General features: G+C 49.7%; 54 protein-coding genes and 1 tRNA gene (1 of these 55 running past the window's edge). 36 read left to right on the top strand and 19 right to left on the bottom strand.

Annotation, left to right across the window (positions count from 1 at the left end; translation table 11 throughout):
* Together GBAG_RS14570 and GBAG_RS14565 are read left to right on the top strand one after the other, a co-directional pair.
* Positions 1-371: the end of an EAL domain-containing protein gene (locus GBAG_RS14570; RefSeq protein ID WP_034497444.1), read on the top strand. It extends 1,822 nt beyond the left edge of the window; the window shows 371 of its 2,193 coding nt (coding positions 1,823-2,193); the start codon falls outside the window, past its left edge; the stop codon is at positions 369-371.
* 41 nt (positions 372-412) lie between these two features.
* Positions 413-2,050, top strand: a complete 1,638-nt coding sequence (locus GBAG_RS14565; RefSeq protein ID WP_034497442.1) for a diguanylate cyclase — start codon at positions 413-415, stop codon at positions 2,048-2,050.
* Positions 2,051-2,090: 40 nt separating this feature from the next.
* Here the strand turns inward: GBAG_RS14565 and GBAG_RS14560 are convergent, their stop codons facing one another.
* Entirely contained in the window at positions 2,091-3,278 is a 1,188-nt protein-coding gene (locus GBAG_RS14560; protein WP_034497440.1) for a NupC/NupG family nucleoside CNT transporter, read from the bottom strand.
* Positions 3,279-3,559: 281 nt separating this feature from the next.
* Here GBAG_RS14560 and GBAG_RS23280 point away from each other — a divergent pair, with 281 nt between their 5' ends.
* Both GBAG_RS23280 and GBAG_RS14555 read left to right on the top strand, forming a co-directional pair.
* Positions 3,560-3,643, top strand: a complete 84-nt coding sequence (locus GBAG_RS23280; RefSeq protein WP_425591309.1) for a hypothetical protein — start codon at positions 3,560-3,562, stop codon at positions 3,641-3,643.
* On the top strand, positions 3,643-4,881 hold the full coding sequence (locus GBAG_RS14555; RefSeq protein ID WP_034497437.1) for an Nramp family divalent metal transporter: 1,239 nt from the start codon (positions 3,643-3,645) through the stop codon (positions 4,879-4,881). Before GBAG_RS23280 ends, GBAG_RS14555 begins: the two co-directional genes overlap by 1 nt.
* Before the next feature lie 52 nt (positions 4,882-4,933).
* Here the strand turns inward: GBAG_RS14555 and GBAG_RS14550 are convergent, their stop codons facing one another.
* Positions 4,934-5,284 (bottom strand): DUF2502 domain-containing protein, encoded by a 351-nt coding sequence (locus tag GBAG_RS14550; protein ID WP_034497435.1) that lies wholly within the window; start codon positions 5,282-5,284, stop codon positions 4,934-4,936.
* A gap of 151 nt (positions 5,285-5,435) precedes the next feature.
* Complete coding sequence (mgrA, locus tag GBAG_RS14545) at positions 5,436-6,425, bottom strand: L-glyceraldehyde 3-phosphate reductase (RefSeq protein ID WP_034497431.1); 990 nt, start codon at positions 6,423-6,425, stop codon at positions 5,436-5,438.
* 182 nt (positions 6,426-6,607) lie between these two features.
* Between mgrA and GBAG_RS14540 the strand changes: the two genes are divergently transcribed.
* On the top strand, positions 6,608-8,260 hold the full coding sequence (locus GBAG_RS14540; protein WP_034497429.1) for an alpha-keto acid decarboxylase family protein: 1,653 nt from the start codon (positions 6,608-6,610) through the stop codon (positions 8,258-8,260).
* A gap of 104 nt (positions 8,261-8,364) precedes the next feature.
* On the opposite strand, the gene GBAG_RS14535 is transcribed toward GBAG_RS14540, so the two are convergent.
* On the bottom strand, positions 8,365-9,600 hold the full coding sequence (locus tag GBAG_RS14535) for an ion channel protein (protein WP_034497426.1): 1,236 nt from the start codon (positions 9,598-9,600) through the stop codon (positions 8,365-8,367).
* A gap of 224 nt (positions 9,601-9,824) precedes the next feature.
* Here GBAG_RS14535 and glk point away from each other — a divergent pair, with 224 nt between their 5' ends.
* Positions 9,825-10,790 carry a glucokinase gene (gene glk, locus GBAG_RS14530; RefSeq protein ID WP_034497424.1) on the top strand — a complete coding sequence of 322 codons (966 nt, stop codon included), beginning with the start codon at positions 9,825-9,827 and terminating at the stop codon, positions 10,788-10,790.
* Positions 10,791-10,820: 30 nt separating this feature from the next.
* Here glk and GBAG_RS14525 read toward each other — a convergent pair whose 3' ends face one another.
* The 3 genes from GBAG_RS14525 to GBAG_RS14515 all read right to left on the bottom strand — a co-directional run bounded on the left by GBAG_RS14525 (position 10,821) and on the right by GBAG_RS14515 (position 14,667).
* Positions 10,821-11,552: a LytR/AlgR family response regulator transcription factor gene (locus tag GBAG_RS14525; RefSeq protein WP_034497421.1), complete on the bottom strand. Its 732-nt coding sequence runs from the start codon at positions 11,550-11,552 to the stop codon at positions 10,821-10,823.
* The gene (locus GBAG_RS14520; protein WP_156104895.1) at positions 11,549-13,258 is read right to left on the bottom strand and encodes a sensor histidine kinase; all 1,710 of its coding nucleotides are present in this window, start codon (positions 13,256-13,258) and stop codon (positions 11,549-11,551) included. Before GBAG_RS14520 ends, GBAG_RS14525 begins: the two co-directional genes overlap by 4 nt.
* Positions 13,259-13,425: 167 nt before the next feature.
* The gene (locus GBAG_RS14515; protein WP_034497417.1) at positions 13,426-14,667 is read right to left on the bottom strand and encodes a DUF1479 domain-containing protein; all 1,242 of its coding nucleotides are present in this window, start codon (positions 14,665-14,667) and stop codon (positions 13,426-13,428) included.
* Between the two features lie 242 nt (positions 14,668-14,909).
* On the opposite strand from GBAG_RS14515, the gene alaC reads away from it, so the two are divergent.
* Positions 14,910-16,148: an alanine transaminase gene (gene alaC / locus GBAG_RS14510; RefSeq protein WP_034497414.1), complete on the top strand. Its 1,239-nt coding sequence runs from the start codon at positions 14,910-14,912 to the stop codon at positions 16,146-16,148.
* A gap of 37 nt (positions 16,149-16,185) precedes the next feature.
* Here the strand turns inward: alaC and ypdK are convergent, their stop codons facing one another.
* From ypdK to GBAG_RS14500, 3 genes are all read right to left on the bottom strand, one after another.
* Complete coding sequence (ypdK, locus tag GBAG_RS23275; RefSeq protein WP_115631778.1) at positions 16,186-16,260, bottom strand: membrane protein YpdK; 75 nt, start codon at positions 16,258-16,260, stop codon at positions 16,186-16,188.
* Positions 16,261-16,607: 347 nt separating this feature from the next.
* Positions 16,608-16,814, bottom strand: a complete 207-nt coding sequence (locus GBAG_RS14505; protein ID WP_034497411.1) for a hypothetical protein — start codon at positions 16,812-16,814, stop codon at positions 16,608-16,610.
* Positions 16,815-17,058: 244 nt separating this feature from the next.
* The gene (locus tag GBAG_RS14500; protein ID WP_051873730.1) at positions 17,059-17,751 is read right to left on the bottom strand and encodes a TetR/AcrR family transcriptional regulator; all 693 of its coding nucleotides are present in this window, start codon (positions 17,749-17,751) and stop codon (positions 17,059-17,061) included.
* Positions 17,752-17,833: 82 nt separating this feature from the next.
* On the opposite strand from GBAG_RS14500, the gene GBAG_RS14495 reads away from it, so the two are divergent.
* Genes GBAG_RS14495 through GBAG_RS14480 form a run of 4 tightly spaced genes read left to right on the top strand, consistent with a single transcriptional unit; the run spans position 17,834 to position 21,171 of the window.
* Entirely contained in the window at positions 17,834-19,333 is a 1,500-nt protein-coding gene (locus tag GBAG_RS14495; protein WP_034497409.1) for an MDR family MFS transporter, read from the top strand.
* Positions 19,334-19,384: 51 nt separating this feature from the next.
* Positions 19,385-20,149 carry a LamB/YcsF family protein gene (locus GBAG_RS14490; protein ID WP_034497407.1) on the top strand — a complete coding sequence of 255 codons (765 nt, stop codon included), beginning with the start codon at positions 19,385-19,387 and terminating at the stop codon, positions 20,147-20,149.
* Positions 20,150-20,202: 53 nt separating this feature from the next.
* Positions 20,203-20,712 (top strand): hypothetical protein, encoded by a 510-nt coding sequence (locus GBAG_RS14485; protein ID WP_034497405.1) that lies wholly within the window; start codon positions 20,203-20,205, stop codon positions 20,710-20,712.
* A gap of 12 nt (positions 20,713-20,724) precedes the next feature.
* Complete coding sequence (locus GBAG_RS14480; RefSeq protein ID WP_034497402.1) at positions 20,725-21,171, top strand: DUF421 domain-containing protein; 447 nt, start codon at positions 20,725-20,727, stop codon at positions 21,169-21,171.
* Positions 21,172-21,202: 31 nt separating this feature from the next.
* On the opposite strand, the gene GBAG_RS14475 is transcribed toward GBAG_RS14480, so the two are convergent.
* From GBAG_RS14475 to GBAG_RS14460, 4 genes are all read right to left on the bottom strand, one after another.
* Positions 21,203-22,018, bottom strand: coding sequence for a MipA/OmpV family protein (locus GBAG_RS14475; protein ID WP_051873729.1), 816 nt, complete (start codon positions 22,016-22,018; stop codon positions 21,203-21,205).
* A 62-nt stretch (positions 22,019-22,080) separates the two neighbouring features.
* Entirely contained in the window at positions 22,081-23,031 is a 951-nt protein-coding gene (locus tag GBAG_RS14470) for a hypothetical protein (protein WP_034497399.1), read from the bottom strand.
* 137 nt (positions 23,032-23,168) lie between these two features.
* The gene (locus GBAG_RS14465) at positions 23,169-24,353 is read right to left on the bottom strand and encodes an OmpP1/FadL family transporter (RefSeq protein ID WP_034497395.1); all 1,185 of its coding nucleotides are present in this window, start codon (positions 24,351-24,353) and stop codon (positions 23,169-23,171) included.
* A 283-nt stretch (positions 24,354-24,636) separates the two neighbouring features.
* Positions 24,637-24,990 (bottom strand): DUF1294 domain-containing protein, encoded by a 354-nt coding sequence (locus GBAG_RS14460; protein WP_034497392.1) that lies wholly within the window; start codon positions 24,988-24,990, stop codon positions 24,637-24,639.
* A 134-nt stretch (positions 24,991-25,124) separates the two neighbouring features.
* Here GBAG_RS14460 and GBAG_RS14455 point away from each other — a divergent pair, with 134 nt between their 5' ends.
* A complete protein-coding gene (locus tag GBAG_RS14455) occupies positions 25,125-25,916 on the top strand; it encodes an MBL fold metallo-hydrolase (RefSeq protein WP_034497390.1) in 792 nt (263 codons plus the stop codon).
* A gap of 93 nt (positions 25,917-26,009) precedes the next feature.
* Here GBAG_RS14455 and GBAG_RS14450 read toward each other — a convergent pair whose 3' ends face one another.
* Both GBAG_RS14450 and GBAG_RS14445 read right to left on the bottom strand, forming a co-directional pair.
* Positions 26,010-26,549: a DUF2058 domain-containing protein gene (locus GBAG_RS14450; RefSeq protein WP_034497387.1), complete on the bottom strand. Its 540-nt coding sequence runs from the start codon at positions 26,547-26,549 to the stop codon at positions 26,010-26,012.
* 75 nt (positions 26,550-26,624) lie between these two features.
* A complete protein-coding gene (locus tag GBAG_RS14445; protein WP_051873728.1) occupies positions 26,625-27,056 on the bottom strand; it encodes a hypothetical protein in 432 nt (143 codons plus the stop codon).
* An 809-nt stretch (positions 27,057-27,865) separates the two neighbouring features.
* Between GBAG_RS14445 and GBAG_RS14440 the strand changes: the two genes are divergently transcribed.
* The 11 genes from GBAG_RS14440 (at position 27,866) to GBAG_RS14390 (ending at position 42,444) form a co-directional block, all read left to right on the top strand.
* Positions 27,866-28,429, top strand: coding sequence for a fimbrial protein (locus GBAG_RS14440; protein WP_034497383.1), 564 nt, complete (start codon positions 27,866-27,868; stop codon positions 28,427-28,429).
* Between the two features lie 22 nt (positions 28,430-28,451).
* A complete protein-coding gene (locus tag GBAG_RS14435) occupies positions 28,452-28,982 on the top strand; it encodes a fimbrial protein (RefSeq protein ID WP_034497380.1) in 531 nt (176 codons plus the stop codon).
* A gap of 54 nt (positions 28,983-29,036) precedes the next feature.
* On the top strand, positions 29,037-29,753 hold the full coding sequence (locus tag GBAG_RS14430) for a fimbrial biogenesis chaperone (RefSeq protein WP_051873727.1): 717 nt from the start codon (positions 29,037-29,039) through the stop codon (positions 29,751-29,753).
* A 14-nt stretch (positions 29,754-29,767) separates the two neighbouring features.
* Positions 29,768-32,326, top strand: coding sequence for a fimbria/pilus outer membrane usher protein (locus GBAG_RS14425; RefSeq protein ID WP_072011188.1), 2,559 nt, complete (start codon positions 29,768-29,770; stop codon positions 32,324-32,326).
* 3 nt (positions 32,327-32,329) lie between these two features.
* Complete coding sequence (locus GBAG_RS14420; RefSeq protein ID WP_156104894.1) at positions 32,330-33,304, top strand: fimbrial protein; 975 nt, start codon at positions 32,330-32,332, stop codon at positions 33,302-33,304.
* 762 nt (positions 33,305-34,066) lie between these two features.
* Positions 34,067-36,502 (top strand): EcoAI/FtnUII family type I restriction enzme subunit R, encoded by a 2,436-nt coding sequence (hsdR, locus tag GBAG_RS14415; protein ID WP_034497373.1) that lies wholly within the window; start codon positions 34,067-34,069, stop codon positions 36,500-36,502.
* Positions 36,503-36,574: 72 nt separating this feature from the next.
* Positions 36,575-38,047 (top strand): N-6 DNA methylase, encoded by a 1,473-nt coding sequence (locus GBAG_RS14410; RefSeq protein WP_034497370.1) that lies wholly within the window; start codon positions 36,575-36,577, stop codon positions 38,045-38,047.
* Positions 38,047-39,783, top strand: coding sequence for a restriction endonuclease subunit S (locus GBAG_RS14405; RefSeq protein WP_034497368.1), 1,737 nt, complete (start codon positions 38,047-38,049; stop codon positions 39,781-39,783). Before GBAG_RS14410 ends, GBAG_RS14405 begins: the two co-directional genes overlap by 1 nt.
* 10 nt (positions 39,784-39,793) lie before the next feature.
* Positions 39,794-40,900 (top strand): PDDEXK family nuclease, encoded by a 1,107-nt coding sequence (locus GBAG_RS14400; RefSeq protein WP_034497366.1) that lies wholly within the window; start codon positions 39,794-39,796, stop codon positions 40,898-40,900.
* Positions 40,901-40,911: 11 nt separating this feature from the next.
* Positions 40,912-41,874 (top strand): ankyrin repeat domain-containing protein, encoded by a 963-nt coding sequence (locus GBAG_RS21850; protein ID WP_081908414.1) that lies wholly within the window; start codon positions 40,912-40,914, stop codon positions 41,872-41,874.
* A 111-nt stretch (positions 41,875-41,985) separates the two neighbouring features.
* Entirely contained in the window at positions 41,986-42,444 is a 459-nt protein-coding gene (locus GBAG_RS14390; RefSeq protein WP_034497363.1) for a hypothetical protein, read from the top strand.
* Between the two features lie 71 nt (positions 42,445-42,515).
* On the opposite strand, the gene GBAG_RS14385 is transcribed toward GBAG_RS14390, so the two are convergent.
* Positions 42,516-42,590 (bottom strand) — tRNA-Arg (locus tag GBAG_RS14385).
* Between the two features lie 222 nt (positions 42,591-42,812).
* On the bottom strand, positions 42,813-43,778 hold the full coding sequence (locus GBAG_RS14380) for a formate/nitrite transporter family protein (RefSeq protein WP_034497361.1): 966 nt from the start codon (positions 43,776-43,778) through the stop codon (positions 42,813-42,815).
* A 206-nt stretch (positions 43,779-43,984) separates the two neighbouring features.
* Here GBAG_RS14380 and ccmA point away from each other — a divergent pair, with 206 nt between their 5' ends.
* From ccmA to mlaA, 9 genes are all read left to right on the top strand, one after another.
* Positions 43,985-44,593: a cytochrome c biogenesis heme-transporting ATPase CcmA gene (ccmA, locus tag GBAG_RS14375; RefSeq protein ID WP_034497359.1), complete on the top strand. Its 609-nt coding sequence runs from the start codon at positions 43,985-43,987 to the stop codon at positions 44,591-44,593.
* Positions 44,590-45,249: a heme exporter protein CcmB gene (ccmB, locus tag GBAG_RS14370; protein WP_034497357.1), complete on the top strand. Its 660-nt coding sequence runs from the start codon at positions 44,590-44,592 to the stop codon at positions 45,247-45,249. The genes ccmA and ccmB overlap by 4 nt, the downstream gene beginning before the upstream one ends.
* An 81-nt stretch (positions 45,250-45,330) precedes the next feature.
* A complete protein-coding gene (locus GBAG_RS14365; RefSeq protein ID WP_034497355.1) occupies positions 45,331-46,068 on the top strand; it encodes a heme ABC transporter permease in 738 nt (245 codons plus the stop codon).
* A complete protein-coding gene (gene ccmD, locus GBAG_RS14360) occupies positions 46,065-46,277 on the top strand; it encodes a heme exporter protein CcmD (RefSeq protein ID WP_034497353.1) in 213 nt (70 codons plus the stop codon). The genes GBAG_RS14365 and ccmD overlap by 4 nt, the downstream gene beginning before the upstream one ends.
* Complete coding sequence (gene ccmE / locus GBAG_RS14355; protein WP_034497350.1) at positions 46,274-46,753, top strand: cytochrome c maturation protein CcmE; 480 nt, start codon at positions 46,274-46,276, stop codon at positions 46,751-46,753. The genes ccmD and ccmE overlap by 4 nt, the downstream gene beginning before the upstream one ends.
* Entirely contained in the window at positions 46,750-48,702 is a 1,953-nt protein-coding gene (locus GBAG_RS14350; RefSeq protein WP_034497349.1) for a heme lyase CcmF/NrfE family subunit, read from the top strand. Before ccmE ends, GBAG_RS14350 begins: the two co-directional genes overlap by 4 nt.
* A complete protein-coding gene (gene dsbE, locus GBAG_RS14345; RefSeq protein WP_034497347.1) occupies positions 48,699-49,256 on the top strand; it encodes a thiol:disulfide interchange protein DsbE in 558 nt (185 codons plus the stop codon). The genes GBAG_RS14350 and dsbE overlap by 4 nt, the downstream gene beginning before the upstream one ends.
* Positions 49,253-50,332, top strand: coding sequence for a cytochrome c-type biogenesis protein CcmH (locus GBAG_RS14340; protein WP_051873725.1), 1,080 nt, complete (start codon positions 49,253-49,255; stop codon positions 50,330-50,332). The genes dsbE and GBAG_RS14340 overlap by 4 nt, the downstream gene beginning before the upstream one ends.
* 16 nt (positions 50,333-50,348) lie before the next feature.
* Complete coding sequence (gene mlaA / locus GBAG_RS14335) at positions 50,349-51,107, top strand: phospholipid-binding lipoprotein MlaA (RefSeq protein ID WP_034497344.1); 759 nt, start codon at positions 50,349-50,351, stop codon at positions 51,105-51,107.
* A 67-nt stretch (positions 51,108-51,174) separates the two neighbouring features.
* Here the strand turns inward: mlaA and fadL are convergent, their stop codons facing one another.
* A complete protein-coding gene (gene fadL / locus GBAG_RS14330; RefSeq protein WP_034497342.1) occupies positions 51,175-52,497 on the bottom strand; it encodes a long-chain fatty acid transporter FadL in 1,323 nt (440 codons plus the stop codon).
* Positions 52,498-52,873: 376 nt separating this feature from the next.
* Here fadL and GBAG_RS14325 point away from each other — a divergent pair, with 376 nt between their 5' ends.
* From GBAG_RS14325 to sixA, 4 genes are all read left to right on the top strand, one after another.
* A complete protein-coding gene (locus GBAG_RS14325; protein ID WP_034497340.1) occupies positions 52,874-53,158 on the top strand; it encodes a YfcZ/YiiS family protein in 285 nt (94 codons plus the stop codon).
* 282 nt (positions 53,159-53,440) lie between these two features.
* Positions 53,441-54,751 carry an acetyl-CoA C-acyltransferase FadI gene (fadI, locus tag GBAG_RS14320; protein WP_034497337.1) on the top strand — a complete coding sequence of 437 codons (1,311 nt, stop codon included), beginning with the start codon at positions 53,441-53,443 and terminating at the stop codon, positions 54,749-54,751.
* On the top strand, positions 54,751-56,874 hold the full coding sequence (gene fadJ, locus GBAG_RS14315; protein ID WP_034497335.1) for a fatty acid oxidation complex subunit alpha FadJ: 2,124 nt from the start codon (positions 54,751-54,753) through the stop codon (positions 56,872-56,874). Before fadI ends, fadJ begins: the two co-directional genes overlap by 1 nt.
* A 222-nt stretch (positions 56,875-57,096) precedes the next feature.
* Positions 57,097-57,585, top strand: a complete 489-nt coding sequence (sixA, locus tag GBAG_RS14310; protein ID WP_034497333.1) for a phosphohistidine phosphatase SixA — start codon at positions 57,097-57,099, stop codon at positions 57,583-57,585.
* Positions 57,586-57,671 lie beyond the last annotated feature (86 nt).

The following is a 57,671-nucleotide window of genomic DNA, read 5'->3' as shown; positions in this document are numbered from 1 at the left end:
TTACTGAAGAGCAGGCGTTTTCAGAATCAGAAATCTCAATGCAGAACATCACGTTACTGCGTGAAAATGGCTTTAAAATTGCGATTGATGATTTTGGCACCGGCTATGCGAATTACGAAAGGCTCAAACGGCTGCAGGCGGACATTATTAAGATTGATGGCTGTTTCATCAAAGATATCACCACGGACTCGCTTGACCCTCTGATTGTAAAATCTATTTGTGATATGGCCCATACGAAGCAATTGAGCGTTGTTGCTGAGTTTGTCGAAACGGAAGAGCAGCGGAGACTTCTTCATGAACTGGGCGTTCAGTTCCTGCAAGGTTATCTGATTGGCAAACCCGAGCCTCTAAATACAGTCCATACTTTTTAAGGTAGCAGTATGTTGCGAGCATATGATCACAGGACTGTATTGTGAGTACTTCAAGAGCGAGTCGATTTCGTTTGCCGTTGAGCAACACGCTACGTGTTATTCACCTGTGCTTCATTTTTGTTTTTGCCCTGACCGCAATCCTGTTCTGGCAGCAAGGGCAGCTGTTTAGTCAGGGTTATCGCTCCAGCCAGCTAAGTCATCTGGAAAGTGTGATTGCGCGCATAGAAAGCCGGGCGCAGTACAAGATTGATAACCTTCGCTATTTAAAAAGAATATTTATTGAAGCCATGGATGATCCGATCTTCCCCGGCAGCCCAGTGACGCCATGGGAAGTGAATGAAAATTCGATTCAAAGGCCGCTGTGGATAGGCGAGTTGCCCTTGCCTGATAGTGTCACTGAGGATGATGAATTACCGGATCAGGAGTCACTGGAGGTGCGCCAACAACTCAACGGGTTGCGTAAAATCCAGGGGCTTTTCCCCCTGGCAACCGGATCCCATGAACTGTTTGCCGATTTGTATTACATCTCGCGCGAAGGCGAATTTATCGCCTCTTTGTCGAAAGAGGTGAACTCGCTGCTGATCAATAGCTATAACCCACACGAAAAGCTGGGCAGTTTTGTGCTGGCATCCCCGCTATTAAATCCCAAACGAACGGCTTTCTGGACGCGACAAAATATTGCTAACAGCGATGAGACGCTGATCAACGCCTCTATCCCTGTCGATTTTGGGGGGGAATGGATTGGCTTGCTGGGCATTGCATTTGATAGCCAGTCAGTTCAGAAATTCCTCTTATCTTCGTTACCGGAAGACACCCAAAGTGCCTACCGACTGTATGATGCACAGTTAAAACCTCTGACGAAATCTGTGGGCGCGGAAAATAACGTTCAGTTAAGCGTGAAGCAGAAAGAAACCATTCTCCGAATGTTGGCGGATAATCCCCGTGGTAGCTTCCGTTCCGGATTGGTCTATATCACGTTTGGCCAGCTGAGAGGGACTCACTCGGTGCTGGTGAGCACCCAGACCGTGAGTCAGGGGCTGCATGAGGATTTTGGGCGATTCAGTTTACTTCTCGTCACGATGTTTTTGATTTTCTCGCTTTCCCTGTTGGGTGCCTACCGCATTATTTGCCGTCTGGTGCGGAATATGGGCAATTTGCAACGTGAAATGCAGCATCATGCCCTACACGATGATTTAACCGGGGCGCTTAACCGGCGTGGATTCTTCGATAAAACCTCGCAAATCATGTCGGACAATGTGGATTACACGCTAGTACAACTGGACCTCGACCACTTCAAGAATGTGAATGATGTCTACGGGCATTTGGTCGGTGACAATGTACTGGTGCATGCCACTCAACGTATTCAGCGTGCTATCCGTAACCAGGACATTTTGGGGCGTATAGGCGGGGAAGAGTTCTGTATTTACTTACCGAATTCCGATCTCAAGGCCGGGATTATGGTCGCAACACGAATTAAGTGGGAGCTTGAGTCTTCTGAAATGATTCTTGAGGACGGTTCATCCTTGCCTGTTACGGCATCGCTGGGCGTGGCGTCACATAGTGAGTTTCCAGAATACACGTTAGACCAAATACAGGCGCGGGCTGATATGCGAATGTACCGGGCGAAAGAGCGTGGGAGAAATCAGGTATGCTGGCAGGATGAAGACATTCAGGCATAAAAAAGCCGGGGCAAATTGCCCCGGCTTTTTATTGTGAGAATTACAAGAACAGACCAGCGATAGACGCTGACAGAATACTCACCAGAGTTGCGCCGTAAACCAGCTTCAGGCCAAAGCGAGAAACCACGTTACCTTGCTCTTCGTTCAGGCCTTTAATCGCACCCGCGATGATCCCGATAGAAGAGAAGTTGGCAAACGAAACCAGGAACACAGACAGGATACCTTCCGCACGTGGGGAAAGCGTCCCGGCCAGTTTTTGCAGATCCAGCATCGCAACGAATTCGTTGGAAACCAGTTTGGTGGCCATGATGCTACCCACCTGCAACGCTTCGTGGGAAGGAACACCCATAACCCAGGCGACCGGGTAGAAGATGTAACCCAGAATGCCCTGGAAGGAGATGCCGAAGACGGCAGCAAACAGGGCGTTCAGCGCAGCAATCAAAGCAATGAAGCCAATCAGCATCGCTGCAACGATAATCGCAACTTTAAAACCTGCCAGAATGTATTCACCGAGCATTTCGAAGAAGCTTTGGCCTTCGTGCAGGTTAGACATCTGGATATTTTCTTCGCTCTCATCAACGCGGTAGGGGTTGATCAGCGACAGTACGATAAAGGTACTGAACATGTTCAACACCAGCGCTGCGACCACATATTTTGGCTCGAGCATCGTCATGTAAGCACCGACAATCGACATGGACACGGTAGACATGGCCGTAGCGGACATGGTGTACATGCGGTTGCGAGACATCTTGCCGAGAATATCCTTATAAGCGATAAAGTTTTCTGATTGTCCCAGAATCAGCGAGCTTACGGCGTTAAAGGATTCCAGTTTACCCATACCATTCACTTTAGACAGAACGGTACCGATAAAGCGGATAACAATCGGCAGAACACGGATGTGCTGCAATATCCCGATCAGTGCGGAGATAAAGACGATTGGGCAAAGCACTTTCAGGAAGAAGAAGGCGAGTCCTTCGTCATTCATCTTACCGAATACAAAGTTTGTCCCTTCGTTGGCAAATGACAGCAGTTTCTCAAACATCTCTGAGAAACCTCTCACAAAGCCCAGGCCAATTTCTGAGTTCAGGAAGAACCAGGCCAGGATAAGTTCAATCACCAACAGTTGAACGATAAAGCGAATGCGGATCTGCTTACGGTTGCTACTCAGCAATAAAGCAAGTAGCGCAACCACGGCAAGCGCTAAGACAAAATGAAGAACGCGGGACATATTTGCTCCAAATATGAGGCAGGTTTAATTTCGTTGCACATTCTATGAAACAAGCAATAAGAAAACGAGACTAATCGCACACTATAATGATGTCGTGTGACCAAACTCAAAATTAGTGATCAACCATACATTTCTGCTATGTTAAGTAAAGAACATAAAAGTTGCGTCAACGCACATATCTTTAACATAGTGCTTGCTGCAATCAGGCTTCTTTAACAGGCGATCGAAATTCGCCACTGCTAATCCCTCACTATTGTTTCTGTCTATCAAAGTAATCGACTATGGCTTCTCAAATGAATTTGATAATCATTCTCACTTTTGATAGCTTGAAACATAGCAAAGGCTATATCTCCAGAGGCAGATGATGACAAACAGTCGCGTTGAAAATAGTGGTACTCGCACAGCGCGCAGATTACGCCTGGCGTTGATGGGGCCGGCTTTTATTGCTGCCATCGGTTATATCGATCCCGGTAACTTTGCGACCAACATCCAGGCCGGTGCCAGCTTTGGTTATAAATTGCTGTGGGTGGTGGTGTGGGCCAACTTCATGGCGATGCTTATCCAAATCCTCTCGGCAAAACTGGGGATTGCGACTGGTAAAAATCTCGCTGAGCAGATTCGCGACCATTATCCGCGTCCGGTGGTGTGGCTTTACTGGATACAGGCTGAAATTATCGCCATGGCGACTGATCTTGCTGAATTCATCGGTGCCGCGATAGGTTTCAAACTGATTCTCGGCGTCTCTTTACTACAAGGTGCGGTGCTAACGGGAATCGCGACTTTCCTGATACTGATGCTGCAACGGCGCGGCCAGAAACCGCTGGAAAAAGTGATTGGCGGATTACTGCTGTTCGTGGCGGCGGCTTACATTGTGGAGCTGATTTTCTCCCAGCCGAAACTGGTAGAACTCGGGAAAGGAATGTTGATTCCAAGTTTGCCGACCAGTGAAGCGGTATTTCTTGCCGCAGGCGTGCTCGGCGCAACCATTATGCCGCACGTCATTTATTTACATTCTTCGCTAACCCAACACCTGCACGGTGGTAATCGAGCCGAAAGGTATTCAGCAACTAAATGGGATGTCGCCATCGCGATGACCATTGCCGGGTTCGTCAACCTGGCTATGATGGCTACTGCGGCAGCCGCATTTCACTTCTCGGGCCACACCGGGGTTGCTGACCTGGACGAAGCGTACCTCACGCTTGAACCTTTACTTAGCCACTCTGCCGCCACGATTTTTGGTTTAAGTCTGGTTGCCGCGGGATTGTCATCAACCGTGGTGGGAACACTGGCGGGGCAGGTGGTGATGCAAGGCTTTGTGCGCTTCTATATTCCGCTGTGGGTGCGTCGCGCCGTCACCATGGCACCTTCGTTCATTGTTATTTTGATGGGGCTGGATCCGACCAGAATTCTGGTCATGAGCCAGGTATTACTCAGCTTCGGTATTGCCCTGGCACTGGTTCCGCTGCTTATCTTCACCAGCAATGAAAAATTGATGGGCGATTTGGTTAATACACGGATCGTGAGAATCACCGGATGGGTGATTGTCGCCATCGTCGTCGCGTTGAATTTGTGGCTGCTGATTGGCACGGTGTTAGGCCTGTAGCCCTTAAAAAGATGCAATAAAAAACGGGAGCCGAAGCTCCCGTTGTAAAATCTTAATGGCGATGACCACCGCCGTGACCATGTCCACGCCCGCCTCGTCCGCGATGATCGTCACGATCGTTCCAGCCTGCGCGGTAACCTTTCTCAAAGCTGCTACGACCACGGTCTTTGTACCAGCCACGGTGATAGCCATTGTCATGGCGGTGCCAGCGATTATCGCGCCACTCGTAATTTCGACGCCAGTAATCGCGGTCGCGCCAACCACCGCCATCCCAGTAATTACCGCGATAATCCTGATCGCCTATTTGCAGCTTAATTGACGGCAGCAGGGTGATTTCGCCCGCATTGGCCATCATTGGTGCTGATGCCAGTAATGCAATCGCAAGAATTAGTGACCTGAACATACTCTCTCCCTACATACGATAACCGCCAAGCGGCTTGTTAACGGTATAGTAAGTTGTGGTAACTAAGTGTTTCATCGCCACAACTCCTAATTCGTAGGGGAGAGCACTTTTTGCTAATTTAGCTGAAAATTAAATCAGTCCGTGTTAACGGTTACACTAATATTTCTTCGATTTCTGCCAGCTCAGCAGCGGTAAAATGACGGTTATCCAACATGCCTACCGCATCGTCTATCTGGCTGATTTTACTGGCACCAATCAACACCGAAGTGACTTTATCACCACGTAGCACCCAAGCCAGCGCCATTTGCGAAAGCTTCTGCCCACGTCGTTGCGCAATGGCGTTGAGTTTTCGGACTTTCTTCAGCTTATCTTCGGTCAGTTGATCCGCGTTCAGGAACTTGCTGCCGCTCGCCGCTCGTGAATCAGCAGGAATGCCATCAAGATAACGATCCGTAAGCTGCCCACCCGCCAATGGTGAAAACGCAATGCTGCCGACACCTTTTTCTTGCAGAACATCCAGCAAACCGCCTTCAACCCAACGCTCAAACATCGAATAACGCGGCTGGTGGATAAGGCATGGCGTGCCAAGAGAGTTCAAAATATCAATGGCTTGAGCCGCAAGTTCAGCCGGGTAATTTGAAATGCCGACATACAGTGCTTTGCCCTGGCGCACGACGGAGTCAAGAGCGCGCATTGTTTCTTCAAGCGGGGTTTCCGGGTCCGGACGGTGATGGTAAAAAATATCGACATATTCAAGACCCATGCGTTTCAGGCTTTGATCCAGGCTTGAAATCAGATATTTACGTGAACCCCAATCACCATAAGGGCCATCCCACATGGTATAGCCAGCTTTGGACGAAATAATCAGCTCATCACGATATGGAAGGAAATCTTCACGCAGGATACGACCAAAGTTTTCTTCGGCGGAACCTGGCGGTGGCCCGTAGTTATTCGCCAGGTCAAGATGGGTAATCCCTGAGTCAAACGCGCGGTGTAACAGCTGTCGGCTGTTTTCCAGCAGCGTGCTATCACCAAAGTTATGCCACAAACCCAGCGAAATAGCGGGGAGTTTTAAACCGCTGCGCCCACAACGACGATATTCCATTGATTCATAACGCGCAGAATTTGCCTGATAGACCATGTGAAATCCTTGGTGAGTGAATAATGCCAACTTAGTGTATACGTTTTCACAACATTGAAGGCCATCAGACTACTCCCCGATTAAGTGTAAATCCCTCTTTCCACGGCCTTATTCTCCTTGTTCCTCGACAGCGATCACAGATGTCCAATACTCACTGTAAGCCCTCAGAGAAGGAATGAGTCATGAATTACACTGTCGCGGACTATCTGCTGGACCGGTTCACCGAGGCTGGAATTAACCATCTTTTTGGTGTCCCCGGTGACTACAACTTACAGTTTCTGGATAACGTCATTAACAACCCAACCCTTGCATGGGTGGGGTGCGCCAACGAACTTAATGCAGCCTATGCCGCTGATGGCTACGCACGCTGTAACGGTGCGGCGGCTGTGCTGACGACGTTTGGTGTCGGCGAATTAAGTGCCATTAATGGTATCGCCGGAAGCTATGCCGAATATTTACCGGTCATACATGTGGTCGGCGCACCGTGTCTCGGTGCGCAGCGGCGGGGTGAATTGATGCATCACACTTTGGGTGATGGGGATTTCGGCCATTTCTCACGCATGGCGCAGGAAGTGACGGTGGCACAAGCCTCGCTCACCGCAGAAAATGCCTGTTACGAGATCGACCGGGTTTTGCAGCAGGCTTTATTGCAGCGCCGTCCGGGTTATTTACTGCTCCCAAGCGATGTTTCTCAGACACCTGCGACGCGCCCGACCAAACCCTTATTGCCGCAACAACCGTCCACCGACCCGGCATTACTCGCCCAATTCCGCGTCTGCGCACAAGCGCGCCTGGCAGAAAGCCGCAGCGTGGCGTTACTGGCTGATTTCCTGGCGCTGCGATTTGGGCAACAAAAAGCCTTGCAGCAATGGATGGACGACACGCCTATGCCACACGCCACATTGCTAATGGGCAAAGGATTATTCGATGAAGGCCAGCAAGGGTTTGTCGGGACTTATAGCGCCTCGGCCAGTTCGCCCACGGTAATTCAGGCGATTGAACAGGCTGAACTGGTTATTTGTGCGGGCGTGAAATTTACCGACACGCTAACAGCCGGATTCACCCAACATTTTTCTCTCCAGCAGACTATCGACATCCAGCCGAATGCCGCCCGAATTGGCGAGCGCTGGTTTAGTGGGATAGCGATGGCGCAAGCCATTGAAACTCTGCATCAGCTCTGCAAACACCAGGTTTCAGGCTGGTCTTCGCCGCAACAAAAACCGCCCGCGTTACCGGCGGCGACATCCGGGAAACTGGATCAGCACGCTTTCTGGCAATCCTTGCAAGGCTTCCTGCAAGCGGGGGATATCGTTCTTGCCGACCAGGGAACCGCTGCTTTTGGTGCTGCGACACTCACGCTTCCCGCAGGTGTCACGTTTATCGCTCAGCCGCTTTGGGGGTCGATAGGTTTTACCCTCCCTGCCGCATTTGGGGCGCAAACCGCCTGCCCAAATCGCCGCGTGATATTGCTGGTAGGCGATGGTTCGGCGCAACTCACCATCCAGGAAATAGGCTCGATGATGCGCGACGGGCAGCGCCCGGTGATTTTCTTGCTCAACAATGAGGGTTACACCGTTGAACGGGCTATTCACGGTGCCGAACAGCGTTACAACGACATTGCACCGTGGAACTGGACGCAAATTCCGCAGGCATTGAATGTTGATAATCAGGCGCAATGCTGGCGAGTGACGGAGCCGGTGCAGCTCGATGAGGTGATGCAGAAAGTGGCAAAAGCAGAACGACTGTCGCTGGTGGAAGTCGTTCTGCCGAAACAGGATATTCCTGAGCTTTTGCAGGCGATCACGGCATCGCTGGCGAAACGCAATGCCGGTTAGTCGGTCGAATTAATGGTGGATGACGCTGCGCTTATCCCCCCTACAACACCCATTCCGTAGGTCGGATAAGCGCAGCGTCATCCGGCAAAACTGGCAATGTAAAATTAAACTTTGGGTTTATCCGCCATCATGACCGGTTTGCCCGCCAGCAGCAGCCATGCGGGTAGCATCACGATACACAGCAATGGCAGCAATTTGATATCCGGCACCACCGCCATTGCCATAAAGAGGCTGAGCCAGCCATCGCGAGTCACCACCAATACCAGGCCAAGGATGGCACAGGATAGCGTAATGGCGGCCGGAACCGCTTCAACATGCTGGTGAAGCATCATGCCTAACGCCACTCCGACAAAAACCACCGGGAAAATACGCCCCCCACGGAAACCGCAGGCTGAGGCAATCACTAACGCCGCCAGTTTTACTACCGCAAACATCAGCAACGTGGCGACAGAATAATGCTGCACGGTGGATAGCTGGCGCATTTCATCCAGGCCTTTAAACAGCGTGACTTCGCCGCCAACCAACCCCAACACGCCTAGCAGAAAACCGCCGACGCCCAGAATTAACACCGGGTGTTTAAGCTGATGAATGAGACGGTGCGCACGTGGCAAGCACCACACCGCAATCATTCCCAGTGCAATGGCGATTGCCGCGACTACCGCACCGCTGAAGATATCAACCAGGCGCATTTCTGGATATTGCAGAGCGGGCAAAGAGAAATCAGGATGGAAGAACAGGTCGGTGGTCAACGCTCCCGCCGCCGCCGCCATCAGCGGGGCAAACAAACGGTCCCACAATGGCACATCATTGCTGCCATTGAGCGTCTGGGAAAACACCAGTGCTGCCGCAACCGGTGTGCCAAATAGTGCACCGATGGTGCCTGCTGCGGCAAGAATCGTCCAGTCCAGCGCGCCAACTCTTGGCAGCAAACGCGCCCCAATCGCTACCGCCAGCGCAATATTCACCGCCATAATCGGGTGTTCTGGCCCCAGACTCACGCCGCCTGCAAGCCCCAGCACCAGCGCAATAATCAGCCCCGGCAGCGCCATGACAGACACCGGTGCGCCAATCAAAGGTTCGGTTGCCGGATCGGGCCCCGCATGCCCCGGCATATAGCGAATCACTAGCCCCACGGCAATCCCCGTTAACGTCAGCATCAACAAAATCCACATCGGGGAGTTCATATCGAGATCAAATCTGGCGGGCAGTGATACCCAAAGATAACGCTGTAAAACAGCGGCAACTTTCATCACTACGATTAATACCAGGCTGGAAAAAATCCCAATCACTAACGCAGGGAGAGAGAGAACCAACATCGTTCTGGCTCGCGGATGGAGCATGTTTTATTCCTTAACTAAAATAAACTTTGCGCAAAATCGTCGCGGCAAACAGTCTGCCAGACCGGACATTTCGACCGCTATGCAATAAGGGCTGAAACACTCAATCTAATCTGTGACGAAGATCTATAATCCCAAGGCACTTATCATCTGGTCGTTGTTGTTTAGGCTAGCTAATTTTACAGTGATGCCAGGACTTATTTTGACTTTAGCGGAGCAGTGGAAGAATGACAAAATATGCTTTGGTGGGAGATGTAGGCGGCACCAATGCGCGTCTGGCACTGTGCAACGTTGAAAATGGTGACATCACCCAGGCAAAAACCTATTCGGGCCTCGATTTCCCAAGCCTTGAAGCGGTCGTGGTGCATTATCTCAAAGAGCACAATGTCAGTGTAACCGATGGTTGTATCGCAATTGCTTGCCCGATTACCGGCGACTGGGTGGCGATGACCAACCATACCTGGGCATTCTCTACCGCTGAGATGAAAAAGAATCTCGGCTTTGAACATCTGGAAATCATCAACGACTTTACTGCCGTTTCCATGGCGATTCCAATGATCAAAAATGAACATTTGATTAAGTTTGGCGGCGGCGAGCCGGTTGAAGGTAAACCTGTAGCGGTTTATGGCGCGGGCACTGGGTTGGGCGTCGCGCATCTGGTTCACGTCGATAAACGTTGGGTGAGTCTGCCGGGCGAAGGCGGTCACGTCGATTTTGCGCCAAACAGCGAAGAAGAGGGGATCATCCTCGAAGAGTTGCGCACTGAAATCGGCCATGTTTCTGCGGAGCGTGTGCTTTCAGGGCCGGGGCTGGTGAATCTGTATCGTGCCATTGTTAAATCAGATGGCCGTCAGCCGGAAAATTACAAGCCGAAAGACATCACTGAAAAAGCGCTCGAAGATAGCTGCACCGATTGTCGCCGTGCGCTGTCGCTGTTCTGCGTGATCATGGGTCGCTTTGGCGGCAACCTTGCTCTGACGTTGGGAACCTTCGGTGGCGTATATATCGCGGGCGGCATCGTGCCACGTTTCCTTGAGTTCTTTAAGGCTTCCGGTTTCCGTGGCGGTTTTGAGGATAAAGGGCGTTTTAAAGAATATGTGCAAAGCATCCCGGTGTACCTGATTGTTCACGATCAACCGGGGCTGCTCGGCGCTGGTGCGCATTTGCGTCAAACGCTGGGGCAGGTTCTGTAATCTCGTCGGGCGCAAATTCTTGCGCCCATTTTACAAGCGCATCAACGCCCGAAACTCTTTCACCTTGCTGCGACTCACCGGCACCTGAAAATCCAAATCCCGCAGGCGTAAAATATAGGTATTGTTAAACCACGGCTCTATCTCGCGAATTTTACTCAGGTTCACGCAATACGAGCGATGGCAGCGGAAGAAATGGCTTTCCGGCAGACGGTGGCAAAACTCAGTGATATTCATTGGCATCACATAGGCTTCGCGGCGCGTATACACAAAGGTCATTTTCTCGTGCGCTTCAGCGTAATAAATATCGTTAATATCGGTAACGATAATCCGCTCGTCCTTCACCAGATTAATCGTCAGCGCTTCACGGTTAGAACTGCTTCCTGAGGTCGGCGCATTCTGTTGCAGATATGCCGCCTCCAGCTTTTGCAGCATGCCAATAATGCGCGACTCCTGATACGGTTTCAGAATGTAGTCGAATGCTTCCAGCTCAAACGCTTCCACCGCGTGTTCTTTCCAGGCGGTGATAAACACGATAAAGGGCTTATGGGCAAACTTGCTGATGTTCTGCGCCAGCAAAACACCGTCTAAAGAAGGAATGTTGATGTCGAGAAAAATAGCGTCAACTTCATGATGTTGGAGGTATTTCAACACATCCATACCGTCATCAAAGGTGCCAACAACTTCCATTTGGCTGTGTTCTTTAATCAGCCAGTTTAGTTCCTGCTGCGCCAGCACTTCATCTTCGACGATGAGAACTTTCATGCGTTTCCTCCTTGTTGCGACAATAACGGTGGAACGGCGGTAGCAGCAGCGTGAGGCACGTAAAACGCAATCTCCGTACCCGGCTCAAGGCGGCGAATATGCAAACCTTCGCCATAAAGTAATTTTACCCTGTGATGCACATTTAACAGGCCGATTTTATTGCCTGGCATTTCGTTAGCTTCAACCCGTTCAATCACTTGCGGGTCGATACCATGCCCAGTGTCGCGCACCGCAATGCGCACGCGATTACCGCTCTCTTCAACGCTAATCGTCACCACACCTTTGCCTTTACATTGCTGAACACCATGAACAATCGCGTTCTCGACCAGCGGCTGAATCAGCAGGCTTGGGATCAGGCAATTCACTTCTTCATCAATGTTATAAATCACCGTCAGCTTGTCGCCAAAACGCGCCTGCTCAATAGCGATGTAATCTTTAATTTGATACAGCTCTTTTTTAATGTCGATCTGCTCATCGTCTTTTAATTCAATGTTATAGCGCAGATAACGCGACAAATTATAAATCAACTGACGGGCGGTATCGGGATTCATGCGAATAGACGATGAAATAGCATTTAACGCATTAAACAAGAAATGCGGGTTAATTTTGCTTTGTAGCGCCCGCAGTTCCGCTTTATTGGCCATTTCACGCAATTGCTCGGCCCGGGAAACCTCCAGTTGGGTGGATATAATCTGCGAAAGCCCCACCGCCATTTCTTGTAAGGTCGATGTAATCTGATGCGCGTGACGGTAATAGATTTTCAGCGTGCCCGTCACCACACCTTTTTCCCATAAAGGAATAATAATCAGCGAGTGAATTTCCGGGGTACGATACGCTTCATCATCATTACGAATAATGATTTTCCCTTCACGAAGAGCCAGCTGTGTTCTTGGGCTAATGCCGTCGTCGTTTTGCTTATAGTTGTCTTCGCCAAACCCGACGTAAGCCAGAACTTTATCGACATCGGTTATGGCTACCGCATCGGCATTAATATCGTCGCGGATAATATTGCAAACCTGACGCAAAGACTCACTGTTAACGTTACGAAATAGCGGCAGCGTTTTGTTGGCAATATCCAGCGCGAGTTTGGCCTGGCGTGCCGCACTGGCCTCTTTTTCACCCTCAACACTTTGCACCAGCACCACAATCAGGCCGATTGACACCGTGCCGAGGATCATCGGAATCCCGATTTTCGAGACAATATCTATCCCTAATTCAATGGATGGCGCCCACAGCACCACCAGAATCATGGTCATGGTTTCACACAACATGGCGCCGAAAATACCGACTCGCCAGTGCTGTTCTTTCGGGACTTTGCGGTTGATTAAACCTGAGATAATACCGGCGACGATACTGGTTATCAGACAGGGGACGGCAGTAATGCCATCAACATCAATCAGGTAACGATGCAGCCCGGCAATAATCCCGGTGATGATCCCTACCCACGGGCCAAATAAAATCCCGCCTGCCATCACGGCAATAATGCGCACATTCACCAGCGACCCTTCGACGTGAACGCCAGACCAGGTACTGAATAGAGCAAACATCGAGAAAATCGCCGTGACCGCCAATAACTCTTTGGGGGTGTGAGCGTTTTTATGCAGCAACTCGCGGAACAGGCGGATGCGAATCAAAAAGAACAGGCAAATAAGCATCAGCGCCGCACGGTCAAATACCGCCAGCAGCATGTCAAAGGTTTCGTGCACCGGTAACTCGCGTGACTAAGAATGGAAGGGTAATGATAAGGAAATTACTGGGTGCTTACCAGAAACGTGGATTTTAACACTGTACGCCCTCATCCCAGCCTTCTCCTGGGGGAGAAGGAGAAAACCAGATCATCCCCTCTCCCCAGGGAGAGGGTTAGGGTGAGGGGTTACTTCCCGCCTAACTGCTCGCGCCCGGCGGAACTCAAATCAGCAGGAGTCGCACGCCCATCAAAATCGACCTCAAAATCATCGGCCGCGAAATCGGGCGGTGATTTGCCTTCTACAAAAGCAGGCCACTGGCGTTCAAGATATGCGGCGTTCTTCTCACACCACGGAGCCGCAGCGATATACATCACATTGCTATCGAACTCTCCAAGGTGTTCATTTTCCACCGCGTGAATCACATCGCAGTGCCAGAATACCGTGTCGCCCGCTTCCATATTGGGAATTGAGGATATCCCAGTTAATAAAAGGGGATGCCATTGTTCGTTAATAGAAAGTGCGCGTCCAGGTTTCGCTTCACACAGTGATTCCTCCGGCACATCGTCTTGTAATGCACGCAGCAGGATATACGCCATCGCGTTTGCCACCGGCAGCAAAGTCAGCGTGCCGCCGCGCTTGCGTTGCGGGCTAAGTGCAGTCCAGCCCTGGAAAGTACGGAACATCGAACACACCGCCGGAGACGGGAATTCACGAACTTCAGTGCGGCCTTCAGCAGCGAACGGATTGTATTTCTGCCATTCGCCGGAAAACACGTGGCGATAAACATGGCGGAAATTCTCATCCAGCCAGCGCTCGACGGAACCGCCATCAACATGTGGCGACAGGCCCAAAGAGTTGGAGCGAGGAGGGCGGCGACGGGTGCGGTCGGCATAACTCACCACGCGATCCGGGTCGAAATGCTGCTTACCGTTGCTTTCGGTTTCCCACAAATTATTCAGGAACACCTGCACCGCTTTCATGCGGGCGTGCTGGCGCGCTTCGACCTGCGGTTTAGACCAGTAGATACCGTAAATTTGCGGCTTACTTTCTGCAAGTGTGCCGAAATAGTCATCTTCTGCGGCATTCTTCAGCTTCTCGACAAAGTTATTCCGCTCCAGATAATTACCGACTTCTTCATTCCATGCCTGTGCCTGAGCCTGCGGAAAAACGCCTTTTACTGTGCAGCAACCGCGCTGGCGAATCAGGGCTTTTTGCTGCTCGCTCACACGATTATTGACGATATCTTCGGCGTTAATTTGCGGCACCGGGTTTTCTCCCCGCTCCATCTCGGCACGAATAGCCTCAATCTGGCGCTTCATATCGCCTTCAAGTTGTTCAAAAGCAGCTTTGTAGTCCGGCAAGTCGTGGCGAAGCTTTTGTTTTATCTCACGGATTGCACGCGGTAAGTCATCAATGTGTAGGGTCATAGCGAAGCTCCACGTCTCTTAAAAGAAGGTTAAATTAATGTTGCGACATGGTTAATGTAATCCATGATCATCAAATAAAATAGGGATTGGCTTCAAATGAAGCATCCTCTTTTATCTCGGATGAAAAATATTTCGCTTTCCCTCTCGACAGATGATTTTTATTCAGGCTATTTTCTAAGCAGGCCACATCATGTGGCAGCGTCGCTCGGACGGTCCGGGCGCTAACGTAATCAGAGGAATTTATGGCTGACTCCAGTCCAAAACGTCGTTTTTCGCGTATCGATCGTCTCCCTCCGTATGTGTTCAACATCACCGCTGAACTGAAAATGGCCGCTCGCCGCCGTGGCGAAGACATTATTGATTTCAGTATGGGTAATCCGGATGGCCCAACACCGCCGCATATCGTGGAAAAACTCTGTACCGTAGCGCAGCGTGAAGATACGCACGGTTACTCCACATCGCGCGGCATTCCGCGTTTACGCCGGGCTATTTCTCGCTGGTACAAAGATCGCTACGACGTGGAAATCGACCCTGAAAGCGAAGCGATTGTCACGATTGGCTCGAAAGAAGGACTGGCGCACTTGATGCTGGCAACGCTGGATCACGGCGACACGGTGCTGGTGCCAAACCCAAGTTATCCGATTCATATTTACGGGGCGGTTATCGCCGGGGCGCAGGTGCGCTCGGTGCCGCTGGTGGAAGGTGTGGACTTCTTCGCCGAATTAGAGCGTGCCATTCGCGAAAGTTACCCAAAACCAAAAATGATGATCCTCGGCTTCCCATCAAACCCTACCGCGCAATGCGTGGAGCTGGAGTTTTTTGAAAAAGTCGTCGCGCTGGCAAAGCGCTACGATGTGCTGGTGGTACACGATTTGGCTTACGCCGATATCGTGTACGACGGCTGGAAAGCCCCATCCATTATGGAAGTCCCGGGCGCACGTGATGTAGCCGTTGAATTCTTTACGCTGTCGAAAAGTTACAACATGGCGGGCTGGCGTATTGGTTTCATGGTGGGTAACAAAGAGCTGGTGAACGCGCTGGCGCGTATCAAAAGTTACCACGACTACGGCACTTTTACGCCGCTGCAAGTCGCTGCTATTGCTGCCCTGGAAGGTGACCAGCAATGTGTGCGCGATATCGCCGAGCAGTATAAACGCCGACGTGATGTGTTGGTGAAAGGCTTGCACGAAGCGGGCTGGATGGTGGAATGCCCGAAAGCGTCGATGTATGTGTGGGCGAAAATTCCGGAACAATACGCGGCAATGGGTTCGCTGGAGTTTGCTAAAAAACTGCTTCAGGACGCGAAAGTCTGCGTTTCACCGGGTGTCGGTTTTGGCGATTACGGTGATACGCATGTGCGTTTTGCATTAATTGAAAACCGCGATCGCATTCGTCAGGCCGTGCGGGGGATTAAAGCGATGTTCCGCGCTGACGGTTTATTGCCCATCACGCAGAAATCGCCGTCAAATATTGCTGAATAAAACCGAAAACAGGAGCCAATTGGCTCCTGTTTCTTATTCATTCAACCATCATTACAAATGTACCGACCCAAACCAACAAAATGAACGACAACCCCATCATGAAATATTTCACGTTACATTGCTCCGCGCGTGTTGCCGCGCAATTTTGCTAAAAAATTCAGTATAGAAACAGTAAACCGCCATCTGGAGTTTTTGGGATTTATTCCATAACCGCTGGCCGCTTTGCATTGATTCGTCGGGCGCTAATGTACTCCCCCTTTCAGGCGTAATACAAGAGCCTGGAAACAGTAATGGCAATCCTTTTTTAACTTTACATTTCTCGGGGCTGAGAAATAATAAACCATTTGAATTAAAAGGGATTTTGTCTGTGTGGCAAGGCTGTGGCTGAGATGAAAAGACGGTGTTAAGGTGGGATGATTTTTCGAAATAACAGGCTCATCTGAGCCTGTTAAACGGGGACTATTTTACTGCGTCATGGGCGTTTTCCATCGCCTGCTTCATTGCCGCGTTATTGATGGAGTTCTGACGATTTTGCTCGGCAAGATAACAGGTATCTTTACTGATTCCCTGAGCCTGGCAATCCGCCATACGCTGCGCCGGAGTACTACAGCCAGCCAATGTTCCAACCATACCTACCATCACCACCATCAACATTATTTTTTTCATTGCTGTTTAACCCAAAATGTAAAAGAAACCGCCGAAGCGAAACGCCAAAATATGGCGCGAGCATAATCCATCATTTTTAGTATGGGTTACCTAAGAAAAAGCCTAATCCTTGATGTATACCCGTCATTCTTCAAGTTGCAGGGGTGTTGGCTGCACTCACAAACCCCAGTCACTTACCTAAGTAAGCTCCCGGGGATTTGCTCCTTTGCCGCCTACCTGCAACTCGAATTATTTGGGTATAAGATTATGATTCGCGATTGCCCACGCCCGATTTCAGTAGGGCTGCGATATGACGCGAAAGCCTCTCGCTGGTCAGCGACGTGCTGCCGCTGCGAAGATCATTTTGTAAACGCGCCACGGGTAAAAGCGTTAAGCCAAACAGTGAGATAAATAAAAATTCGGGTTCAATGTCTGGGTTCAGGCGGCCTTCATCCTGCCATTTGCGGATCCACACCTGCGCCGCTTCTCTCTCTTTTGTACCAAAACGTGCATCGATTCTCTGCTTTAACAAGCCGGTTTCGCTTAACACTTCGCGGATCCACAACGGTGCAAACCAGGGATGCTCAAGCGAAGCATCAATAAACTTCTGCGTCAGTGCCGTCAGGGCGCTGACCGGATCGTTGGGGTGCATTTCAAACGCGCCACCCATGGATGCCCGCACCGGCATATAACGCTCATCAATCAATACGTCTAAAAGTTGTTCGCGAGTTTTGAAATAGTAATGCAGCATGGCGGGAGTCACGCCCGCTTCGGTTGCAATGGCACTCAAAGGGGTCTGGGCTATTCCCTGATTCGAGAATAATTTCAATGCGGTATCGAGCAGTAAATCGCGCTTATCGACACTTTTACTCGCCCCTGCCGGGCGGCCAGGACGGCGGCGTTTTTGGTCGCCTGACGCGATTTTTTCGGAATTTTTACTGCCGTTTTGAGGTGACATTTTGTGCGCTTTCCATTGACCACGTGAAACTATTCCCTCTATATTAATTATCCAGTTAATTAATTACAAGCCGACAGATAAGATGACAGTCACAGAAACTCCCCGGACAGAAACGCAACAGCACGCAACGTCAATTCGTTTGCTGTTTTCCGCGTTGATGTTGGTCATGCTGCTTGCTGCACTTGATCAGACCATCGTTTCAACCGCCTTGCCGACGATTGTCAGCGAGTTGGGCGGGCTGGAAAAACTCTCGTGGGTGGTCACGGCTTATCTGCTGTCTTCCACGATTGTGGTGCCGCTGTACGGTAAATTTGGCGACTTATTAGGGCGCAAGATTGTACTGCAAACGGCGATAGTGCTGTTCCTGGTCGGCTCGGCGTTATGCGGCCTGGCGCAGAATATGACGCAGCTGATTTTGATGCGTGCTCTGCAAGGTTTGGGCGGTGGCGGCCTGATGGTCGTAACAATGGCGGCGGTAGGGGACGTTATCCCGCCTGCGGATCGCGGCAAATATCAGGGTTTATTCGGCGGGGTGTTTGGATTGGCAACGGTCATTGGCCCGCTGATCGGCGGTTTCCTGGTTGAGCACTTTTCATGGCGCTGGATTTTTTACATCAACCTGCCATTGGGTGTTTTCGCGCTGCTGGTGATTGGCGCGGTATTGAAACCGCAAACCGCGCGTATTCGTCACCAGATTGATTTTCTTGGTGCGGGTTATCTCGCCGCTTCATTAACTTGTTTGATTCTGTTTACCAGCCAGGGCGGCACCGTAATGGCGTGGTCCGATCCGCAATTGTGGTGCATTTTCGCTTTCTTCGTCGTCACCCTTGGCGGGTTTATCTATGAAGAACGCCTGGCTATCGAGCCGATTATCCCGCTCGGGTTGTTCCGTGACCGCACTTTCTTATTGAGCTGTCTGATAGGTTTCATCATCGGGATGTCGCTGTTTGGCTCCATGACTTTCCTGCCTTTGTATTTGCAGGTGGTGAAATCGTCTACGCCAACGGAAGCGGGGATCCAGTTGCTTCCGTTGATGGGGGGGCTGATGCTGACCTCGATTGTCAGCGGGCGAATCATCAGCAAAATTGGGCGTTACCGCATCTTCCCGATTATCGGCACGCTGGTGACTTTTATCGCGATGGCACTGCTCGGCACGCTTAAAATTGAAACGCCAATCCACGTTCTTTATATGTACATCGCGCTGCTGGGCTTTGGCCTGGGGATGGTGATGCAGGTGCTGGTGCTGGCGGTGCAAAACAGCGTTGAGCAAAATATGATTGGTGTGGCGACGTCCAGCACCACGCTGTTCCGCCAGATTGGCGGTTCCATTGGCGTGGCCGGTTTTGGGGCGATTTTCACCAACGTGCTGCAAAACAAACTGATTGCGCTGATCCCGCCGGGTGTCGAACTTCCCCATCAACTGGGGGCGAAAGCGGTACATGAACTCCCGGCTGCTTTACAAAATGATTATCTGCAAGCCTTTGGCGCGGCGCTGCATTCGGTATATCTGATTTCTGCGTGTGTGGTGATATTGGCGTTTGTGTTGTCTTTACTGATGAAGGATGTGCCGCTGCGTAAATAGGTTTTATATGCTAAAACACCTGTTCACAGTGAGCGGCAAAAGAGGGCAACGATGGTCACGGCAATTGATTTAAATAGCGATTTGGGTGAGAGCTTCGGGGCGTGGACGATGGGCGATGATGCCGCCATTCTGAAGCTTGTCAGCAGCGCCAACGTGGCCTGCGGCTTTCACGCAGGTTCCCCGGCCTCGTTATTATCCACGTTGCATGCCGCAAAACAGCAGGGCGTGACTATTGGCGCGCACGTTTCGTATCCTGATTTAGTTGGTTTTGGCCGCCGGAATATGGACGTAGCGAGTGATGAATTACGCGCCGATGTGATTTATCAGATTGGCGCTCTACAAGGCCTGGCGCGAGCGGCTGGCACCGAAGTGCGCTATGTAAAACCGCACGGCGCGCTGTACAACACGATCGCGCATGATGAACGCCAGGCGCTGGCAGTTATCGAGGCCATTCTGGCCGTCGACGCTAATTTACCGTTGGTGGGTCTGGCGGGTTCTCGCGTGCTGACACTGGCGCAGGAAAAGGGGCTGAAAACCATTTCCGAAGCCTTTGCCGACCGCGCCTATCACGCTGATGGCTCGCTGGTTTCGCGCCGTGAAGCCGGTTCCGTTTTGCATAATGCTAATGTTGTTGCACAACGGATGCTGCAACTGCTTGTCGAAGGCGGCATCACGTCCATTGAAGGCCAATTTACTCCTGTTCAGGCGGATTCTATTTGCGTGCATGGCGACACGCCAGGCGCTATCGAAATGGCCCGTCAGGTTCGCCAATTGCTTGAAGCGCAGGGCATTATGATTCGGGGATTTGTGGCGTAGCCCGTCCCGCTTGACTAGACTTCATCCAGCAACCACTGGCTGGATGAAGAATAATGAACCCCACCCCCGCCGATAAATCATCATTACCGATTGTTGAAAAACCGTTCTGGCTGAGTTTTGAATTCCAGTTGCGAAGGATGGGTTTTGCCCTGTTGCTAGCCATTGTGATTGCAGCGATGGTCGGGCTTTTTTCTCGTGGCTATATTAGCGACGCCCGAATCGTAAACGACAGTGGAACACTTCGCATTGATTATGAGAAATACAGTCGTCTGATGAGCGATGTGGATATGAAAATCACCTCGTCCCAGATTCGCGAAAACCGCAACCGTATTATTCTTGGCGGGGATTTCATGGACAGCTTTCGCATCGATACCCTGCAACCTCAGCCCGATAAAATGTACAGCCTCAATGGAAAGATGGTGCTTGAATATTCCGTATCGGCACCAGGCTCTGAGCAAACGCTGTGGTTGAGTCTGACGCCAATGAAATTTGGTGCGACTCACAGCACCGTTGCCATTGATAACGGCCCGGAAATCACACTCCACCAATTTATTTATCCTTAAGGTAGCCAGACAATGGATATGGTTTTAAGGGCAGTAGCCATTTACCTGATTTTAATGGTGGTGTTTAAAATTGCGGGTCGTCGGGCGCTGCTGCAAATGACGTCATTCGATTTGATTTTACTGCTGATAATTAGTGAGGCGACTCAACAGGCATTATTGGGGGATGACTTTTCAGTTACCGGCGCGATGCTGACCATCGTCACCCTGATTGTGGTGGATATGTTGTTTGGATTAATCAAAAAATATCTGCCGGGTGCGGATGACTTTCTTGATAACACGCCGGTGATTCTGGTGGAAAATGGCTATTTGTTTCAGGACAAAATGAAGAAAGCCGATATTTCCTGCGATGATATTTTGTTAACCGCCCGCGTGGATCACGGCCTTACCAGGCTTGCAGAGATCAAATTCGCCATTCTGGAGCGTAACGGGCATATCTCGATCATTCCTGACTCCAGATAGATATTGATGAATACCATCAGCCCGTATTTGATTACCAGATATAGCCGACCGCAACGGTCGCGTACAACTCCCCGTTGTGCTGAACGATAGGGCTGTCGGCAATATCTTTATCATAAAACTCGTAATTGGCCGCAAACATTCCCACCCATTTCGAACTAAAGCGATAGCTGGTAATCAACGCCGTCATTGGCGAGAAGGTCGTTCCTGTATCCCATGCCGGGCGAATGGCAGTGGCTTCGTTTTTCGAAATGCCTCCGAAGTAATAATTGGCCATATTCGAGCTGCGGATCATCATCCCCATGCCGGGCATGATGAGTAATTTACCTTTAACTATCGGGAAATCAGCCCACAACAGTAATTCCTGGCCGTTACTGCGCCCGGTGACATCGGAGCTGACCCTTGCGCTGAGTAATGCGTAAGGCGTGATAAGCGTGCCGCCGACACCGGCTTCAAACTCCGATTTTCGTTTGCGCATGCCGTCAAATTCGTGTTCATCATCGGGATCAAGATTGCCAAAACGAAATCTGCCGTAAGCATAGGCCGCTGTTGTATCGTCCAGATGAAAGTAGTAGCGGGCGCGGTCGCCAAGATACATCAGGTTATTGCCAAAATAGAATGCGCCGGGAATCACGTAGGTTTCGTTCTTTTGCGCTTCGTAGCGTGCCGTACCGTTAATGACCGCGCCGCCCAGCACCAGACCTTTTGGAATAGGGCTGGTGGTGTTGTCTTTGGCGAATAGTTCTAAAGAACCGAGATCAACCTCGGCGTGTGCCAGTGAACTGAGCAATAGCAGGGGGCAAAAGGCGGTCGCAAAGCGTGCAGGAGTAAAATGTGGCTGTCGTCTCATCGGGTATCCCAAAAGTGTTTATTGTATCCAGTGTTCTAAAACCTGCTTGTTTCTTCGGTATTTTAAAAACTCATCGCCAAACCCAGACCATAACCCGTGGTGTTATCGCCAAACATATAACGTGCAACGAGGCGTGTACGGGTAACAAAAACGCGATACTCGCTGCTATCAAGCTCCAGGCCAACCCCCACGGAGGACAAGCTGTTAAAGCCGAGTTGCCCCCGTTGTTCACCAAGATATTCGGTATGTGCGCCCTCAAGAACATAGCGAAGCGGCTTTTGCAGTAACGTCCAGTCAGAAATCGGCGCACGCCGACGCAGATAAATACCGAGGTTTTCGGCACTCGCCTGACCCTGAACGGTTTTTGTGGTACTGCCAAATGATTGCAGGCTCATTGCGGAGTAGCGTAACTCAATATCAATATCCTGAGGTTTGGAAAATAACTCGTAATCGAGCATTAACGCACCGCCGAGGCCATAGGCATTGAGTCGGCCACCATCAAGAAATTTAAAATCATCGTCCAGACGCTGTTCCACCAGGTAGGTGCCAATGCGTAAGTCACTCGCCATGGTGCCCAGCATCACATTACCAATTGGGCGCAACACCAGATTTCCGCCCCATTTATCTTTGTACAAGTGAAAATCCCAGCCAATGCCTCCGGTAGCGGTCAGGCTGTTCCAGCGGGTCGGGATTTTGCGGCTTTCTTCACCGTTGGTCAGAACAAATTGAGGGTCATAGCGGCTGTAGCTCATTGCTCCTTCGAGATAAATGGGAAAACTTTGGCTCATGGTAGCGCCGCCGCCAAATTGGGTAATGGTCAGCTCATTACTTTCGCTGGTTCCGCTGTCGACATTCAGGTCGCTGGCGGTAATGTCGGGCACCACCGTGTAACTCATCAGGGTGAGCACGGCATCAGCCCGATGCTTCAGACGGCTGCCGTCTAAAGCAAAGCACAGCGGGCTGGAGAGCAACGCTCCCAGCAGAATGAAGGCGCCGGGTAACGGAAATGTCATAGTTGCTCGTCGCCTCCTGATTGCTGACAAAGTTACGCCGATTGTGTCGGATGACGCTGCGCTTATCCGACCTACGAAAGGGTGCTGTAGGGTGGATAAGCACAGCGTCATCCACCGTTTACACCGGTAAGTCAAGTTTAGAACTGATAGCTGTAGTTCACACTCGCAAACCAAAGATATGGGTGGTCGTAGCTGCCCTGAAGTATCTCTGGCGTCTGGGTTTTAGAGGATTGCATGTGCAGATATTCCACCGCAAAACCCACGTTGCTGGCCGTGGTTAACTGGTATTGCGCCCCCGTGGCAAAGCGCCACTCATCGCCGGTTGGAATGGTCATCGCCACGTTGCTCTGGCTATCGTACGGTGTGCTATCAAATGCGACACCTGCATTCAGACGCCACTGATCCGTCGGGCGATATTGCACACCGAGCGCAGTATGCCAGGTATCTTTCATCCGGTTGGTTTTATCGAGCGGCTGGCCGACAACGCTAACCTGCGGTGCGCCAAAGCGACTCCAGTCCTGCCAGCCCAAATCTCCCATCACCGACCACTGTTTGTTGATGTCATGTACCAGACTCACCATGATTTGCTGCGGCGCATTCACTTGCGCAGTGATTGGCAAGTCGTACTGCACGTTGGGCAGGTTAGGCAAACGGGCCTTGCCGTCGATGCTGAAATCGTATTTAGTTTCGCTGTTCCAGGTCACGCCCGCGCGAGTCTGGTCTGTCAGCTCCATCAACAAACCCAGGCGATAACTCATCGCCCAGTCATGATCTTTTTGTTTATCGTCCTCGCCATCAACGTTGCGGGTTAATGACAGGAAGCCGTAATTGATGTTGGCAGAAGCGCCCACCGAAACGCGATCGCTTAATTTGTAGGCGAGGGAAGGACTCAGCGTCATCGCCATCAACGTGCTTTTTTTGATTAAGCGATCGCCAGCCCAATTACCGAAATCGATCCCTAAACCGTAATTGCCGTATAACCCAATACCGGCGTACAAATCGTCATTAATTTTCTGGCTGTAGAATCCACTCGCGTTGGGCATGACATTCATGACGTTGCCCGGACTTTGCTGTGATGAATTATCCAGTTGGTAATCAATATTCCCGCCTAACGCCTGCACGCCGCCGGTAAATATATGGTCGGGTAGACGCGTCATGCCCGCCGGGTTAGTCACAATTGTTGAGGCATCGCCAGCACGAGCGGCTTGCCCGGCACCTGCAAGAGCCGTGTCTTCAGTACCGATTTCGTAAAAATAGAGCGCACTGGCGTGACTGAGCGAAGAGAACAGCAGCCCTGAGCATAAAACGGTGATTTTCTTCATTGGCCTGCTACCGTACTTTTTTTAAAACCAGGTATTTGCTGTTTCATGGTTATCTCCATCTAAAATAGGTCGCATAAAAAATATAGATGCAGTTGCTTCAAAGCGTTGGGATTATTCAATCCAGAATGAGGAGGGCGCGAGGGTACGGAATAGAAATGTTGTAATAAGTGCAGTTTGTGCTTTGGGCGCAAGAGATACGTTTAATAATAAATTTGGGGTTGGGAGTAGGGCTGAGGTCATTCAGACTGAGGTATTTTCAACAGTCTGTGACCAGGGATAATGTTCAGGAAGTGAAAAAAGAAGAAAACGGGTAGAGCTGATAAATTGCCAGCAGTACTGAGATATTCAAAATCACACTGACGATAAAATAGGCTTTAAAAGGCTGCTTTTGTGTTTTATGGCGGAAGAGTTGTTGACCCGCAATCGCGCCAGGCCATCCTCCCACCAACCCAAACATCAGCAAGGTAATTTCAGGAACTCTGCGCCAGGCCTTGCGGGCCGCCATTTTATCCCCGCCGTAAACGACCACCGTCAGCATGTTGACGAGCAGGAGCCACATGACCCAGGGATGCGGCGTAAATAGGCTTCCAGCAGCCGCTAAAGCCAGCAGAAAATAACAGAAGCGATTGAGATTCATACCAGTAGCCACAGAAGTTATCAGGAATATTGGGGCTGAATGATACCCGATACAGTCGGGTGGAAGCACTAACTGACACATTGTGATGTATCGCTGTGCCAGGCTGACAATGTTTATCGGATACTGGAGCAGCAATGATCACTTTATGCAAAGCCTGCGGCACATCCTATGAGATAGCCGATTCCCATCCAGAACACTGTAAAATTTGCGAAGACGAGCGGCAGTATATTCCTGTCTCAGGGCAGAAATGGGTCGATTTTGACGCCGTCAGAGCTGCGCATACGAACAAATGGAAGCAGTTCGAGAGCAACCTCTTTAGCATCGAGAGTATTCCAGATTTTGCGATTGGTCAGCGCGCTTTTATTCTGAGAACGCCGGAAGGCAATATTCTGTGGGACTGTATTGCTAATCTCGACGACGCGACGAAAACGCTGATTTCTGCCATCGGTGGCTTAAAGGCCATCGCCATTTCACACCCTCATTACTACACCACGATGCAGGATTGGGCCGCTGAATTTGACGCGCCGATTTACCTGCACGCCAGTGATAGCAAGTGGATCATGCGCGACAGTCCTTACATTACTCGCTGGGAAGGTGACACACTTAAGCTGACTGCTGATGTCAGTTTAATTCGTCTTGGCGGGCACTTCGCCGGTGGCAGCGTTCTTCACTGGACGCGAGGCGAAGGGGTACTGCTTTCCGGAGATATTATCCAGGTCACGCCGGGCGCGAATGCCGTATCGTTCATGTGGAGCTACCCGAATATGCTGCCGCTATCGGCTGCGACCGTCAGCGATATTACGCACCGCCTGAGTCATGTGAAATTTGCGCAACTCTACGGGGCGTTTGAAGGAAAAGACATTACCAAAAACGCAGATGAGATCGTGCGACGTTCAGGTGAAAAATATATTGCCTGTCTTGAGTAACTTATTTTTTAGTCTGGTTTGCAATGAAGGCAATGGGTCACCCCGTTGCCTTCTAATTTTATGCCTGCCACGCCATGTGACTGGCAATTACCTTTACCACATCAAATCGTCAGGTACGACGAAATCAGCATACGGATCTTCTTCATCCTGAGCTTCTTTGCTAAGTGCGCTATTTAATACAATGCTGCTGGCATCACGTTGCGCGATTTTATCGGCGACGCTTGCGGGGATAATAGCGTATTCGCCATCAGGGTTATTATCAGTAACCAGACGTGCAATAGCGAGGCGGCCATTAATTAATTGAGCCTGAGTCACTTTATCGACATACACTTTTTTAATCAGATTATTATCGGTGAAGTTATATCCAATATCGCCCTTTGATATAACAATTCGGTTCATCTCAATGAGCTGTTTAATCTGAGCTTTTAATTCTTTAGATAACGTTGCCTGCTTTTGTTGTTCACTCAGCAGTTTATCGCGCTCAATTTGCGCTTTTTTATTGGCTTCCACTGCCTCTCTTGCCTCGCGAGCCTGAAGTCGCGATTTTTTGGCCGTTCTCTGCACTTTATCCATTTTTTTGCTGCTGACTAATCCAGCTTTGAGCATCTGCTCTTGTAACGTGAGTTTTGTCATGATCGTTTCTAAATCCAATAAAGTAATACCGCAGATTATACCTTTTATTTTCGAGGCTGTGTCAGACAACCCTACTTAATCGCGCAGAAAGCGCGGTGCCTGCAGGTCTTCAACCAGGTCATTAATCAAATCAAACAGCATGCCGGTTAAGGCGCGGTTAACTTCAGGCGTATGGGCACGACTTAATAATGTCTGGGTCAATGCATGGCAATACTGGCGCTGTATTTCTGAGTCGTTATTCACCTGTATTTTGGCTTCTTTTCCAACGGTGAGGCATTCGACCAGGTAGCCGGGCAGTGGCTGGACAAAAGTCGTTTTCAGCACCTCCAGACAATGTGCGATTCGCCCGCAAAGCGCCTGTTGTTCAGTTTCTGAATGGCATTCGATCAGTTCGTCGGCAAGGGATTCGCACGTGTCGAGAAGCTGGAATAGATCCATGCTGGCGGAAATTTGGGAATACAGGGCGCCGCCGCATTGCGCCTCAGAAAATGTTTGAGCTGACATCATGTTGGTGATCTCCGTAGCGAGTTATTTAAATCGTCACCACAAGAGTTCCTACGCTCAAGTTGGTGGCGCTAATGGGGGTAGGAATACCAGACTCTCTACGATAGCTGGCCAACCCGAAGGTTGCCCCATCAGCACCACCGTTGATAAGGATAAAGGTGTGCGAGTGCTGCGACAATCAAAAAGACGCTAAATCCTTGATATCGCCGTAGAGAGTATTCGGGTTCCTACGCCCGACACCAGATTTTGCTGGTGCACAGAGAGAATACGCCCGGAGGTTTTCAGGTGACAAGTGGAATTATAGTGCTTTCAGCGTTGCATTTATGTGGTGCGACGTGACTCGCAAAAGAAGAATTTGCTGCGAAAATTACCGGTTTTGACGGCATCAGGAATTTATCGGAAGAAACCAAAGACGCAGAACGCCTCGCAGTCGGAAATCATGTTGCAGGTGGCTGGCAGGGCGCTCCCGCCTAATGTATGTGATGGTACGCAATCGGCTTTGCCTATTTGGCTTGCATGACCAAAAGTTTACGCAATCCGGTACCGCATTACAAAAAAGGTTCCCGCAGGCGGGCTTCCGAAGCGGCTGATAGCGCCTGCTGTTGATAAAAATCAGCGGGAATGCATAACGATCAAACTGGCTGCTACTAGTAGTGAAGTTTTATTACTATTAAAAAATGGTCTTTTTTTGGAGCGAATATATAAAGAGATCATGTCATACAAGTGTTAGCTTACTATTGTTAGATAAATTAGATAGTTAGCGAAAATAAATGCTTTGAAGTTGGGAAATAATAAACACAAGGAAAATTAGTATGAATAAAAATAAAACTAGAAAGGCATTAGCGTTAAGCCTTTTATTAGTCTCAGCTGGATTATCCTCCATTGCTTTTGGTGCTGATGGTCTGACGGAAACCATAAATATTGAAGGAGAAGTCACCGGGGGCGGCTGCACAGTAAGCTTCCCGACTTCGATCTCCTTTGCTGATACTGATATTTCAAAACTGGAAATCAGCACCGCGGCAAATTCAACAAATATGATTACTCCCTCCGGTCAGATGCCCACGCTGGATTTGTCTGACTGCGCGGCAGAACAGCAATTTACCGTGACATTACTAGGTACCGCAGATGCTGATGATGCCAATGCACTTGCCAATGGTTCCACAAACTCACCTGCAACACATGTCGGTTTGCTGATGTTTTTAGGGAATGGTGCCAGTGCAGTCAAGCTTACCCCAGGCACACCAAGTTCAGCATATACCGCCAAAACAGATGGTACATTCAACGTTCAGGCATGGCCTGGACTGGTAAAAACCACCGACGCGCCGGGTGCGGGTGATGTTCGTATTAATGGACAAATTCAAATCGTTTACCTCTGAATTAATTAAGGATAATTATAAAATGAAAAAAATATCACTGTTAACTCTGCTGGTATTATTATCACCAATTACTCACGCGGCAGACCCGAGTAACCTTCCATTTGAAGCAACTGGTAAAATTACGCAAAACTCCTGTCAGATGGCACTGTCTCAAGAAGTTGTTATCAATGCAGTTTCATTCGATAAAATGCATGACGCTGCTTACGTTAAAAGCAAAGGTGCAGATTCGAATGCGACACTGTTGGTAATCAATGCCACCGAGTGTTCGCCAGGCACAGTTAGCGCTTCAATAATCGGTACGGCTGATGCCAACGATCCCGAACTGCTGGGTATTACCCAGGGTGACGGCTACGCAAAACATGTTGGCATTGCATTCATCAGCGCGCAAAACAACGCAATAGTTGCGCCTAATACCGGCACAGCGACGCAAACAGGTGGAACAGAAAGTCAACACAACTTCGAATTCCAGATAAATCCTGTTAAAGAAACCAACAGTACTGCCGAGCCAGGCAAAATCAAAGCGACTGCACAGATCCACATTAATTACCTTTAATTTAATATTAATAACACAGTTCTGATCGGGGCTGTGTTTTTTGCTGAGCCCCTCATGAATAAAATAATCACTACGCTATTAATTCTTTTTTCACTCTGTTCATTATCAGTGAACGCTAGTTTAAAACTCGGCTCTAATCGTCTGGTCTATGAAGGTGATAAATCAGATACCACATTATCTTTGAAAAATGATGATACGCGGGCATTTTTAGTTCAGACGTGGCTGGATACTAAAGGTAATCCCTTACTTAGCGGTATAAAAATTCCATTTATGATTGCACCCGCTTTATTCCAGATGGAGCCAAATTCCGAAAACCTCATCCAGCTGGTTTATTTTGGTGCAGGTCTGCCGAAAGACAGAGAAAGTCTTTTATGGTTAAACATCAAAACCGTGCCAGCCGTTTCAGAAAATGAAAAGGAATTGAATAACAAAATGCTGTTAGCCGTCAGTAACAGAATTAAAGTCTTCTACCGCCCTGCGGGGTTGCAGGGAACTTCTGTCGCGGCAATTAAAAGTCTGATATGGAAAAGAGATGGTAAACAATCAGTGGCAGCAGTTAACAACACACCGTTTTATGTAGTTATGAACAGGCTCATATTAAATAATAAAGAAACAGTGGTCTCTATTGAAACAAATAACACAGTAGTGCCCCCTTTTGGACGAAAAGTATTTAGCCTTGCTGCACAAAATACGGATACCATTGCAGTAACATGGAGTGGTATCAATGATTACAGTATTCCGTCGCAGTCTTACTCAACAGTAATACACTAGGTGGCTTAACTTTTATGTCACTTGCACGATTAACGCGTTGTATTCCGGTCCCCCTTATCCTGTCAGTAAGCTGTCAACTTGCGTACGCAAATAATTATTATGACCCGGCGTTATTACACTCTTTCGATGACGCTCCTGATATAACAAGCACCGAAGAAATACAGTCCACAATGTTAAAAGAAGGCGTCAGCCATTTACATGTTTTTATCAATGGTGATAAAAGCTACAGACTGATGCCGATATTATTAAAGAAAGATAAAAACTCGGCACTCCAGCCCTGCTTGACTAAAAGTGACTATGTTGCTTTGGGAGTGGATATTTCTGCATTGCGTTACAGGTTCTCCGGGAGTAAAGCTGATGAATGTGTCTTTATTCAACAAGCTGCGCCGGAATCGACATCACGTCTGAATCCGAATCAGATGGCTCTTGATATCACATTCCCGCAGGCTTTTATGTTAAGAAAAAATGAAGATGACATATTGCCCTCAGAGTGGGATGAAGGGATTCCGGCATTGTTAGTTGAATATCAATACTCTGGTTCCAAAACAGATGCATCGTCATCCGGGAATGACGCGCAGGAAAACTATTTGAACCTTGTCTCAGGCATTAATCTGGGAGCCTGGAGGCTGCGAAGCTTATCTTCCTGGCAAAAAAGCAGTGGCGATGAGCAACATTTTGACAATATTGGCACCTATATTGAACGAACGGTACCGGCATTAAAAAGTGAGTTTTCCGCCGGGGATACTTATACAACGGCGGATACATTTGACAGCATCAAAATAAAAGGGATTCAGTTAGTTACGGATACCGGCATGATCCCCGAAAGTCAGAATGGTTTCGCGCCCGTTATCCACGGCATTGCTAAAAGCAATGCCACCGTGACAGTGAAAGAACAGGGTAATACGCTTACACAGATCAATGTCACTCCCGGCCCCTTTACTATTGATAATTTGTCTCCCGTCTCCTCCGGCGGGGAACTGGATATCACCATAAAAGAAAGTAACGGTCAGGAGACTCACCTGCAGCAAACCTACTCCGCGATGCAGAATTTACAACGAGAAGGCGCTTTAAAATATGCATTTGCCGTGGGTCACTATCACGATAAACAGTCCACCGGTACGCCGGAGAAAGAAGATACAGAACGGCGCTATCCAGATAATTCCACTCCCTTCGAGGGGCATAGCGAAAGTCAGCAAAGTAATATCGCACAATACAACCTTTCATATGGTTTACCCTGGGGATTAACTCTACTGAATGGCCTGCAAATGAGTGATAGTCATTTTTTTGCTGAGAATATGGGTATTGGCGCCGATCTCGGGATACTGGGGGCTGTTTCAACAGATGTCACTTTATCCCGGGCGAAGAAAGTAAATAATGATAGTACGTATTCCGGAAAAAATATCCGTATCAGTTATTCCCGCCATATTGACTCCACTGAAACAGATATCCAAACCAGTACAAGGTATGCTTCCAAAGAGTATGCCACGCTTGAAGACGCGATGACCCTTGACAATAATAATAAACAGAAGAAATATGAATATACCCTTTCTGTGAATCAGGCTTTGATTGATTCGTGGAGTCTGTATTTATCTCTTAACAAAAATATTTACTACGATGGCAGTGAGTCAGACAATTATCAGGCGGGTTTAAACTTCCCGGTGAGCAAAGCTCAGGTTTCTTTATCGTTCAGCGCGAATAAAAATGAAGACTCTGACTCAGATTTTGAAAATGATAAACAAGTGGCTCTCTCGGTATCAATACCTTTATCGGTATTTTCGTCTCACACGCAGACAATAACCAACATGGCAACCAGCGATTTACATGGAAATACCTCTTTCCAGACAGGGTTGTCGGGCGAAGCACTTGAATACGATCAGTTAGCTTATTCTTTCCAGACGGGGGAAAGTTTTAATCATAGTCAGGCTGAAAATAGCCAGAGTAGCGTCAATGTTGCCTGGACAGGGAATCAGGGAGAAGCTGATTTAGGTTATGCTCACGAAACAACACAGAATAAAGCATCCTGGGCAGTCAATGGTGGCTTAATTGTTCATTCCGGCGGAGTCACTTTGGGCCAGTATTCTACCGGTGCGATGGCGTTAATCAGTACGCCAGGAGTGAGTGGTGCGCAGATAGCAGGGGGAACAGGACTTCATACCGATTATTTTGGCTATGCCATCAAACCGGATATGTCTGTCTACAGCAGAGATGATGTGGCTTTCGATACCAATCAAAGTTCTGCAATTAATAATATCAGTTCAATGTCTAAATCCGTCATTCCGACAAGGGATGCTATCGTATTAGTACCCTTTGAGACACATCCTGGCGAAAATATGATGGTGACATTGCTTCACCACAGCGAGAAAATCCCCTTCGGGGCTGTCGCCCGTACTGCTGAGGATAATCAGCGCGTATTTTATGTTGGCGATAAAGGTCAGGTCTATATCAGCGGCGTCAAAGAGAAAGGCACGTTGTCTGTTACTTATGACCATGGAAAAACCTGCCTGGCAAAGTATGATATCGCTGATGCCAGTCGTTTAGGTAACTTTAATATTATTACGTTAAATTGCGACTAATTCATGAAAATAATTCTATCATTACTGATTTGTTTTTTTATCGTCCCCCGTGCGTTTTCCTGTGCGGGTAATAATGAAAACCATGTCCTTGATGTTCAGTTACACGCCACCCTGAGATTAAATAACACTCAAAAATCAGGTTCAGTGCTTTATTCTGAAACAAAAAAACTTTCAGAACTGACACATAATAATAGCGATCTTTCATGTGCCGATAGCTCAGACATATTGATGGTCTCAGGGTTGCTCACGGGTAGCGAAAGCGGAAGAGGTGTTTATCCTACGGCAATCGATGGAGTCGGGGTTCGAATTTATTATGGTGTCAATTATCATGACAGCTATCGTTCGTTAAAAAAATTACCATTTCATGACGGAATGCCTGTTTACAAGAATCAGCCTCTTAAGACGAAAGATATTACATTGAAAATTGAGCTGGTTAGAACGGCGGGAGAAATCAAAGCACACGGGGTATTGCAGTTTCATCAACAGGCACTCTTAAGTTTTCACACAAAACAACTGAATAATATCATTAACCTGCATATCTCCACAGCGCTCCCTGCTCCTGTATGTAATGTTCAACTGCCTCAGCTAATTGTCCATCTTCCGTCTAAAAAACTGGCTTCCATTGGCGCTAAAAAATCACTTCCAAATGACCAGACATTAATTCCATTATCTCTGGAATGCAATTCAACGCCGCATTTAATATCACTTACCCTCAACGGTGATGCATTTAATTCATTAGCGGGGATTTTAAATATTGAGAAGTCTGATGATGCGGCCAGAGGGGTCGGTGTTCAATTTTGGTACAAAAAGAGAATAATACCCGTTAATATTCCTTTTATGATTATGGGCAGGGAGTTGGACAATGCGGAAACTGGAACGTTGCTTATTCCATTACACGCCAATTATATTCAAATTGCCCCAACCACCTCAGCGGGGAAAGTGAATGTTGCTGCAACGCTACATTTTAATTACCTGTAAGCAATGTGAATAAAGCCACTTTCCTGGAAGCGGTTTTCCGTTATCTCAGACCTATGCTGAAATCCATATCAGATTTTAGCGCTGATGTTTTGATCCTGGCCCAAAATCAGTTCGTCTCTATACTAGAGACGTTCGCCTTTCCTGATGCTTCGGATAAATTCAGCCAGAATTATGTTATTTAATGATGAATGTGTCCTTTCATGATTATATTCCATTCGCCAGCGTTCTAGCTTATCCGCGTATTGAATAAAACGCATCGCTGACTGGAAAGATGCGTGGGGGTTGATGGGTTGTAGTCCATCCACAACAGGTAACGTCAGGTAATAAAGGATTGGCTTTGCTGCTAGTTTTTATGGGGTTTTGGTTACGGCGGGAAATGTCGGGTAACTAAGAAATGGTGTCCCTACAGGAATCGAACCTATATTTAACGCATTGATAATAAATTATTTAGTGAGTCCACTCTCACTGTGTACCATCACAGATACCATCAGTCGTTCATGAGTAGCCCCAGTTTAAGTCTGACGAGAATAGAACACGGGAATCATTACGATCCTGGTCACACGAACCAAGTCACTGTGTAAAAGTCCTTTTGGCGCACAACAAAGCCAACAACATGCTGCAAAAAAAGGTCGCTGCAATTTTGATGTGATCTTTGATTTCGTAAGCCGGGTGCCAATACCTCAAAACTTCGTTTCACGTCATTACCTGACGTAGTAATCTGTGTAAAATCAGACCTAACCCAATATCGTTGAGAGCTCTGCTATGGCTGGCGTAAACAAAACGCATCTGACTGAAACGGATATCATCACCAAGTTCATCCTACCTGCGATCAAAGACGCGGGGTGGAACGTGATGACGCAGATCCGTCAGGAGGTAAAACTCCGTGATGGCAAAGTAGTGGTACGCGGCAAACTGGCGGCACGCCTGACAGTGAAATCAGCCGATATTGTGCTTTACCACAAACCGGGGTTACCGCTTGCTGTTATAGAAGCAAAAGCCAATAAGCATGAGATTGGCAAAGGGATGCAGCAAGGGCTTGATTACGCGCGCTTGCTTGATGTGCCTTTTGTTTTTGCTTCCAACGGTGATGGCTTCATCTTTCACGATAAAACCAACCCTGTGCAGCTTGAATCTGAAATCAAGCTAGAAGATTTCCCAAGCCCTGAAAAGCTTTGGGATAAATACTGCGCCTGGAAAGGTTTTACTACCGAACAAATGCCCGTCATCAGCCAGGATTACTACGATGACAACTCAGGAAAATCCCCGCGTTACTATCAGTTACAGGCAATCAATAAAACGATAGAAGCCGTATCTGCCGGGCAAAAACGTGTATTACTGGTCATGGCGACAGGAACCGGGAAAACCTACACCGCTTTCCAGATTATCTGGCGTTTATGGAAAGCAAAAAACAAGAAACGGATTCTGTTCCTCGCTGACCGCAATATTCTGGTTGATCAAACTAAAACTAACGATTTCCAGCCTTTCGGCAGCGCGATGACAAAAATCACCGGGCGCACCATCGACCCGGCATATGAAATCCAGCTGGCGCTGTACCAGGCCATCACCGGGCCGGAAGAACATCAGAAAGCCTTTAAACAAGTCGCGCCCGATTTCTTTGACCTGATTGTTATCGACGAATGCCACCGTGGCAGCGCGTCGGAAGACAGCGCCTGGCGTGAAATCCTCGAATACTTCAGCAGTGCCACCCAGATTGGCCTCACCGCCACGCCGAAAGAAACCGAAGAAGTCTCCAGCACTGACTACTTTGGTGAACCGGTTTATACCTATTCCCTGAAAGAAGGCATCGAAGATGGCTTCCTCGCCCCTTACAAAGTGGTGCGCGTGGATATCGACGTCGATTTACAAGGCTGGCGGCCGACCAAAGGGCAGGTCGATAAACACGGCGAGCTTATCGAAGACCGTATTTATAACCAGAAAGATTTTGACCGCACCATGGTGATTGATGAGCGCACCATGCTGGTGGCGCAAACCATTACCGACTATTTGAAACGCACCAACCCGATGGATAAAACCATCGTTTTTTGTAACGACATCGACCATGCCGACAGAATGCGCCGGGCGCTGGTTAACCTGAACCCGGAGCAAGTGAAGAAGAATGAAAAGTATGTGATGAAAATCACCGGCGATGACGAAATTGGCAAAGGGCAACTGGATAATTTCATCAACCCTAAAAAGCCTTATCCGGTCATTGCCACCACGTCTGAACTGATGAGCACGGGCGTGGATGCTCAAACCTGCAAGCTGGTGGTGCTGGATCAAAACATTCAGTCGATGACCAAGTTCAAGCAAATCATTGGGCGTGGCACGCGTATCAACGAAAAACACGGCAAGCTGTGGTTCACCATTCTTGATTTCAAAAAAGCCACCGAATTGTTTGCCGATGAACGTTTTGATGGCGTACCGGAAAAAGTGATTCGTACCACGGCAGAAGAGATTACCGACCCGGACTCTGATTTTGACGAGCAACTGGAGGACGACACACCAGAGAGTGAATTGCCTGATGTGTTTACTGGGATGGAAGAAACACCTGCAACGTATGACCCGACATCAGGCGATGGAACTGGCGCTTTCGAAGAAGACGACGAAAACAAAATCCGCAAATTCCACGTTAACGGCGTTGCGGTCAAAGTGCTGGCGAAACGCGTTCAGTATTACGATGCCGACGGCAAACTGGTCACGGAATCCTTCCAGGATTACACCCGCAAAACGTTGCTAAAAGATAAAGACTACGCATCACTTGATGACTTCACCCGTAAATGGCAATCTGCCGCCCGCAAGCAGGTTATCATTGAGGAACTGCAAGAGTTAGGGGTGCTTTGGGATGTGTTAGCCGAAGAGGTGGGCAAAGATCTCGACCCGTTCGATTTACTTTGCCACGTGGTATACGGCCAGCCACCGCTCACGCGCCAGGAACGTGCCGACAATGTGCGCAAGCGTAACTACTTCACTAAATATTCCGAGCCTGCGCAGAACGTGTTAAACACGCTTCTGGATAAATACGCCGACGAAGGCGTGCAGGAAATCGAGGATATTCAGGTATTGAAGCTGAAACCGTTTGACTCGCTCGGTCGCCCGCTGGAAATCATCAAAAGCAGCTTTGGTAACAAGCAGGCTTACGAAGAGGCAGTGAACGAACTGGAAAACGAAATCTACCAGTTGCCGTCACGCTCCGCCTGATAACCAACCACTATTCTGCCACCTGGTGCTGACGGCTCCCGGTGGCATCATTTTTAAAAACGGAAAGAAAACATGTCAATTAGCTCAGTCATAAAATCCCTTCAGGACATCATGCGCAAAGACGCAGGCGTTGACGGCGATGCCCAACGCTTAGGCCAGCTTTCATGGCTGCTGTTCCTGAAAATTTTTGACACTCAGGAAGAAGAGCTGGAACTGGAGCAGGATGATTACCAGTTGCCAGTCCCTAAACGTTATCTGTGGCGCACCTGGGCAGCGAACAGCGAAGGAATTACCGGTGACGAGCTGCTGGAGTTTGTGAATGACGACCTGTTCCCGACCCTGAAAAGCATGATTGCGCCCATCGATAAAAACCCGCGCGGTTTTGTGGTGAAGCAAGCCTTTAGCGATGCCTATAACTACATGAAAAACGGCACACTGTTGCGCCAGGTGATCAACAAGCTCAATGAAATCGACTTTAGCAGCAGTTCCGAACGCCATCTGTTTGGTGACATTTACGAACAAATCCTGCGGGACCTGCAAAACGCGGGCAATGCGGGCGAGTTCTATACCCCGCGTGCGGTGACGCGCTTTATGGTCAACCGCATCGACCCGAAACTGGGTGAGTCGATTATGGATCCGGCCTGCGGTACCGGCGGTTTCCTGGCGTGTTCATTCGACCATGTAAAAGAGCACTACGTTAAAACCACCGCTGACCACCAGATACTGCAAAAACAGATTTTCGGCGTCGAGAAAAAACAGCTTCCGCACCTGCTGTGTACCACCAACATGTTGCTGCACGGCATTGAAGTACCGGTACAAATCCGCCACGACAACACACTCAACAAACCGCTTTCTTCCTGGGATGAGCAGCTTGATGTGATTGTTACCAACCCACCGTTTGGCGGCACCGAAGAAGACGGCATCGAGAAAAACTTCCCGGCAGAAATGCAGACCCGCGAAACCGCCGACCTGTTCCTGCAACTGATTATTGAAGTGCTGGCCGATAAAGGCCGTGCGGCAGTGGTATTGCCAGACGGCACGCTGTTTGGTGAAGGCGTTAAAACCAAAATCAAAAAACTGCTGACCGAAGAGTGCAACCTGCACACCATCGTGCGGTTGCCGAATGGTGTATTTAACCCGTACACCGGCATCAAAACCAATATTCTGTTCTTTACCAAAGGCCAGCCAACTCAGGATATTTGGTTCTATGAACATCCGTACCCGGATGGCGTAAAGAACTACAGCAAAACCAAACCGATGAAGTTTGAAGAGTTCCAGACCGAGATCGACTGGTGGGGCAGTGAAGCCGACGGCTTTGCCAGCCGCGAAGAGAACAACCAGGCGTGGAAAGTCAGCATCGACGACATCATCGCCCGGAACTTTAACCTCGACATCAAAAACCCGTACCAGGGCGAAACCATCAGCCACGACCCGGACGAATTGCTGGCGCAGTACCAGACGCAGCAGGCGGAAATCGGCGAGCTGCGTAACCAACTACGCGATATTCTCGGTATCGCACTGGCGGGTAACAAGGGGGCGAACTGATGACCGTTGAGAAGCTTGTCACCGACCATATCGATATCTGGTCCTCCGCGCTGCAAACCCGCTCCACCGCGGGGCGCGGCAGCAACGGTAAAATCGATCTCTACGGCATTAAGAAGCTGCGCGAGCTGATTCTGGAACTGGCGGTGCGCGGCAAACTGGTGCCGCAGGACCCGAATGATGAACCGGCGTCTGAGCTGCTAAAGCGAATTGCTGCCGAGAAAGCGGAGCTGGTTAAGCAAGGTAAAATTAAAAAGCAGAAGCCGCTGCCGGAAATTAGTGAGGATGAGAGGCCGTTTGAGCTGCCGGAGGGGTGGGAGTGGGTAAGACTAGGGGCGTTATTTAACTCGATAGCGAGTGGAGGAACTCCCAGTAAGTCTAATCCTGATTTTTGGAATGGAGATATCCCTTGGGCCAGCGTAAAGGACTTGGGCAAAGAGAAATATATTGCAAAAACTCAGGATTACATTTCCCATCAAGGTTTGGATGCGGGAAGTAAATTAGCTGATGAAGGTGATATTTTAATCTGCACTCGAATGGGGTTGGGTAAAATTGGAATAGCATCATGCCCTGTAGCGTTCAATCAAGATCTTAAGTCGGTAAAACTGACTAGTGGTGTTTCTCTTGATTTTTTCTTTAATACATATTCAACCGTAAAAATAAAAGGGACAGGAACTACAGTTGAAGGTATAAAACAAGAACAACTTCTTAATTATGTTATTGGCCTTCCATCGGGTAATGAACAGAACCAGATCGTTGAAAAAGTTGACGAACTAATGTCCCTCTGCGACCAACTGGAACAGCAATCGCTAACCAGTCTGGATGCACATCAGCAACTGGTGGAAACCCTGCTGGCGACGCTGACCGACAGCCAAAATGCCGAAGTACTTGCCAAAAACTGGGCGCGAATCAGCCAGCATTTCGACACGTTATTTGCCACAGAAGCGAGTATTGACGCACTTAAGCAAACCATTCTGCAACTGGCAGTGATGGGCAAACTGGTACCGCAAGACCCGAACGATGAACCCGCCTCTGAACTGCTTAAATGTATCGAGCAAGAAAAATCGCGACTGGTAAAAGAAGGTAAAATTAAAAAGCAAAAACCTTTGCCGCCGATTAGTGATGATGAAAAACCATTTGAATTGCCGGTGGGGTGGGAGTGGTGCCGAATAATGGCAATAGCTCAAGTCGGGACAGGCTCTACTCCTTCAAGAGATAATCCTGATTATTGGTCTGAACCAGAGTTTAATTGGGTTACAAGTGGTGAAACATCATCACCATTTATTATCGATACAGCTGAAAAGGTCTCAATGAGGGCTGTAAAGGAAACAAATGTTTCAATTTATCCACCTGGTACCCTTATCATTGCTATGTATGGTCAGGGGAAAACTCGTGGTCAGATAACTGAATTACGTATCGCGGCTGGAACAAACCAAGCTTGTGCAGCAATTCAATTATTTGAAAGTAATGAATTCCATCGTCGATATATCAAGCTTTTCTTTGAAAAATCGTATGACGATTTAAGAAGTCATGCCGCAGGCGGGGCCCAGCCGAATCTAAATTTGTCTAAAGTATCGAATACACTGATTCCTATTCCCCCTTTAGCAGAACAAATTGAAATTGCAGCTAAAATCGATGAGTTATTTGTGCTTTGTGACTCTCTCAAATCCCGCCTGCAATCCGCCCAGCAAACCCAACTACACCTGGCGGATGCGCTCACCGACGCAGCATTAAACTAAGGAACAGACGATGCCGGTTCATCATGCAATCTGGCGAGTGGGGGAGAACCCTCAGCCGCTGACCATCAGCAAACTTGCCAGTGAGCAACTGCTGGAGAGGATGATTTTAAACGACCCCACTATCCTCTCCGATCAGTGGATGATTATCGGGCATCAGGAAAATACGCTCGACAAAGGGCGTATCGATCTATTGGCTATCGCGCCGGATGCCTCGCTGATCCTGATTGAGCTAAAACGCGACCGCACACCGCGTGAAGTGGTCGCGCAGGCGCTGGATTACGCCTCCTGGGTGGATGATTTATCCGCCGATCGTTTGTCGCAGATTTACGAGAAATTCTCCGGTGGGGGCAATTTGGGTGATGCGTTTAGGCAACGTTTCAATACTGAACTGGAAGAAGAGTCCATCAACCAGTCGCATCAAATCATCATTGTGGCTGCCGAGCTGGATCCGTCCACCGAGCGCATTGTCGATTACCTCAGCAAGAACGGAATCTCTATTAACGTACTGTTCTTCAAGGTGTTCCAGCACGGTGACGAGCAGTTCTTAAGCCGAGCCTGGCTTCTCGACCCAAGCGAGACACAAACTAATGCCGCACAGGCTACTGCCACAAATGCCAATGCGAAGGAACCCTGGAACGGTGAGTTCTACGTTTCGTTTGGCGACTCGCAAAGTCGAGTTTGGGAAGAAGCGCGTCGCTACGGGTTTATCAGTGCGGGTGGCGGAAGCTGGTACAGTCAGACCTTAAAACAACTCCAGCCCGGCAATCGAGTCTGGGTAAAAATCCCGGCAACGGGTTACGTCGGTGTTGGCATAGTGCAGAGTGCTGTTGAGCCTGCCAGTAGCTTCACCATCAACACTGACGACGGTGAAAAGCTGGCGATGGATGTGCTGAAATTTGGTGCCGGATATCGCAACAACGCCGACGATCCCGACAAATCAGAATATTTTGTCCCTGTGAAATGGCTGGAAACGCGCAGCGAGCAGGAGGCGGTCAATGAGATTGGTTTCTTTGGTAATCAGAATACGGTCTGCAAACCGACCACACCAAAATGGCGGCACACAGTCGATAAGCTAAAGCGTATTTTTTTACGCTGGGGTACTGAACGGGCAGAGTAAGAGAGGCTGGAATGATGTCTGTTAGCGATAAAGTATTGAAACTCGCCTTCCAGGGCGAATGGAATACGCTTTTACCTATTCTTCGTGATTATCCTGATCTGGTAAATCACCCCAGTGAACCTAAAGGTTATACCCCGCTGCATCAGGCTGCATGGCATGGAGCGAATTTGTCGGTTATTGGAGAACTGTTATCTATTGGCGCTGACCCAAGTGCAACAACGAACGCTAAGCGGCAGACTGCTTATGACATCGTGGTTGAAAAGCACAAACGGCCTGAACTGGAGTATCTTCTTTTCCCGCAAAAAGTGACTATCGCGCAAATTCTCAGAAAGGTGGTTGCCACTGAGCGGCAATTGTTCACTGATTATGATGGCAACCAAATTTTGGTCGATAAAATGATTGCGGCTTGCGGTGTTGAGCAATGTCCTGATGACCTTAACGAACTGGATACCAGACTAAGTCACCTCTTTTTTGCGTTGACGGGGAAAGTAATATCCACTGTCGATTCTGTTCGTTTTTCCGTTTCTAGTAGTTTTACGTTTGAGATTGAACCGGATTTTTTCAGGCTGATATTTTTCCCGCTGGTACATAAAGTTGCGGCAAAAAAGATTAGCTATCTGGAAAGTGATTGGGCCGTTGTATCCGACTTATTTGATCCTGCTCCGACGCAATGGGGATTGAGAGGGAGTTTGTTCTTGTGGCTGGAGATGCGACAGGCTTTATGTCAGGTCAGTATCCCTGAAGATAAAGATGAAATAGCGAATATTATTTCGGCAGCATTTCAGTCACTGACGGGGAAGTCGTTAATCAATCGGGTGGGCGGCAACGACTTTTACGTTGAGCGATTCAGTCGTGGTGGCGGGTCTTCGGGTTATGTTGCTTCCCTGTTTTGGCTTAATGAGTTCATCCCACAATTGCAACAGCGGTTAACCTGGCTGCAAACTGTTTGGTCGATTTCTCCACGTTCCTTATGATGCTTTTTTTAGTAATCATTGGGCGTTGTTTTGCTATTTTTCATGGGATTATTTCATCGCTTCAAATTTGATGTGATCGCTTAAATTGTTTTAAACCGTTCAGGGGGAAATATGACTACAGCAGAATTAGGGCAGTTAATGGTATTGCAGAAACTAACGAGCCTTGGTGCCAGTAATGCCATCGTCCAGAAAGAGGGCAACAGGTCATCCATCACATTTGATGCCCCAAACGGTAAAACGTATAAAGTTACCACCAGAGCGAAAACGTCAGGGACCTGGCAAACCTCAACAAACTATGCTGCCCAGTGTACCCTTGATAAAAATGACAATGAGTTTTGGGTATTTATCGATCTTGGTCGAGAACCGAATACTTTCTATGTCACGCCGCTATCCTGGATCAGGAATGATATTTATACGGCATATATGGTTTATCTGGAGAAACACGGTGGACACCGTGCGCAAAATGATGAGTCGACGCATCATTCTATTTCAGTAAAACGCATTGCTGATTGGAAAGATGCGTGGGGGTTGATGGGTTGTAGTCCATTCACAACAGGTAACGTCAAATAATAAAGGATTGGCTTTGCTGCTGGTTTTTACGGGGTTTGGGTTACGGCGGGAAATGTCGGGTAACTAAGAAATGGTGTCCCCTGCAGGAATCGAACCTGCAACTAGCCCTTAGGAGGGGCTTGTTATATCCATTTAACTAAGAGGACTCTATACCCTTCATACTTCAAGCTGCATCTTTGTTGGCTGCGTTCACTCACCCAAATCACTTACTGATGTAAGCTCATTGGGGCTCGTTCCCTTGCCGCCGCGATGCAACTCGAATTATTTTGGGTATATGCCCGAAGAACGGGCATTGCGCCGCACAGTATACCCGCTTTTAAGGCTGAGTTAAGGGGGAAACAGGCTGATTGCCTGAATCGTAACCAGTTTTAGGTGCCCCGAGTCTGCTTTTTGCCGTTTTCGTCTTCGTCGCCACCTGCAACTTCCCGCTGGCGCTTCGCTTTAGCCTTCGCCTCGGCTTTCTTCTTGTTGCTCATATCGTTACGGATTTGCGCGTGGCTAATCAGTGCGAAGATAAAAGTGCCGCCGCAAATATTCCCGGCAAGGGTTGGCAGGGCGAAAGGCCAGAAGAATTCGCTCCAGTGGATGGTGCCGTTAAAGACCAGGTACAGAATTTCCACTGAGCCAACCACGATATGGGTTAAATCCCCGAGCGCGACCAGCCAGGTCATGATGATAATCACCACGATTTTAGCTGCACCCGCTGACGGGAACATCCATACCATGGTGGCGATTATCCAGCCGGAAATAATCGCGTTGGCGAACATCTCACCCGGCGTGTTATGCATCACGTCCATACCGATAGAAACGAAAGCGTCCCGGGTTTCCTCGTCAAATATTGGCATATATTCAAACGCATAAGCAGCAAGCCCGGTGCCGATAATATTGCCGAGTAAAACCATACCCCACAGCCGCATTAATAACAGGAAGTTGCTGCCGGTCGGTTTATGCATCACGGGCAATACGGCGGTGACGGTATTTTCAGTAAACAGTTGCTGGCGCGCCATAATCACGATGATAAAGCCGAAGGTGTAGCCGAGGTTTTCGAGTAAGAAACTGCCCGGCACGCCTTCCAGATTGACGTGAAATATCCCCTTTGCCAGCAGCGATGCGCCCATAGATAACCCGGCGGCGACGGCTGACCAAAACAGCGCCATCGCATCGCGTTCCAGCTCTTTTTCACCGTCCTGGCGAATGTGTTCGTGGATAGCCATGGCCCGCGATGGCAACTGTTCCTCATCGACCTCTATCTTTTCCCCGTGATCTTTTTCGTCACTTTCGACCTCAATTTCATCGGTGGATTTATCAATTTTCTCTTCTTTAACTTCACCCATTTTTAAGGTCACTCACCAGTTAGCGATACTTCTAAGCGTAGCGGTTTTTGGCTCGCTTCCCCGAGATACAGACTAATTCGACTTAATTTTGATCTCGTGTCCGATGATTACCTCTTTTGGAGTACCGCAGCGGCGCGAGCCCAACTGGAGCAAAGCCTATGATGTGTTATGATTTTGCATCCCGAGACAAGGAGTGGCTCCTCAAAATGCTTGATGCGATTAACCTGACCTGTGTACGCGACGACCGCACGTTATTTAGCGAGCTGTCGTTCAGCGTTTTGCCGGGTGAAATGGTGCAAATCGCCGGCAAAAATGGCGCTGGGAAAACGTCGCTGCTAAGAATTTTGGCAGGGCTTGCGCAAGCAGAAGAGGGCGAAGTTAAATGGCAGGGCGAAGCGTTATCCCGCATTCGTTATCAATATCATCAGGATCTGCTGTGGCTTGGGCATCAGCCTGGAATTAAAACGGTTCTAACCGCATTCGAAAATCTGAGTTTTTATCACGCGCAAAGTGCGGAATCACTACGTTGGCAAGCGCTTACTGAAGTGGGTTTGCTGGGCTTTGAAGATGTGCCGGTCAATCAACTGTCCGCCGGGCAACAACGTCGTGTGGCCCTCGCGCGTTTGTGGTTAAGCCCGCATAAAATCTGGATTCTGGATGAGCCATTTACCGCCATAGATGTGACGGGCGTTGCAAAACTCACACGAAAGCTTGAACACCATGCCGAAAATGGCGGAATGGTGATCCTCACTACCCATCAGCCGCTGGCAGCCAATAATGTTCGTCAAATTCATTTGCAGGAGAAACTGGCATGATGCGCCGAATTTTTCTGCATGAGCTGCGCGTGGTGTTCCGCAAAGGGGCAGAAATCGCCAATCCTTTATGGTTTTTTCTTATCGTTATCACGCTGTTTCCACTGGGAATTGGCCCGGAGCCGCAGTTACTGGCGCGTATTGCACCGGGTGTGATTTGGGTGGCAGCGCTATTAGCGTCGTTACTGGCGATGGACAGACTGTTTCGTGATGACTTCCAGGATGGCTCCCTTGAGCAACTGATGCTGTTGCCTATTCCTTTGCCGATGGTGGTGTTAGCGAAAGTGACCGCTCACTGGGTGGTGACAGGTTTACCCCTGCTAATTCTTTCGCCGCTCGCCGCTTTGCTGTTAGGAATGGATTTTTACGGCTGGCAGGTGATGGCGCTCACGTTGCTTATTGGGACGCCGACGTTGAGTTTTCTGGGTGCTCCGGGCGTAGGGCTAACGGTGGGTTTACGGCGTAGCGGCGTGCTGCTGAGTTTACTGGTCTTGCCGTTGACTATCCCGCTGCTGATTTTTGCCACCGCTGCGATGGACGCCGCATCAATGCATCTTCCTGTGGATGGTTATATGGCGATTCTTGGCGCGTTGCTTGCGGGCAGCGCGACGCTAAGCCCGTTCGCTACGGCGGCGGCGCTGCGAGTGAGTATTCAATAATTAAAAAATGTCGGATGGCGCGTTGCTTATCCGACCTACAAATTCAAACCCGATTTGGTTGATATTTTGTGAGCAACGATTATGTGGAAATGGTTACATCAGCTCGCTAAACCCGAGCGACTTTACTTGCTATGCGGGCGTTTGGTTCCTTGGTTTGCCATCATCAGCACGATACTTCTGGTGGTCGGTTGCGTCTGGGGTTTCGGTTTTGCTCCTGCCGATTATCAACAAGGTCAGAGCTACCGCATCATGTATCTTCATGTCCCGGCGGCTATCTGGTCGATGGGCATTTACGGCTCGATGGCGGTGGCGGCGTTTATTGGCCTGGTGTGGCAAATGAAAATGTCTGACCTCGCCGTGGCGGCGATGGCACCCGTTGGGGCGGTGTTCACCTTTATTGCGTTGGTGACGGGTTCCGCATGGGGTAAACCGATGTGGGGAACCTGGTGGGTGTGGGATGCCCGCCTGACTTCTGAGCTGGTGCTGCTGTTCCTGTATATCGGCGTGATTGCGCTCTATAACGCCTTTGACGACCGCCGCCTGGCCGGGCGTGCGGCGGGTCTTCTGGTGCTGGTGGGCGTGGTGAACTTGCCGATTATCCATTTCTCCGTTGAGTGGTGGAACACGCTGCATCAGGGTTCCACCAATATGCAGCAAAGTATTGACCCTGCTATGCGCACGCCGTTGCGCTTCACCATTTTTGGTTTCCTGATGCTGTTCATCACGCTGACATTAATGCGTTTACGCAATCTCATTTTGCTTCAGGAACAACGCCGCCCGTGGGTAATGGAACTGGCGAATAAAGGGAGAAACGCATGACGAGCGCATTCTTAAACTGGGCAGATTTTTTCGCCATGGGGGGTTATGCGTTTTACGTCTGGCTCGCCGTCGCGCTGACCGTCATCCCATTATTCTTGTTGGTGGTGCATAGCCGCATGCAGCGCCGCATGATTTTAAATTCTGTCTCGCGCCAACATGCGCGGGAAAAACGGATTCAGGCGGCACGACAAGCAGAGGGAACTGAATGAACACTCGTCGCAAACATCGACTTTACCTGGCGCTTTCGGTGCTGGTGGGGTTGGGGCTGACTATCACGCTGGTGCTGTATGCATTACGCAGCAATATCGACCTTTTCTATACGCCGAGCGAAATTCTGTACGGCAAAGGGGAAAGTCATCAATTGCCTGAAGTGGGGCAGCGTTTACGCGTTGGCGGCATGGTTCAACCAGGCAGTGTGAAACGTGATAACCAGACGCTAAAAGTGACGTTCAAACTTTACGATGCCAGCGGTGTGGTGGATGTCAGCTACGTCGGGATTTTGCCGGACCTGTTCCGCGAGGGGCAGGGCGTGGTCGCTCAAGGCGTCTTCGAAGCCGGGAATCTCATTGAAGCGAAAGAAGTGCTGGCGAAACATGATGAAAATTACACGCCGCCGGAAGTGAAAGAAGCGATGGATAAAAATCACCAACGTGCGCCACAGGCTTACAAGGATAACGCCTCATGATGCCTGAAATCGGCAGTTTTTTGCTTTGTCTGGCGCTAGGCTGGTCATTATTACTGAGTGTTTACCCGCTGTGGGGCGTGGCGCGCAATGATTCGCGTTTAATGGCCTCATCACGCCCATTAGCCTGGGCGTTGTTTATCACGCTGTGCGCAAGTTTCCTGGTGCTGGTGAATGCGTTTGTGGTGAACGATTTTACGGTGCTGTACGTCGCGAATAACTCCAATAGCGAGTTGCCAGTGTGGTATCGCGTCGCCGCGACCTGGGGCGCGCACGAAGGCTCGTTGCTGCTGTGGGTGTTGCTGCTCAGTGCCTGGACGTTTGCCGTGGCGCTGTTTAGTCGCAGCATGCCGCAAGATGCGGTGGCACGCGTGCTGGCGGTGATGGGGATGATTAATTTCGGCTTCCTGCTGTTTATCATTTTTACCTCGAATCCTTTCACCCGCACATTGCCTGACTTCCCGATTGAAGGGCGTGACCTGAACCCGCTGTTGCAGGATATCGGGCTGATTTTTCACCCGCCGTTGTTGTATATGGGTTACGTCGGCTTCTCCGTGGCGTTTGCGTTTTCTATTGCCGCATTAATGGCCGGGAAACTCGATTCTGCCTGGGCGCGCTGGACGCGTCCGTGGACGTTAGCCGCCTGGTCATTTTTAACCATCGGCATTGTTTTAGGTTCGGCCTGGGCTTATTACGAGCTGGGCTGGGGCGGCTGGTGGTTCTGGGACCCGGTAGAAAACGCCTCGTTTATGCCGTGGCTTGCGGGCACGGCGTTAATTCACTCGCTTTCGGTGACAGAAAAGCGCGGTAGCTTTAAAGCCTGGACGGTGTTGTTGGCGATTACGGCATTCTCGCTTTGCCTGCTGGGCACTTTCCTGGTGCGTTCTGGCGTGCTGGTTTCGGTGCATTCGTTTGCCTCAGACCCTGCTCGCGGCATGTTTATCCTCGCCTTCCTGGTGATTGTGATTGGCGGTTCGCTGCTGCTGTATGCGGTGAAGGGCAGCAAAGTGCGATCGCGCGTTGGGAATAGTTTGTGGTCGCGGGAATCATTTTTACTCGGCAACAACGTGTTATTGATTGCCGCGATGCTGGTGGTGTTACTCGGGACGTTACTGCCGCTGGTGCACAAACAGCTTGGGCTGGGCAGTATTTCCATCGGCGAACCGTTCTTCAACACCATGTTTACGGCACTCATGGCGCCGTTCGCGCTGTTGCTGGGCATTGGCCCATTGGTGCGCTGGCGTCGCGACGAACCGCAAAAATTAGTGAAAAGGCTGGCGATTGCCGTGACCATTACGGTTGCGTTTTCGTTGGTGCTGCCGTGGCTGATGCAAGACCGCGTTGAAGCCATGGCGGTGGTCGGTTTATTGATGGCGATTTGGGTGTTTGTGCTGGCCTTAACCGAAGTCTATGAGCGCGCCGCGCATCGCCACGGCTTGCTGAAAGGCTTATGGAAATTACCACGCAGCCACTGGGGCATGGTGTTTGGGCATCTGGGGCTGGCGGTGACTGTCGTCGGTATCGCGTTTAGTCAGAACTACAGCATTGAACGCGATGTGCGCATGAAAGCAGGCGATAGCATCGACATTCATCAGTATCACTTTGTGTTCCGCGATGTGCATGAGCTGACTGGCCCGAACTACCGCGGCGGCGTGGGGATTATCGACGTCACGCGTAATGGCAAACCCGAAGCCACGCTGCATGCGGAAAAGCGTTTCTACAACAGTAACCGCGCCATGATGACCGAAGCGGCGATCGATGGCGGCGTAACGCGTGACCTGTATGCCGCACTCGGCGAAGAGCTGGACGATGGAAGCTGGGCGGTTCGCCTGTATTACAAACCGTTCGTGCGCTGGATTTGGATGGGCGGGATTTTGATGACCATTGGCGGGTTGTTCTGCTTGTTTGACCCGCGTTACCGCCAGCGTAAAAACGTGCCGGAGGCTGCATGAATCGCAAAGTATTATTTATCCCGCTCGTTCTGTTTTTACTGCTGGCCGCAATGCTGCTTTGGCAACTGGCGCGAAACGCGCAGGGCGATGATCCCACTAATCTGGAATCGGCATTAGTCGGGAAGCCCGTTCCGGTGTTTCGTCTTGAGTCGCTGGAAAACCCTGGCAAGGTTTACGACCAGGCGGTGCTCACTGACGGCAAACCTTTGCTCCTCAACGTGTGGGCGACCTGGTGCCCAACCTGCCGCGCTGAACATCAGTTTCTTAATGGGCTGAAGGCGCAGGGAATTCGTGTCGTGGGGATGAATTACAAAGACGAACGCAGCAAAGCGATCACCTGGCTCAATGAACTTGGCAACCCTTACGCGCTGAGTCTGTTTGACGGCAACGGCATGTTAGGGCTGGATTTAGGCGTTTATGGCGCACCGGAAACGTTCCTTATCGACGGCAAAGGGATCATTCGTTATCGCCACGCGGGCGATCTCAACGATCGCGTCTGGCAGCAGGAGCTGAAACCGCTGTGGGACAAATACAATAAGGAGGCCGGGGCATGAAACGCGGATGGCTACTGATCGTCGCATTCCTGTTTTCGTTTAATGTCCTGGCGGCAATAGACACTTTCCAGTTTAAAGATGAAGCGCAGGAACAGCAGTTCCGCCAGCTCACCGAGCAATTACGCTGCCCGAAATGCCAGAACAATAGCATTGCGGATTCTAACGCGATGATCGCCTCTGACATGCGTCTGAAAGTCTATGAGTTGATGCAGCAGGGGAAAACGAAGCAGCAAATTATCGACTATATGGTGCAGCGTTACGGTAATTTTGTGACTTATGAACCGCCGTTGACGCCTGCCACCATTATTCTGTGGGTTCTGCCGGTGTTGTTTATTCTCGGCGGCGCGGGCGTGATTGTGGTGCGTAGCCGCAAACGACGCGTTCATTTTAGCGATGAACCGGAAACCGAACAGCACCAGACTGTCACTCGAAAAGCCCATTTCTGGTTTTTTGCTCCGGGAGCGGTTGTTTTGGTTGCCGTGAGTGTAGGCGTTTATCTGAAAACGTCGGACTGGAAGAAGGTGCAGACCTGGCAAAGAGTCACCGAACAAACGCCACAACTTCTGCAGCGCGCCTTAGATCCACAGGCAAAACCGCTAGATATGCCTGAAATGGCCGATCTCGGACTGGGATTACGCACGCGTTTGCAGCAGGAACCTGACAATATTGAGGGCTGGATGATGCTCGGGCGAATTGGTATGGTGCTCAATAATGCAAGTACCGCTACACAAGCCTTTGCACATGCGTTTAAACTGTCGCCCTCTAACAGTAATGTAAAGCTGGGCTATGCTGAAGTATTGACCCGCAGCGGCGACCCACAGGATAACCAACTTGGTGGGGATCTTTTGCGTGAATTGCTTAAGGCGGATCATACAAATGTTCGCGTATTAAGCTTGCTCGCATTTAATGCTTTTGAACAACAGAATTACCGCGAAGCGATTGGTGCATGGCAAATCATGTTGCAAGTCTTACCCGTAAACGACCAGCGTCGGGCTGTGGTGCAAAGAAGCATCGAGCAGGCAAAAGCGGCGTTGGCAGGTAACGACGGCACTAAAGCGGGGAGCGGAGAGCAATAATAACAGGGAGAGAGATATGAATTTCCGCCTGACCGGGCTGGCACTGGCCGCTACCGTATTAGTCGGCTGTGCGAGTTCGGCCGATACACAGCCGCAAGGGCGCTCGGACCCATTAGAAGGGTTCAACCGGACAATGTACGACTTCAACTTCAATGTGTTGGATCCGTATATCGTGCGCCCGGTTGCTGTCGTGTGGCGTGATTATGTGCCGCAACCTGCGCGCAACGGTCTGAGTAACTTTACGAGTAACCTCGAAGAACCTGCGTCAATGGTCAACAATTTCCTGCAAGGCGATCCGTATCAGGGGATGGTGCATTTCACCCGTTTCTTCCTGAACACCTTGTTGGGCATGGGTGGTTTCATCGACGTTGCCGGTATGGCTAATCCGAAATTACAACGCGTTGAACCCAACCGTTTTGGTACCACACTTGGGCATTACGGTGTTGGCTACGGTCCATACGTGCAGTTGCCAGCCTATGGTAGCTTTACGATTCGTGAAGACGGCGGGGAATGGGTAGATGATTTATATGCCCCTCTGTCCTGGCTCACCTGGTGGATGTCGATTGGTAAGTGGACGCTTGAAGGCATTGAAACACGTGCGCAATTGCTGGATTCTGAAGGGTTGCTCAAACAATCTTCAGACCCGTATATTCTGGTTCGTGAAGCCTACTTCCAGCGCCATGATTTCCTGGCTAACGGTGGGAAGCTTTCACCGCAGGAGAATCCGAATGCGGCGTCCATTGAAGATGACCTGAAAGATATCGACTCGCAGTAAATGTGATATGTTCGAGGCATAAAAAAAGGCGAAACCTGAGTTTCGCCTTTTTTGTAACTGTTAACTATTAGAATGCGTAGTTAAAGTTCATGCCGTACAGCCACGCTTTACCTTCAGACTTGAAGGTGTATGGGCCTTCGGTGAATTCAACATGCTGACCGTGCATGTAGGAAACACCAAGATCGACGGAAGCATCATCGTTGAATGCGTAAGTGGTACCCGCACTCAGCCAGAAGCGGTCCTGATCCGGGATGGAGATAGAACGGTTATCCGCAGGAACCGGGCTATCGTCAAATGCGATACCGGTACGGAATGTCCAGTTCTTATCCATATAGTAAGAGGTACCGATAGCAATACGGTACGCATCTTTAAAGTTCTCTTCTTTTTTGAACAATGTCTGGCCGTTGTTGCCAGTCGCTTTCAGCTCTTCGAACTGACTCCAGCTGGTGTAGGCAAGACTATAGTGAATCGCCCACTGTGGCGCGACTTTGTTATAACCTGACAGCTCCCACATTTCAGGCAGGTTCAGGGTCAGAGAACCTGGAACGGTTTGCCCGCTGGTGCCCGCCGGTAGGCCGAATGCAGAAAGCATTGGGGTATATGCCGCAGGCAGGTTGCTTCTATAGTCGCCGTCAAAGTCGATTTTGATTTCTGAACGGTAGGTTAAGCCATAACGGTTATCTTTATTGATTTCATAAAGGATACCCGCGTTCCAGCCAAAGCCCCATTCATCGCCTTTCAGGTGCGCGATTTGGGTATCAGCCGGAAGTCCTGCTACTGGGCCAACTAAACTTGGTGGCAACGCGCCAGAACCCGCAATAATCTGGCCCAGGTCACCTGCGTAACGCTCGATTTTTGCTTTCGCATAAACGGCGTCAAACCCAAGACCGAAGCTCCAGTTATTATTTAAACGGTATGCACCGCTCAGGTTCAGGTTCAGAGTCGTCAGGTCGGTTTTACCGCCCATCGAACCTGCGGTGTAGTTATTGTTGAACTCGGTTGCCAGACCATAGTTTGAAGTAACAGAAGCACCCCAGCCAAATTGATCGTTAATTGGCGCAAGGAAATGCAGGTTTGGAACCCACGCGGTTGGCGCAATGTTATCTGCGTCAGTGCTGCGGCGTGTTGGAGAAGTACCAGAGATATTAACGTCCGGGTCAATAAAGACCGCACCGCCGGAGAACATTGGGCGGTCAAACATCATAATCGTTGCAGGGTTACGGCTTGCGGAGCCCGCATTGTCTGCGACCGCACCTTCCCCTGAATAAGCTCGGCCTAGGCCTGAGGAAGAGAACTCGTTTAATTGAAAGCCGGCTGAGTACGCCTGCGATGAGACAATTGCCACTGCAACCGCTAGGGCTGACTTTGTAAACAGGTTTTTCTGGCTCATGACCAAAACCTCATAATGGATTTATTTTTATACAAACAATGTTACATACCGTAACAGGAGCGCGAATAGTAGGGGCTGATCTGTTACAGAGAAATCAGACCAGTGGCGAGAGTATAGGTCTGACCAGATGGTATGTTGCAAGTTTGTATCTAAGATTTTTCAAATTTGATCGCCGAAACGAGATCTGCCTGGCAAAATCGGGTTCGGCGTCACTATGCAAAATAGGTGAATCTTGTTTTAGATCATTTTTAAGTGTGATTTGGGTCACTTAGAGATTTTGACAAGATTAACGACTGGAGTCGCTTCAACAGGGAGCGTAAAATAGACAAGATTCGTTGAAAATATTTTGCCTTTTAAATACAGAGGAAATCATAAAATGAGTAAGAACACTGCTGATGAAACCCCGGTTTGCTGCTGTATTGATGTCGGCTCTATCATTGATAACACCGACTGCACAGCCACTTACAGCCGCGTATTTGCCACTAAAGCTGAAGCGGACGAAACCCTGGCAGCACTGAGTGAAAAGGCTCGTGCAGCAGAATCAGAACCTTGCCAGATTGTTCCGCGTTACACCGAAGAAGCTGATGGCATCCGTCTGGATATTGATTTCACTTTCAGCTGCCAGGCTGAAACTATGATCTTCCAGCTCGGCCTGCGTTAAATGTAAAAATGTCGGATGGCGCAAGCTTATCCGACCTACAAGTGCCAACCGTAGGGTGGATAAGCGAAAGCGTCATCCACCTTCTTTCACTTTAATATCCTTCCTTAAAGCGTGTCCCCCCTCCCAATTATTTAGTCCCCCGGTTGGCTGATTGTAACTTTTTGGTTAAAACTGTGATCAGGTCTGACCACTGTTGGTCAATTACATTTTTATTCCCAGAAATATGCAGTTACAGCAACATCGCTGTAGATTCATACACAAAGGGAAGAATAGGGGAGCGTTATGAGTCAGGCACTTCCGTTGGTGACCCGTCAGGGTGACCGCATTGCCATTGTCAGTGGTTTACGCACACCGTTTGCCCGCCAGGCGACGGCATTTCATGGCATTCCCGCAGTTGACCTTGGCACCATGGTGGTCAGCGAGCTGCTCGCTCGCAGCGAAATTCCCCCGGAAGTTATCGAACAGCTCGTTTTCGGCCAGGTGGTGCAGATGCCGGAAGCGCCAAACATTGCCCGCGAAATCGTTCTTGGTGCGGGTTTAAGTGTACATACCGACGCCTATAGCGTGAGTCGCGCCTGTGCGACCAGTTTCCAGGCGGTGGCGAACGTAGCCGAAAGTTTAATGGCCGGGACTATTCGCGCGGGTATCGCAGGTGGCGCGGATTCATCGTCTGTTTTACCGATTGGCGTCAGTAAAAAACTGGGGCGCGTACTGGTCGATGCTAATAAAGCACGCACCCTGGGGCAAAAATTGAAACTCTTTTCCCGCTTACGCCCACGCGACCTGTTACCTGTTCCTCCTGCTGTCGCCGAGTATTCGACCGGTTTGCGAATGGGCGATACTGCTGAACAAATGGCGAAAACCCATGGCATTACCCGTGAACAGCAAGATGCGTTAGCGCATCGCTCACACATCAAAGCCGCGATTGCGTGGAAAGAGGGGAAATTGTCGGAAGAGGTCATGACGGCATTTATCCCGCCTTATCGCCAACCGTTCAGCGAAGATAATAACGTGCGTCAGAATTCGTCGGTTGCTGATTACGCGAAGCTGCGTCCGGCGTTCGATCGCCAGCACGGAACCGTCACTGCCGCTAACAGCACGCCGTTAACGGATGGTGCCGCTGCGGTGATTCTGATGACGGAATCCCGCGCCAAAGAACTCGGTTTGAAACCGTTGGGCTACTTACGCAGTTATGCGTTTACGGCGGTAGATGTCTGGCAAGACATGCTGCTAGGCCCGGCCTGGGCGACGCCGCTGGCGCTCGAAAGGGCAGGCATTACTCTCAATGATCTGACGTTGTTTGATATGCATGAAGCCTTTGCCGCGCAAACGCTGGCTAACCTGAAAATGCTCGCGAGCGAACGTTTTGCTCGTGACGTATTGGGCCGCGCTCATGCGACCGGTGAAGTCGATGATGCGAAATTCAACGTGCTGGGCGGTTCGATTGCCTATGGGCACCCGTTCGCGGCAACGGGGGCGCGTATGATCACTCAAACATTGCACGAATTACGTCGCCGTGGCGGTGGATTTGGGTTAGTGACTGCCTGTGCTGCGGGTGGATTAGGCGCCGCTATGGTTCTGGAGGCCGAATAATGGAACAGATTTCCGCTTTCAACTTACACATCCGCCTCGACAATATCGCGGTTGTGACCATTGATGTGCCGGACGAAAAGATGAACACGCTGAAAGCCTCTTTCGGCCCTGAAGTTCATAACATCATCAAACAGGTGCGCGACAATACGGCACTGCAAGGGTTGATATTTATTTCAGGTAAACCTGACAACTTTATTGCTGGCGCTGATATCAACATGATTGCCAACTGCCAGAACGCGCTGGAAGCCCAAACGCTGGCGCATCAGGGGCAACAGATCATGGCAGAAATTGCGGCGCTACCGATTCCGGTTGTGGCGGCTATTCATGGCGCGTGTCTCGGCGGTGGGCTGGAGTTGGCCCTGGCCTGTCATTCACGCATTTGTACCGATGATGAAAAAACCAAACTTGGCTTGCCGGAAGTGCAGCTTGGCTTATTGCCTGGTTCTGGCGGCACCCAGCGTTTACCGCGTTTGATTGGCGTCAGTAATGCGCTGGATATGATTTTGACGGGTAAACAGTTACGCCCGCGCCAGGCGCTGAAACTGGGCCTGGTCGATGAAGTGGTTCCGCAATCTATTTTACTGGCCGCCGCGGTTGAACGTGTCGCAAAAGGCCGCCAACCCTCTCGGACATTACCGGTACGGGAACGTATTCTGGCAGGCCCGCTTGGCCGTTCGCTGCTGTTTAGCATGGTGGAGAAAAAAACCGAGCAAAAAACGCGCGGTAATTATCCAGCCACGAAACGCATTATCGACGTGATAAAAATCGGCCTCGGGCAGGGGAGTTTTAGCGGCTACGAATCAGAAGCGAAAGCGTTTGGCGAGTTAGCGATGACGCCACAATCGGCGGCGTTACGTGGGCTATTCTTTGCCAGCACCGAACTTAAAAAAGAGCACGGCGCGGATGCGCAGCCGCGTCCAATCAAGGCGGTAGGCGTGCTGGGCGGTGGCTTGATGGGCGGAGGAATTGCGTTTGTCACCGCGACAAAAGGCAAGCTGCCGGTGCGTATTAAAGATATCAATAATGAAGGCATTAACCACGCGCTGAAATACAGCTGGGATTTGCTGGATAAAAAAGTGCGTCGCCGCCATCTGAAAGCCATTGAACGCCAGCGCGAAATGGCGCGTATTTCCGGCGGTACCGATTATCACGGTTTCCATAACCGTGACATTGTCGTGGAAGCCGTTTTTGAAGATCTCACGCTCAAGCAGAAAATGGTCGCTGAGATTGAACAAAATGCTGCACCGCATACTATTTTTGCTTCAAACACCTCTTCATTGCCGATTGCCGATATCGCGGCTAACGCCGCGCGCCCCGAGCTGGTGATCGGTCTGCATTACTTCAGCCCGGTGGATAAAATGCCGCTGGTAGAAGTCATTCCTCACGCGGGAACCAGCGCGGAAACGATTTCCACAACAGTTCAGTTGGCGAAGAAACAAGGCAAAACGCCTATTGTAGTAGGCGACAGCGCCGGGTTTTACGTCAACCGCATTCTGGCACCTTACGTTAATGAAGCGATGCGATGCCTGGTGGAAGGTGAGCCGGTCGATAAAATTGATAATGCGCTGGTGGCGTTTGGTTTCCCTGTCGGCCCAATCCAACTTTTGGATGAGGTGGGAATTGATGTAGGGACTAAAATTAGCCCTATACTTCAGCAGGCTTACGGGGATCGTTTTGCTGCACCGCAAAATATTGCAGCAATATTGAATGACGATCGCAAAGGTAGAAAAAATGGGCGCGGTTTCTATCTTTATCCAGGCAAAGGGAGTAGAAGCAAAAAGCAGGTCGATCCTGCAATTTATAAGCTGTTAGGTGTTTCACCAAAAGGACAACTGGCAGAAAACGAAATTGCACAACGCTGCGTGATGATGATGCTCAATGAGGCGGCGCGTTGCCTTGAAGAAGGTGTTGTTCGCAGTGCTCGCGATGGCGACATCGGTGCAGTGTTCGGTATTGGTTTCCCACCGTTCCTCGGTGGCCCGTTCCGCTATATGGATTCTTTGGGTGCGGGTGAAGTTGTCGCGCAATTGCAGCGCCTGGCGAGTCAATACGGGGAGCGTTTTGCCCCTTGTGACAGACTTTTACAAATGGTGGAAGAGCAACGAAATTTCTGGGCAAAGTGAACCCCGGAGATGAAACTGTAGTCAAAGAAACATCAACATATGGCTCGGTGAATGGATGCTGGTCGGTCACTTATTAAACAGTGATTGACTATACTTGCACCATTGAGGTAAAAAACAGCGTTTCATTCGATGTACGGATAAGGCACAATGCCCGGCTGCTGAATTTCCCCTCTTAAGTTTCAGGGGAATTCAAGCATTCCTGGTTAACAAAAGCGGTGCAATATGCAAGTTTTTATCATGCGTCACGGCGACGCAGCACTCGATGCTGCCAGCGACTCGGTACGTCCACTCACACAATGTGGTTGTGATGAATCCCGGGTAATGGCGACCTGGTTGAAAGGCCAAGTGTTAGATATCGAACGTGTTCTGGTGAGCCCTTACCTGCGAGCCGAACAAACCCTGGATGTAGTGCGGGAAACACTGACCCTTCCAGGTAAAGAAGACATTCTGCCGGAATTGACGCCGTGCGGCGATGTGGGCCTGGTGAGCTGCTACCTGCAAGCCCTGGCAAATGAAGGGGTTGAGTCGGCGCTGGTGATTTCTCACCTGCCGTTAGTCGGTTATCTGGTGTCTGAGCTTTGCCCGGAAGAGACACCACCGATGTTCAGCACTTCGGCTATTGCTAATGTCACACTGGATGCCGAAACGGGCAAAGGTGTGTTCAACTGGCAAATGAGTCCATGCAATTTGAAAGTAGCTAAAGCTATTTAATTGCCGTAAGCATGAAAAAAGAGCCGCGAAATGCGGCTCTTTTTGTTTGTGCGCTCATACGATAAATTTGGTGGATGACGCTGCGC

This window comes from Buttiauxella agrestis ATCC 33320, from assembly GCF_000735355.1.
In the GTDB taxonomy this organism is placed as follows: domain Bacteria; phylum Pseudomonadota; class Gammaproteobacteria; order Enterobacterales; family Enterobacteriaceae; genus Buttiauxella; species Buttiauxella agrestis.
The sequence above is the reverse complement of the archived record's forward strand: the minus strand, read 5'-3'. Positions and strand labels throughout refer to the sequence as shown.

What these genes read in the sequence shown, in the direction of transcription:
- GBAG_RS14465 (WP_034497395.1), bottom strand. Translation starts at nt 24,353, where the DNA reads ATGAAGAAAATCACCGTTTTATGCTCAGGGCTGCTGTTCTCTTCGCTC.
- GBAG_RS14435 (WP_034497380.1), top strand. Translation starts at nt 28,452, where the DNA reads ATGAAAAAAATATCACTGTTAACTCTGCTGGTATTATTATCACCAATT.
- GBAG_RS14325 (WP_034497340.1), top strand. Translation starts at nt 52,874, where the DNA reads ATGAGTAAGAACACTGCTGATGAAACCCCGGTTTGCTGCTGTATTGAT.
- GBAG_RS14470 (WP_034497399.1), bottom strand. Translation starts at nt 23,031, where the DNA reads ATGACATTTCCGTTACCCGGCGCCTTCATTCTGCTGGGAGCGTTGCTC.
- GBAG_RS14535 (WP_034497426.1), bottom strand. Translation starts at nt 9,600, where the DNA reads ATGCTCCATCCGCGAGCCAGAACGATGTTGGTTCTCTCTCTCCCTGCG.
- hsdR (WP_034497373.1), top strand. Translation starts at nt 34,067, where the DNA reads ATGGCTGGCGTAAACAAAACGCATCTGACTGAAACGGATATCATCACC.
- GBAG_RS14550 (WP_034497435.1), bottom strand. Translation starts at nt 5,284, where the DNA reads ATGTTCAGGTCACTAATTCTTGCGATTGCATTACTGGCATCAGCACCA.
- GBAG_RS14400 (WP_034497366.1), top strand. Translation starts at nt 39,794, where the DNA reads ATGCCGGTTCATCATGCAATCTGGCGAGTGGGGGAGAACCCTCAGCCG.
- ccmB (WP_034497357.1), top strand. Translation starts at nt 44,590, where the DNA reads ATGATGCGCCGAATTTTTCTGCATGAGCTGCGCGTGGTGTTCCGCAAA.
- GBAG_RS14450 (WP_034497387.1), bottom strand. Translation starts at nt 26,549, where the DNA reads ATGACAAAACTCACGTTACAAGAGCAGATGCTCAAAGCTGGATTAGTC.
- GBAG_RS14540 (WP_034497429.1), top strand. Translation starts at nt 6,608, where the DNA reads ATGAATTACACTGTCGCGGACTATCTGCTGGACCGGTTCACCGAGGCT.
- ccmA (WP_034497359.1), top strand. Translation starts at nt 43,985, where the DNA reads ATGCTTGATGCGATTAACCTGACCTGTGTACGCGACGACCGCACGTTA.
- GBAG_RS14390 (WP_034497363.1), top strand. Translation starts at nt 41,986, where the DNA reads ATGACTACAGCAGAATTAGGGCAGTTAATGGTATTGCAGAAACTAACG.
- GBAG_RS14410 (WP_034497370.1), top strand. Translation starts at nt 36,575, where the DNA reads ATGTCAATTAGCTCAGTCATAAAATCCCTTCAGGACATCATGCGCAAA.
- alaC (WP_034497414.1), top strand. Translation starts at nt 14,910, where the DNA reads ATGGCTGACTCCAGTCCAAAACGTCGTTTTTCGCGTATCGATCGTCTC.
- GBAG_RS14340 (WP_051873725.1), top strand. Translation starts at nt 49,253, where the DNA reads ATGAAACGCGGATGGCTACTGATCGTCGCATTCCTGTTTTCGTTTAAT.
- GBAG_RS14555 (WP_034497437.1), top strand. Translation starts at nt 3,643, where the DNA reads ATGACAAACAGTCGCGTTGAAAATAGTGGTACTCGCACAGCGCGCAGA.
- GBAG_RS14455 (WP_034497390.1), top strand. Translation starts at nt 25,125, where the DNA reads ATGATCACTTTATGCAAAGCCTGCGGCACATCCTATGAGATAGCCGAT.
- mlaA (WP_034497344.1), top strand. Translation starts at nt 50,349, where the DNA reads ATGAATTTCCGCCTGACCGGGCTGGCACTGGCCGCTACCGTATTAGTC.
- GBAG_RS14560 (WP_034497440.1), bottom strand. Translation starts at nt 3,278, where the DNA reads ATGTCCCGCGTTCTTCATTTTGTCTTAGCGCTTGCCGTGGTTGCGCTA.
- GBAG_RS14485 (WP_034497405.1), top strand. Translation starts at nt 20,203, where the DNA reads ATGAACCCCACCCCCGCCGATAAATCATCATTACCGATTGTTGAAAAA.
- GBAG_RS14445 (WP_051873728.1), bottom strand. Translation starts at nt 27,056, where the DNA reads ATGATGTCAGCTCAAACATTTTCTGAGGCGCAATGCGGCGGCGCCCTG.
- GBAG_RS14405 (WP_034497368.1), top strand. Translation starts at nt 38,047, where the DNA reads ATGACCGTTGAGAAGCTTGTCACCGACCATATCGATATCTGGTCCTCC.
- GBAG_RS14430 (WP_051873727.1), top strand. Translation starts at nt 29,037, where the DNA reads ATGAATAAAATAATCACTACGCTATTAATTCTTTTTTCACTCTGTTCA.
- glk (WP_034497424.1), top strand. Translation starts at nt 9,825, where the DNA reads ATGACAAAATATGCTTTGGTGGGAGATGTAGGCGGCACCAATGCGCGT.
- GBAG_RS14495 (WP_034497409.1), top strand. Translation starts at nt 17,834, where the DNA reads ATGACAGTCACAGAAACTCCCCGGACAGAAACGCAACAGCACGCAACG.
- fadJ (WP_034497335.1), top strand. Translation starts at nt 54,751, where the DNA reads ATGGAACAGATTTCCGCTTTCAACTTACACATCCGCCTCGACAATATC.
- ccmD (WP_034497353.1), top strand. Translation starts at nt 46,065, where the DNA reads ATGACGAGCGCATTCTTAAACTGGGCAGATTTTTTCGCCATGGGGGGT.
- GBAG_RS14365 (WP_034497355.1), top strand. Translation starts at nt 45,331, where the DNA reads ATGTGGAAATGGTTACATCAGCTCGCTAAACCCGAGCGACTTTACTTG.
- sixA (WP_034497333.1), top strand. Translation starts at nt 57,097, where the DNA reads ATGCAAGTTTTTATCATGCGTCACGGCGACGCAGCACTCGATGCTGCC.
- GBAG_RS14515 (WP_034497417.1), bottom strand. Translation starts at nt 14,667, where the DNA reads ATGACCCTACACATTGATGACTTACCGCGTGCAATCCGTGAGATAAAA.
- fadL (WP_034497342.1), bottom strand. Translation starts at nt 52,497, where the DNA reads ATGAGCCAGAAAAACCTGTTTACAAAGTCAGCCCTAGCGGTTGCAGTG.
- ccmE (WP_034497350.1), top strand. Translation starts at nt 46,274, where the DNA reads ATGAACACTCGTCGCAAACATCGACTTTACCTGGCGCTTTCGGTGCTG.
- GBAG_RS14505 (WP_034497411.1), bottom strand. Translation starts at nt 16,814, where the DNA reads ATGAAAAAAATAATGTTGATGGTGGTGATGGTAGGTATGGTTGGAACA.
- GBAG_RS14420 (WP_156104894.1), top strand. Translation starts at nt 32,330, where the DNA reads ATGAAAATAATTCTATCATTACTGATTTGTTTTTTTATCGTCCCCCGT.
- GBAG_RS14480 (WP_034497402.1), top strand. Translation starts at nt 20,725, where the DNA reads ATGGATATGGTTTTAAGGGCAGTAGCCATTTACCTGATTTTAATGGTG.
- GBAG_RS14490 (WP_034497407.1), top strand. Translation starts at nt 19,385, where the DNA reads ATGGTCACGGCAATTGATTTAAATAGCGATTTGGGTGAGAGCTTCGGG.
- GBAG_RS14475 (WP_051873729.1), bottom strand. Translation starts at nt 22,018, where the DNA reads ATGAGACGACAGCCACATTTTACTCCTGCACGCTTTGCGACCGCCTTT.
- GBAG_RS14440 (WP_034497383.1), top strand. Translation starts at nt 27,866, where the DNA reads ATGAATAAAAATAAAACTAGAAAGGCATTAGCGTTAAGCCTTTTATTA.
- GBAG_RS14380 (WP_034497361.1), bottom strand. Translation starts at nt 43,778, where the DNA reads ATGGGTGAAGTTAAAGAAGAGAAAATTGATAAATCCACCGATGAAATT.
- GBAG_RS14425 (WP_072011188.1), top strand. Translation starts at nt 29,768, where the DNA reads ATGTCACTTGCACGATTAACGCGTTGTATTCCGGTCCCCCTTATCCTG.
- GBAG_RS14500 (WP_051873730.1), bottom strand. Translation starts at nt 17,751, where the DNA reads ATGTCACCTCAAAACGGCAGTAAAAATTCCGAAAAAATCGCGTCAGGC.
- dsbE (WP_034497347.1), top strand. Translation starts at nt 48,699, where the DNA reads ATGAATCGCAAAGTATTATTTATCCCGCTCGTTCTGTTTTTACTGCTG.
- GBAG_RS14460 (WP_034497392.1), bottom strand. Translation starts at nt 24,990, where the DNA reads ATGAATCTCAATCGCTTCTGTTATTTTCTGCTGGCTTTAGCGGCTGCT.
- GBAG_RS23280 (WP_425591309.1), top strand. Translation starts at nt 3,560, where the DNA reads ATGGCTTCTCAAATGAATTTGATAATCATTCTCACTTTTGATAGCTTG.
- GBAG_RS14350 (WP_034497349.1), top strand. Translation starts at nt 46,750, where the DNA reads ATGATGCCTGAAATCGGCAGTTTTTTGCTTTGTCTGGCGCTAGGCTGG.
- GBAG_RS14525 (WP_034497421.1), bottom strand. Translation starts at nt 11,552, where the DNA reads ATGAAAGTTCTCATCGTCGAAGATGAAGTGCTGGCGCAGCAGGAACTA.
- fadI (WP_034497337.1), top strand. Translation starts at nt 53,441, where the DNA reads ATGAGTCAGGCACTTCCGTTGGTGACCCGTCAGGGTGACCGCATTGCC.
- mgrA (WP_034497431.1), bottom strand. Translation starts at nt 6,425, where the DNA reads ATGGTCTATCAGGCAAATTCTGCGCGTTATGAATCAATGGAATATCGT.
- GBAG_RS21850 (WP_081908414.1), top strand. Translation starts at nt 40,912, where the DNA reads ATGATGTCTGTTAGCGATAAAGTATTGAAACTCGCCTTCCAGGGCGAA.